The sequence below is a fragment of the Rubripirellula amarantea genome (assembly GCF_007859865.1).
Classification (GTDB): Bacteria; Planctomycetota; Planctomycetia; order Pirellulales; family Pirellulaceae; genus Rubripirellula; species Rubripirellula amarantea.
In genome coordinates this window covers 1,266,450-1,324,120 of record NZ_SJPI01000002.1, presented here as the reverse complement: position 1 = coordinate 1,324,120, position 57,671 = coordinate 1,266,450, and the positions used below count along the sequence as shown (strand labels likewise).

Below are 57,671 nucleotides of genomic sequence, written 5' to 3'. Positions count from 1 at the left end.
TTGACCAAGATGTGCCTCCGCTGACCGTTGAATTCATTAGTTTTCTAGCTGATGTATCGACTGAGACAACCCAAATCGACGTTCGCAACAGCGACGGAAGTATCAATTCGGATGCCGTTCGATTCAATCTCGTTCTTGAAAGTCCAACCTTCAATCAAGGGGAAGCGTTCTACGCTGACCTGACTGAAGGTTCGTACAGTGAAACTACTTTCTTGACGCGATTGGGAGGTATCGGCCCCGTCGTGTCCGATGGTGGAGGCGTTCCTAGCCTGTCCAATGATGGTGTATTCATTCAACCATTCTTTGTGTTGGCGTTGCCGTTCGAGGTTACGGGGATCAGCGAAGCGATTGAGTTTGAAGTGAAAGCCAACGAAGGGGACGAATCAGTGCTCCTGTACGGTAGAGACAGTTTGGTAACGCCCGAACTTGTTTTTACTGACCGGGATGCCATTGTCACGGGAACTTTCACAGCGGGTTTGCACAACGCAGTGCTTCGAGAAGATGTCAACGGTGACGGAATGGTCTCGGCACTTGATGCTATTCAAGTCATGAATTTGTTGCCGTTGATCGATTCCCAAGGACCGTATGTGGGTGTCTTGTACCCGGATGTCGATGCCGATGGGGAAGTTACTGCTATTGACGTCAATCGAATCATGACGGCCATGGCTGCTTTGGAAGCGGGTGAGCCGATTGATGATTTTGTCACTTCGGATGCCGACGGACTGCTCGCGTTAAGTTTGGACGCGAAGATCGGCGGGGACTCGATCCTTGATGGTGATGGCAGGGCTACGCTGCGGCCGGGCCAGTATTTTGAGTTGGAGGTTCAATACGAAGATTTGCGCAGTGAAGACGATCGGCTTGGTGCGTTTTCTCTATTCGCCGACATCGCGACGAGCCATCCTGAAACCTTCCGTCCGGTGTTTTCAGAGCACCAGCAAGTATTCTTTTCGAGCGATATCGCTCAAACGGACGGTGGTGTGATTCGCTTCTCGACCGAGGAAGGTGTTGCAACCGCAGAAGTATCGCACCAGGATTTTGTGGAGTCGCCGCTCGCTGCGATAACCGACGCGGCGTACGAATTGTTCGGTCCTACTGCGGTTTCCGTTTCGCAAATCCGAATTCTAGACAGCGATGTCCTCGGTTTTCGTTTGCAGTTCTCGGGAGATTACGATGCGCCTAACGTCAATGTGGACGTCAGTGAGTTGACCGGCGCGGCGGTGGAAGTGTCCGTGGTCGAAGTGCCCGGCAGACTCGAGGACGGGAGTTTGAATCCAGCAGCGTTCGCTCATTCACTGACAGTGACCCCTTGGTCGACGGACAACCAAGTCTCGTTCTATCAACCTTTCTTGCAAGGCGCCTCGTATGATCCCGATTCCAACGACGTTTTCCGTAACATCGGTGGTGTCGGTGCGCTCGTCGGGGACGGAGGTGGAATCCCGTCGCTTATCCAAGATGAGCTTCCGCAACCTTTCACCTCATTCACGATCACTCTAGAAGTGCTGCAAAATGCGGACGATGTGGTCTTTGAGATCGGCAGGTCCAATGGCGATTCACCGACCTTGCTGTATGGTCTCGATAATCCATTAGGCGAATCCCAGGTCATCGCAGGTGCGAATGCTCGAATCGTGCTGGACTTTGTGACTCCCGAAGTCGTGGTCGCGGATGACGTGACGATCACGCAGTTGGAAGACAACTTTTCCGGCATCGATTTGGCAACCCTGGTTAGCTCGGGCGAAGCAACCTTGTTTGATACCGTGGGAAGTCCGCAGAACGGGACGGTGTTCTTGGAAGGATCGTTGTTGCGTTACTTCCCGCTTGAGAACTTCTTTGGAACGGATTCGATCGAGTACGTGGCAAGCGATGGTGTGACGTCATCATCCGCGACGATCACTTTCGAAGTGCAGCCAGTCAATGATCCTCCGATCAGCATGGACGACGACATCAGCGGACTTGAGGACACTGAGATACTCGTGTCAATCGAGCAACTGCTCGCCAATGACAATGATGGCGACGGCGCCGGACAAACACTGTCGATTACGGAAGTGGGAGAAACCACTAGCGGTGCCACCGTTGAAATTGACGGCGACAATATTCGGTACATCCCGCTAGCGAACTTCGCCGGGTCGGATTCGTTCACGTATACCGTTAGCGACTCAGAGACCACGGCAAGAGGCACGGTCAATGTCTTCATTGAATCGGTCAACGATCCACCGGTCGCCAACGATGACGAGCTGCAAACCAAGTCAGGCACAACGGTTGATGTGTCGATCGAAACTCTTTTGTCCAACGACAGCCCCGGGCCCTTGGAAGACCAAACGCTTGCGCTAACCAACGTGGAAGCCAGTGATTCGGGGGCCGTTGTCGTGATTGATGGCGATCGTGTTTTCTACACATCAGCATCTGGCTTCGTAGGCACAGACACATTCACGTACACGTTGTCCGACGGTGATTTGGAAGTTACGGGGACGGTGACTGTCGCAGTGGAATCGGCGGCTGAGCCGGTGTCGTTATTCTTCGAGGGTGAAACTGCCTACGATCTGATCATTCGACCTAATGGTGATGATTTAGAGGTCTACCAAGTCTCGACCGAAGATATCGTTTTTAGTCGTTCTATCGAGCTGGTGGAGAGCCTGAGCATTTCCGTCGACAACGGACTGTCTAACTCAATCCGTATTGAAAACCAATCGAGATTGCCGTTTGCGATCCATGTCGAAGTCAATGGCGACGGCGACGATTCTTTGGTGGTCGCGGAAGGTACGGTTTCCGTTGTCACGCTCGACACCGGTGATGCGGAATCACTTAGCGGCCCGCTGACATTGACTCTTGGCGAAGGTTATGAGCCATTGTCCGCGAGTGGCTTCGAGCGAGTGGCGGTTGAAGAAATCGATGAGATTCTGATAGCCAGTAATCTCGCTATTGGTGATGGAGAGTTGATCCTGAACTCTAGCGACCCGGTCGAATTGCCTGCTGTAACTTCCATCGAAGGCGGATCTTTGTCGTCAACCGCCGCCGTGTTGGTAGGAGACGAAAGTTCGATCGTTGGCAACGGTACCGTATCAACGATGGACGACTCGGAAACGCCTTTGACAATCAACGGAACAGTCGACGGTGCATCGGCGGATTCGCGACTGACATTCACTGGGTTTGTTAATGGAAATGGAAGTTTCAGCAACGTGACCTTCGCAGGGACGTTTTCGCCGGGACTAAGCGCGACAATATCCGACAACGGGAACGTGATTTACGCTGACACCAGCAACGTGATCATTGAACTAGGCGGACCCATTGCCGGTAGCGGTTTTGATCAGGTCAACCACACCGGCGTGGCGGCCGTCTTGGGTGATGTTGATGTGCAGTTGATCAACGACTTTCAACCCAGTGGCGGTGAGAGTTACACGATCATGACGGCAACCGATTCATTGGTCAACGAAATTGGTGAGCTGAAGTTGCCCGAGTTGAGTCAGGGATTGAGGTGGGTGGTTCGGGAAACCGCGAACACGTTGCGTTTGGAAGTTGAAGTCGACACCGGGCTGTTGGACGGTGAATTGGTCGTCGATGTCGTTGATGGTCAACTTGTCGTGAAGACAGCGAATGGCGATCCCGTGCCCGTTTCGGGAAATCGACTTCGATTGCAGGTCCGACCGACCGACCAGTTTGTCAATGTTGCTGGCTTCGAAAACTCAGGAACGGAAGTGGTTGACGGTGTGTTCGTCCAAAAAGTTTCGCTCGGCGACGTCGAGCTTGAAATTGCCGGAAGCGGATGGACGAACTACATCAATCCGGCGGATGTGGACGGGTCAGGTTCGATCACTTCGTTAGATGCGTTGCTTATCATCAACAACATGTTGCGGGCGGGCCTATTTACGTCGGAAAACTTTGACCTGATTGATCCGGCTACCTTGGCTGAGTTTCCCAACGCGTTTTACGATGTCAGCGGCGACGGTCGTGGATCGGCCCTGGATGCTCTTCGCGTGATCAATCGAATATCCGTTGTTGTCGTCGATGGTGAAGGCGAAGAAGTGGCTCCGCTCGCAGGCGTTGCATCGTCGCCGGGGGAAACGGATCGAGCGATGGAAAACTTAGCGATTGACATCAGAAGCGAAACGCCTACAAAAATCGCTTCCTTTGCGACCGATCAAGCCAATGTTGATGCCGCAATCGCTAGCCTTTTCGATGATGATGACAAGGAAGGTTCATCTATCGGGGACATTGCGGGGCTGGATACACTGGGATGGTAGCAAATGGCAAATCTGCGATTGGCCTACCCGACGTATTACTGAGACCAGCCATGCACCATTCTTTCGCTTTTACTCGCTTGACGCTTTGGCGATTCTTTGCGTCAGTAATTCTTGCTGGCGTGCTTGTGGGCGAAGCGGCCGTGGCGGATGAGATCGTAGCGGATGAAATCGTGGCGGATGAAATCACGACGGATGAGGTCACGACGTCTCAAGAGCTTGAAAAGCGAATGGTCGAGCTGGTGGACCAACTCGGGGCAGCCGGTTTTGCTGACCGAGAACGTGCGGCGGCGAAACTAATGGAAATGGGGCCGAGCATCCTTGATCCGCTTCGCACGTTGGCGGAAAAATCGAGTGATCCCGAGGTACGCGATCGAGCCGAGGCTATCGTGGTTCAGATGGCCGAGGGGAATTTACAAATGCGTATCGAGACGTTCTTGTCCGGCGGCAAATGCACGTTTGAAGGCTGGGAAGAATTCAAAGATGCGATGGCCGATAACAACGTCACTCGCGATCTGTTCATTCAGATTATGACCGAGCATCCTACGCTATTGCCTTCGTTAGCGGGAACGACAAGGGATAGGATGGATGCTGTGGAATCAACGATTGGAAAGATCCAGCATCGTCAGTTCATCGAACGAACATTTGCGACCGCGGCGGACACCATTGCACTTTACCTGCCGACTCGTGATCCTGAATTGCCACTTCTGGCTGGACACGAGAGCGTGATGCTTAGATTGCTCGATCAAGAAGCGGCCCGGGTGATCCGACGCGAGACCAAATTGGCGGAACCGTTTACGAAACTGTTTGCTGGTTGGACTAATCGAGCCACGTTGACCAATCGAACGGAAACCTTGATCAAGGTGGTGCAGTGGGAGATTCCCGAAGCTTTGCCCTTGGCGGTTCGGACCCTTAGCGAAGCGAATCAAACTGAAACCTTAGCAATCGCTCTGCAAGTCGTGTCGCGGTTCGGAACGAAGAAGGATGCTCTCGCGGTGGCTCCGTTGCTTGGCGATCGGCGAATGACCGCGGAAGTGGGGTATGCTGGGGGGCGATTGATCGAAACTAAGATGTGTGATCTTGCGATCGCCACCATTGCGATCTTGCATGACGTTAAGCTGGACGATGTCGGTTTGAAGAACGCTCGCAATCGTCCCAATCTTGGCTTTGATTTTCGTGAAATCGGTTTTGCGCCGGATGAAAAGGAAGAGCGTTCCAAAAGCATCGAAATCGTGAAAGAGCTTTTGGATTCGAACAAGTCTTAGCTTCCAATCACTCCTGACCCTAAGTGGTGATGGAATCAACCTATTCTTAGGGCATAGGCTGCCCGCCAAAGGATTCTAGATGGCAACGTTAAAGTTTTGTGGTGCTGCTGGCACTGTCACCGGTTCTTGTTCGCTCGTGCGTAGTGAAACCGCCACCTTCTTGGTTGATTGTGGTTTGTTTCAAGGCAACCGAACGACTCAGGAACTTAACCTTGGTGAATTTCCCTTTGACGCGAGCAAGGTTGAATTTCTGGTGCTCACCCACGCCCACATCGATCATAGCGGGCTGCTTCCCAAACTCACCGCGGCGGGCTTCACGGGGCCGATCTACACCACGCCGGCAACTAAACGTTTGTTGGAATTCATGTTGGCCGACTCGGCGTACATTCAACAATCCAATGCCGAACGCGAAAATCGAAAGCGTGAGCGTCGCGGACAAGAGCCCGTCGTTCCGATTTACACGATCGAAGACGCGCAAGAGACTCTTAAACAGATCGTGACGCATGACTACGAAACCTGGTTCGAACCGAAACCGGGATTGCGAGTGAGGTTTTGGAACGCGGGTCACTTACTCGGTTCGTTATCGGCCGAGATTCACGTTCCCGAAGGCGGCAAATCGATCCGCATGCTCTTCTCAGGCGACCTTGGTCCCGAAGAAAAGGCGTTCCATCCCGAACCTGATGCTCCGCAGGGTTACGACTACATTATTTGCGAAAGCACTTACGGGAACCGCGACCGCGAAGAATACACCTTGAAGGCGCGTCGCGATGCGATGCGCGACGAACTCAAGCGAGCTTTGGCACGAGGTGGCAACGTTGTCATCCCATCGTTCGCCGTCGAACGTTCGCAAGAATTGTTGCATGACATCGCTGTGCTGCTTGATAGTGGTGAAATCCCGGATGCGGACGTCTACCTTGATTCACCGATGGCTCGCAAAGCGACCGAAGTGTTCATGGACTTTGCTGGGACCATGGAAGACATCGAAATTGATTCAGCGAAACTGTTTCGCCACAAAAACTTTCATATCACTCAGTCGGTTGATGAAAGTAAGGCGATCAACAACATCAAGAAAGGTGCGATCATTATCTCGGCCAGCGGCATGTGTAACGCCGGTCGGATCAAGCACCACTTGAAGAACAATATCTTCCGGCCCGAGTCAACGATTCTGTTTGTCGGTTACCAATCGCCCGGCACACTTGGAAACATCATTACCAGCGGTGCAAAGAAGGTCCGCATCCATGGAAAGGAATACGAGGTTCGGGCCCAAATCCGTCGTCTTGGTAATTACTCCGCCCACGCTGATCAACCTGAACTGGTCAATTGGCTGATCGAACGAGGTCCGGTCACGGGGGGGCTATTCTTGAATCATGGCGAAGACGATTCGCGTGCGGCGCTGCGTGATTTGATGGTGTCGAAAGGTTACGATCCCGAAAAGGTGTTTCTGCCTCAATTTGACGAAAGTTACGAACTGATCGCCGGTGGCACCGCTCATTCGACCGAAAAGCCCAAGCCAAGGATTCCGGTCGCTCAACTCGAACGGGATTGGCACAACGAGTACGCTGAGTTCATGATGGATCTAAGCACTCAATTGCAGGCGGCTAGCACGCCGGAGGCAAGACACCAGATCATGCAAAAGCTCTCCGCTGCGCTTGCCAATTAAGCGGAAGGGGCCTTCTGCCGACATTGATGGTCCACACCGGACGGTGCGCCCGGTAACCCATCGCGTGGGAATAACCCATAGCGCGGGAACTTGAAATTGTTGGTATCCTGAGTCAACTCAAACCCTTGTCCACTCCCTCGAAGGATTCACCGCATGACAGCGGCTGGCGACGATAACGAAATTCTTAGCGAAGCGGATGCCGCTCGCCTTCACGATGCTCGTAAGAAGATTCTTGAACAATTGGGGAAAATCATCGTTGGCCAAGAGAAGGTCATCGACGAGATTTTGATTTGTCTGTTCAGTCGCGGACACGTGATGCTTGAAGGCGTGCCGGGTCTCGCTAAAACGCTCATGATCAGCACACTGGCAAAAACGCTTGATATGTCGTTTAGCCGGGTGCAATTCACGCCCGACTTGATGCCCGCCGATGTGACGGGTACCGAGATCATGGAAGAAGATCGTTCGACCGGCCATCGCGATTTCCGTTTCATGCAGGGGCCGTTGTTTGCCAACGTGGTGTTGGCGGACGAAATCAACCGTACGCCACCGAAGACGCAATCTGCTTTGCTCGAGGCGATGCAGGAACGCCAAGTCACGGTGGGACGAAATCGTCACGTGCTTCCCGATCCATTCTTTGTCCTCGCGACTCAGAACCCGATTGAGCAAGAGGGCACGTACCCGCTTCCTGAAGCGCAACAAGACCGCTTCATGTTCAAAATCTATGTCGATTACCCAAGCTTCGATGAAGAATTTGAAGTGGCTCGGCGAACAACCGGTAGCCAAGTCGCCGAGGTGCAACCTGTGTTGCAAGGCGATGAGATCTTGCGTTTGCAAAAGCTCGTTCGCCAAGTTCCGATTAGCGACCACGTGGTTCGCTATGCTTTGTCGCTTGTTCGGCAAACGCGAGTGGGTAGCGAAGGTGTGCCAGACTTTGTCGACGATATGGTTGGCTGGGGTGCAGGACCTCGCGCCGTCCAGTTCCTTATTCTCGGTGGCAAGGCACGAGCTCTTTTGGAAGGTCGTTTCCATGTGCAAGTCGAAGACATCGCTGCGCTTGCCGCGCCCGTGCTTCGGCATCGAATGGTGGTCAACTTCGCCGCCGAAAGCGATGGCATCACCAGTGACGATGTTGTCAAACGAATTGTAGATGCGACCCCTACCACCGAGGATGAACTTTCACGCGATGCCCGATTCCAAAAGATATTTGCGTCCTGAAGTCACGGGGCGGATTCGTCGTTTGGAACTAACGGCGCGCCGCGTCGTGGAAGGCTTCCTCTCGGGGATGCACCGAAGTCCGTACTTTGGCCAATCGATCGAATTCCTGCAGCACCGTCAGTACACACGCGGTGACGAGATTCGTCATATCGATTGGAAGGTCTACGCGCGCCAAGATAAGTTGCATATTAAACAATACGAAGAGGAAACGAATCTTCGGCTCACGTTGTTGGTGGATCGCTCGGCTAGCATGGCCTACGGCGATGGTGATTCGAACAAGTTCGACTACTCCGCTTCGATTGCCGCGTCGCTCGCCTATTTAGCGTTACGGCAAAAGGATGGCTGCGGTCTGTTCACGTTTGACACGGAAGTCCGATCGAGTGTCCCGGCCAGAAGTAATCAGCAGCAACTCACACGGATCTTGGCACTGCTTGATAGCGTGGGTGCCGACGGTCGGACCGACCTGCCTAAAGTCGCCAAACAGGTTGCTCAGGCGATCCCCAAGCGAGGCTTGGTGGTGGTCATTTCCGATTTGCTTGGCGTCGACAACCTGATGGAAGGTCTTCGGGTGCTTCGTCAACGTGGGCACGACGTGGCTTTATTCCATGTGTTGCATAGCGATGAGTTGGACTTTGAATTCAACGGTTCAACGCGTTTTGAAGGTCTCGAGAGTGATGACTTTTTGAACTGCAATCCACGTGCCCTGCGGGAAGGGTATCTTGAGGCGTTGAACGAGTTCTTGAGTGAAACGAAGAAGTCCTGTGGGCGACTTTCTATCGATTACGTCGGCGTGCGCACCAGCGATCCTCTCGATGCGGTGTTAGCACGGTTCCTGGCGGCCAGGACAACGCTTCCCAACTTGAAGCGATAGTGAGTCCAGGACTTGTATGCCTGCGGTTTGTTGCCCGGTAGGCGCGATTTACCCGCTTCGCGAATTGGCTAACTCTGCTACAACTGCGCGAATTCGAAGATCTTTTCCGATATTGGAACCGTCCATCTGGCGATCCGATGTCACTACAACACCCCGCTGTGATGAATCATGGAACCTCTTGATCTTAGTACGTTCGAATACAACGTCGTAGAACGTCCACTGACTATCGATGATTACGACGAGTTGAAGGAGATGGCGGAACTCTGCTTTCCAGGAATCCCTTCTTGGACTCGCGAGCAAATTGAAAGTCAGATTCAAATGTTCCCCGAAGGCCAGTTCGTCATCGAGATCGACGGGAAGCTGGCTGCGTCGGCGAACAACGTCATCATCGATTACGACTCAAAATTAGAGTGGCACAACTGGAAGGCAATCTCAGACAACGGCTTCATTCGTAACCACAAGCCGAAGGGCGACACGCTCTACGGAATTGAGATCATGGTTCACCCGAAGTTCCGCGGTATGAAGCTGTCTCGTCGATTGTACGACGCCCGCAAGCAGATATGCCGCGACAAGAATCTCGCTCGGTTCATCATTGCGGGGCGGATTCCTAACTACCACAAGTATGCCGAAACGATGACGGCGAGCGTCTACATCGAAGATGTCTTGAATAAGGCCATCTTCGATCCCGTTCTGACTGCTCAGCTCTCCAATGGTTTCGCCGTTCGCGGTTTGATTCCAAACTACCTGCCCAGCGACATAGAATCTTGCGGCTACGCCACTTACTTGGAATGGACTAATCTCGATCACGTGCCCGGCGGTAAGCGAAGATTTCATTCGCTCGTCGAGCAAGTTCGAGTCTGTGTGGTTCAATATCAACTCAGAACGGTGCGAAACTTTGACGAGTTCGCCCAACAGTGCGAATTTTTCGTCGATACCGCGTCTGATTATAAGTCAGACTTCGTATTGTTTCCGGAGCTGTTCACGACTCAGTTGCTTTCCTGCGTGGAATCTTCGCGACCAGGCCAAGCCGCTCGTCAGCTTGCTGAATTCACGCCTCAATTTCTTGACTTCTTCATCGACCTTGCGGTGAAGTACAACGTCAACATCATCGGTGGTTCCCAGTTCGTAATCGAGGATGACATCCTCTACAACATCGCTTACTTGTTTCGACGCGATGGTACGATCGGAAAGCAATACAAGATTCACATCACGCCGAGCGAGCGGAAATGGTGGGGAGTCAATCCGGGTAAGAAAGTGGAAGTGTTCGACACCGATTGCGGTCCGATTGCGATTCAGATCTGCTACGACATCGAGTTCCCCGAGCTGACCCGCATAGCGGCAGCGAAAGGAGCTCAAATTGTGTTTGTGCCATTCAACACCGATACCAGGCACGGCTACTTGCGTGTGCGTTCATGTGCTCAGGCTCGATGCATCGAAAACCATATGTATGTCGCAATATCTGGATGTACAGGCAACCTTCCGTTCGTCGAAAACTCGGACATCCACTACGCTCAGTCGGGAATCTTCACGCCGGCGGATATGGAATTCGCGAGAGACGCTATCGCTGCGGAATGCAATCCCAATGTCGAGACGTTGATCATCCACGACTTGGACATCGAACAATTACGGCGTCACAAAGAAGCCGGCAGTGTACAAAACTGGAACGATCGTATGCTCGATTACTATCACGTCGCATATCACGAAGACGGGAAAGATTTTCGAGTTTAGGACAGCAATGGAACCAGAGTCTTCATCGGCGTAGAATGGGTTTTTGACAACCCATTTCACGACGAGATTACTACGTATGAGACTGCTGCTTCTGATTTTTGTTAGTTCACTCGGTGCATTGGCATGCGCTCGCACCGGAGTTGCCGAAACCTTCAAGGACGGGGAAACGGTGTGCTTTCTCGGTGACAGCATCTCTGCTTCGGGGATCACTCAAACGATCGTGTCCAACTATTATGCGACTCGGTTCCCCGATCGGACGGTACGGTTCGTGAACGCCGGTCGGTCTGGGGATACGGCGGGTGGTTCTTTGCAGCGATTACAGGACGATGTGATCGCGAAGCATCCGACCACGGTGGCAATCATGTTCGGCATGAATGATGTGAATCGAAGTTCTTACGTCGCCAAGCCCGGCGAATCCGAACAACAGGCTCAACAGCGGGCCCTCGATGCGTACCAAAAGAACATGAAGACCGTTGTGGAGCGACTTAAAAAGGAAGCAAACGATACGAAGTTCGTGTTCATCACTCCATCACCGTTCGATGAAACGGTAGTGCTTGATCGCGACAATAACCAACCTGGTTGCAACGACGGGTTAGCCCGTTGCGCATCGATAGTTCGTGAATTGGCGAGTCAGCATGGCGGATCTGTGGTGGACTATCACGGACCGATGACTGAGTTGAACTTGAATCAGCAGAAACTCGATCCCTCATGGACCATCATTGGGCCTGACCGAGTGCACCCTGGGCAGCCAGGTCACCTAATGATGGCTTGGCTATTTCTAAAGTCGCAAGATGTACCCGCGTTGGTTTCAAATGTGGAAATTGATGCAAGCGGAATGCGAGTCGCAAAGAACGATAACGCCGAGGTAAGTTCGTTAGCAATGAATGGCGATGTTCTCACGTTTTCCATCCTTGAAAATTCGCTGCCGTTCCCAATTTCTAAATCGGCTGCCGGTGTCCTGGATTTGCTTCCGATTGTGGCGGATTTGAATCAAGAACTGCTTAAGATTACCGGCCTCGACGGTGAACAGTATGAACTGCGAATAGATGGAAATGTCATCGGACGTTATTCATCATCTGAGTTGTCCGATGGGATCAACTTGGCAATGAATGATGCAACCCCGCAGTTCAAGCAAGCTCAAGCGGTTGCTACGCAAAACGAATACCGGCGTAGCAAAGAGGCTCAGGCGTGCAGCATGGTCAACACCCGACGTTGGTTAAAGAGCCGCGCTAAAGTCGACCCGGATGACACTGATGCTATTCAGGCCTACTACGACAACCTTGAAGTCAAGAACGATTACTACGCGACGATGACTCGGATTCTTCTTGAAAAGTGGAGTCAATACGACGAGCTTCTCGAAGAAGCCAAGCGTCATGAAGACGATGTACTGACGGGCCGCAAGCCAGTCTCGCACTCGTACGAGCTCGTTCAGGTATCAAAGCCTTAGCTCAGTACCCAACGCAATACAGCAGTGTCAACTAGCCAGCGAGCGTTCCTGGACGATGTTATTGATAGTTCAGGGGCTCCTTGGCGAATGGAACGGTGGTGACGGATTCACTCTGCAGTGAACGAGTCGAGACGCTGCTGTTCTGGTTTCGGTCTGCTCTGAATGGCAAATCAATGGCAACTTGACGGAAAATCAACGCCGGTCAATATCATGCGGGCAGGTCCACTATCATGGATGCCAACATCGAACATCTCGCGAAGGTCATCGGATGATTCACCTATGCTTCGAGATTTAGTTTGATCCCTATACCTGTCAGAACCAACGGTGGTTCGGTGCACTGTGTCAACGCTAACGATTTTTCAACTGAGTTCGCCATGCCTCGATTTCTTCCCATCGTGCTGCTCACGGCTCTGCGATTCTGTTTTGCCGACGACCTTGTTCAATCCGCTCATCCGCTTCGGTTCATTGACACCAGCTTTGCGAATGCTTCGCCAATTGATTGGGAGGTGTTGGAAGACGGCAGGGTTAGAATCGACATGCTCTACGATCACGAACGTGAATCGCCGAACCGCGCGGCCTTGCATTGGCATTTTCGAATAGAGGCGGATCCTGGTAGTGACATTACGATGCTGTTGAACAACTTTCACAACGTATGGAATGGGCGTCCGGGATTGGCGGTCGATGACAAGACAATCGCATTTACCAGTGAAGACGGTAATGATTGGCTGGCGAAGCAGACGGAGTTCCTTGAAGCCGATGGTCAACTGCAATTCACCGTTCGCGTTCCTGCTTCGGGCAGTCTGTATGTCGCACGTTTACCTGCATACCATGCCGAAAACTTAGATCGACTGATAAGCGATATCCGTAATCATCCAATGGTCGAGATCACCCCGATTGGAAAAACGGTTCAGGGACGACCGCTTGAGATCATTCGCGTTGGCGACGCCGAGGCTGCGAACCGGGTGTTCATGCGAGCTCGGGCGCATCCTTGGGAAGCGGGCGGGAACTGGGTGGTCGAAGGCATGATTCGACACTTAATCGAAGACCGCGGCACCAATCGACCTTCGTACTTTGATTCGTTCTGTTTGTATGTCATGCCGATGGCCAATAAGGACGGCGTAGCGATGGGTCGAAGCCGCTTCAATATGTTCGGCAAGGACTTGAACCGCGACTGGGATGCTCCCGCGGACGCAGCGTTATGCCCCGAGAACGACGCGTTGGAACGCTGGTTAACGACGATGTTGGCCGATGGGAAACGTCCGCACTTGGCATTGGAAATGCACAATGATGCGAGCGGAAAGTTGCACCTGAGCCGTCCCGTGGGAAACGAGAACAGCGGCTACTTGCAACGAATGGCCAAGCTTGAATCTTTACTTCGTCAGAAGACCTGGTTTCGCGAAGGAGCAACGGATCCCTCGTTTAACAATCCAGGAACGCTGGGCGACGGATGGTTGTCGCGGTATGGAATTGACGCGGTGGTGCATGAACTCAATGCGAATTGGATCGAAGGACTAGGTGAAACACCGTCATCCGAAAATTGGATGCTCTACGGACGTCAACTGTGTGACGTTTTCGAAGCCTATTTTGAATGACAAGGCTACTTAGCATCGTAAGTCCGATTGGGAAAATCAGGTTCGGCGATCCTGGTCCGAAGGTACGCGGCTTCCAGTTCTTCTATCACGTCTGGATGGTTACCTGCGAGATCATTGCGTTCTTGGCGGTCTTCATTGAGATCGTAGAGTTCCCAGGGTGTCGGTTGCTTCTTCAGCAGATCACGACGTACCGCTTTCCAATGACCGATGCGGATAGCGAGTTGTCCGCCATATCCATGGAACTCCCAGATCATCGGTTCGTGTCGCTCGATGGGTGATTGACCTAGTAGAACCGAGGTCAAGTCGACGCCATCAAGTGGCTGTTGATTTTCAGTCGCTGCCCCACAGATACTTGACAGGGTGGGAAACCAATCCGGGAAGTAGGATGCGAATTCTGTGACGCTACCCGGCTCCACGTGACCTGGCCAACGAACGAGACAAGGCACGCGGATTCCACCTTCATAAACGCTGCCCTTCCAGTCGCGAAGTCCCGCCGTGGAGTTGAAGAAATCTGCATCGACTCCGCCGATGTGGAAATCGGGGGCGCGACCGGGGTGGGTCGTCCCGTTATCGGAAGTGAAAACGACGATCGTATCGTTCGTTAGCGAGTGCTCTTCGAGTTTTGAAAGTACTTTGCCAACGTGTTCGTCGAGGTCCGATATCATCGCCGCGTATGCGGCACGAGGACGCGGGTGAGGCAAGTAGCCGTTTTGCCCTCGATAGACACCTTTCTCGCTTTCCCAAGAATCTGGATATCGGTCGATCCATTCTTGAGGCGGCTGCATGGAAACGTGCGGTTCAACGAATGGCAAGTACAGAAAGAATGGTTGCTGGTGATGTTCGTCGATGAACTTCAATGACTCATTGAGAATCATGTCAGGTGCATAGTTCGCTAGCCGGTAGTCGTCGGCATTGATGTCACCCGCTGGCTTTCGTTGGTGCCCGTAGATAAGTCCGCTATTAATCACAACTTCCTTTTCGTCAGAATCCAAGAAGAGCGGGAAGTAGCTATGGGCGTTGCGTTGGCAATTGTATCCGTAGAAGCGGTCAAAACCCTGTTTGATTGGCGAACCAGAAGTGTTGGAAGGACCAAGGCCCCACTTTCCGAACGCTCCCGTTGTGTAGCCGGAGTCTTGCAGCTTTTCCGCGATCGTCACCACACCGTCACTGATTGGCCACTGCCCGGGGAAGATGCGACCATTTCCAGAATCCCGATTCCCGCGTATTTCGGCATGGGCAAGGTTCTGTCCGGTGAGCAAGGTGCAGCGTGCTGGCGCGCAGACGGGGGCTCCGGTGTAATGCTGGGTGAATCGCATACCTTGCGCAGCCAAGCGATCTAGGTTGGGTGTCTTAATTTTCGCTTGGCCATAACACCCCAGTTCTCCGTAGCCAAGGTCGTCAGCCAGCATGAACACGACATTGGGTTTGTCGTGGGACGCTGCCTGAACCGTAGAGCAGTGGATGGTCAGCGACGAGACGACCATGCAGACCGTCCAAGCTAAGTTTCGCATTCGAAATCGCCAAGTGACTGACAAATTTCGAAGTTGCGAGTTTCGATGGCCAGGATTTTGAATAGGTGCCTTTCGAATGTGAGCCTTTCGAATGTGAGCTAGGTTGCTATGTGGAATTGAGTTCATGGTGTTGACGCTCATGGTGTTGATCCCGCTTCTGTGTAACTGTTCCACCGCCTAGGCAGCCGCTATCGGTGCAACATCGCGGCGAAGGACGGTCGAAAACCCGTTCATACGTTTCTTGGCTACCAGGAACGGTAGACAGCTTGGGGGGCATAGTTTCTTCTCTGGCAATTCTGAAGTCAAACTTCAGCGACATTCGCTTTACGTTTTACCAAATAGCGTGCGTAAAACTTGCTTGAAACGTCAACACGATCACGTCTTTGCTGGCAATTGAATTTGCTGGGAAAGATTTTGTATGTGAAGTGGCTCACAGCATCACGATCTGAGGTGGCGCAAAATTCCGCATCGGCCTGTCGCAAACTCTTGCGTCAGTAGCCCTTCTTTTCTTCCTTAGGATGAGACTCCAGAATGAAATTTGTGTCCCAACGATTCCTCGGCTTGATTCTCGCGTCGACTGTTGCTGTCTGCGTACTAAGTTCTGACGCCGTAGCTCAAAACGAAACGCACATCGACTACTCGAATGCGACGGTTTCGGTTCCAGCTACGTCGGCACCTACTCACGTCGCTAGTTCGGTACCACAGTATTCGGCGGATCAGCAGCACGTGGCCCACTACCCCGCGCCGATGGCAACGGGATCAGGTTGCGCGTCGGGGAATTGCGGAGGTTCGGTAATCGTATCGAGCTCGCCGGTGGTGAGCCCTGCAAGTAACTATCAAAGCTTCGCTAGCCCGTCTTTCTCCGTTCCCGTGCACACGACCTACAGCGCCGCTCCCGTTGTCCGCAATAGTTCGGGCTGCGCTTCTGGCACTTGCGGTCGGGCGCGAAAGTTTAGCCACCGGCATCATCGCTAAGCGTTAGCGTCGATCCCCACATCATGCAATGAGCACTAGGTGCTCGTACTATCGTCGCAGCGCCTACCTTTGGATTTATCAAAGGTAGGTGCTTTTCTAGAATTCGTACCGGTTGATGACGGCTATCGGTTGCGGATCCTAATCGCGAATCACGTGCAACCGAAGAAGCGAATGGTCAAGCAATGTGGTGTGCCGGGTCACAGTACGTTTTGGTCGACATCAGCTGATTTGAACTTGTTGCGATGAGATTGACAGTGTTGATTTTCGAGTGAGTGTTCATTGGATCGCCGCTTCAATACATGGGCGTACCAGTCGGATCCTGGAACGGCGGTGATACCATGAGCGAGGATGCTCATCACGACTGTCAAAACGGATAGGGTCAAGATCTGATCCGCATGCGGCAGATTGAATTCGCTGATCACGAGCAATCCAAATAATAGCGAAGCTAGCCCGCGTGGGCCGAACCAACCTAGGAACAACACGGTGGGAACGTGAAGTCGCAATCCGAATAGAGCCGCAGCGACTGGCAACATGCGGATCACCGTTAGACTCAGGATTGAATAGAGGTAACACGTTGCATCAGCGGACTCTATGGCCGGGACTAAAACGACCAATCCGAAGAGCAGAAACGTCACCAGCCCGAGCAGTTGGCCTTCCGTTTCGCCGAATTCTCTTAACGCATCGCCTACATCATCGGCGAAATAGGAGATACTCATTCCTGCCACGAATGCAGCAATAAAGCCGTTCCCGCCGACCTGGAGAGCGCCTGCCCAAGCAACGATGGCCAAGGCTACGCCAGACAATCGCAAAAAGTCTTCGTTGATGTAGTTCAACTTCTTGGCACCCGACAGAAGATAGCCACCCCCGAATCCGACAATGACTCCGACTAGCGGACCAAGCGAAACTTGCATTAGCCAATACACCATCCAATTTTTGTCTTCACCGTTCGTGCCGATGGAGGCTAACGCCGCGAGCAGCATCACCAGCGGCAATGCAATTCCGTCATTCAATCCGCTTTCTACGTTAAGTGATTGCCGAATACGAATGGGGACTTTGGGGCTCGATACGACCGCTTGGCCGAGCGCAGCGTCGGTGGGGGCGAGGATCGCTGCAACCAAAGCGGCCTCCCAGAACGAAAACTCGGCAAACATCAGTTTGGCAACGATGGCGCCGGCCAAAATGGTCAGCGGTAGACCTATGGCAAGCAATCGAACGGCAATCTTGTGTTCTCTTACGAAAAGCGACAAGTCGATTCGCGATGCGTCGATGAATAGCACAATCACGAGCGTGAACTCAGCGACGGCTCTCAGTGTTTCTTGAGCGGATTCTTGTTCGGCGAATTGGCTGGGCATCAACGCAAGCGTGACTCCCACGGCCGTGAAGATCATCGGCGGGGTAATGATCGTGCGGTCCATCCTTGCAGACACGAGCGCGTAGAGGAACGCGGCCACACCGAGAATCAATAGTAGTATTTCCATGGACCTATCGTAACGAATGATCCAGTGGCTCCGATGCGCTGATTACTCATTGGTCGCCGAGCATTCAACAACCCGCGACGTTCAAACGCAGAATTGATAGACCAACGCTTTCGAACCCATCGAAGATCGGATACGAACTGCAGCAGCGAAGGCGAAAACAAGTGACAGGAGCCAAACTGACGCGAGAGAATCTAGCTAGTCGTTCTGCGTGTTACGTCTTCTTTGCCGGCCAAGAGAATTAGGGCGTTGCTGGAATGGTCGCCAATGTGTCAACGAGTTCCATCAGGTCGGCCACAACGTAGTCAGGTTTCGCCGCGATGGGATACTCGGTTTTTCCAGGGCGACGAATAAAGGCCGTCTGAAGTCCAACGGCATCGGCTCCAGCCAAGTCCCACGCATGGGCCGCGACCATGATTGCCTCAGACGGTTCTATTCCCAGGTCATCCAGAACCATCTGGTAGGTGTCGGGGTGCGGTTTGAACTTCTCGACTGTATCAACGCTGTAACGCTTAACAAACATTTCAGTCAGCCTAGCGTTCTTAAACTGCGTTTCTACTCCCACTGCAGACGAATTGGTCAAACTGACGAGGGTGTATCCGCTTTCCTTCAATGCTTTGAGTCCCTCCAGCACGTCCGGATGGGCGGGCAAGGATCGAAGCGGCATAACGATCGCCTCTTTGGCATCTTCGTAGTCAAGGTCGATGCCCTGGGTTTCAGCGACCATCATTAATGCTGCTGTACCGATCTCTCCAAAGCTGTGGTACGTGCCACTTAGCGTTTCAACCAAGGAGTAGTGCAACATCGTCGAAAACCACAACGGCAACAAATCTTCCCGACCACCCAGAGCCTTTCCGACTGAGGACTTCAAAGGCGCAAGATCGAGCAGCGTTTCATTGACGTCAAAAATGATCACTTTGGGTCGCGGCATTGAATTGGGGCTTCCGTTCTCGGTTACTTGATTGGTGATCTCGGCCGGACTTTGCGCCGTTGCAGGTCTTCCGCCTAGCGTGAGAGCTAGCACGGCGAACGAAAGAGTGGCAGAGGTTCTCATTTTTGTCTCGTATGGAGTTCGCATAGTTGTTTGATGTCGCGGTGCTTTTGCAGATGCCGCTATTGATCAATGAGGTTTCAACTGTCGAGACCGACGGACTCGCTAGATTCGAATTGACTAAACGGTTTGTTGCGTTGATCCCTCAGCGCATAGGCTTCTTTGTAGAATCTTTCGACTGACCTCTGGCGTGATTTCTTTCTGTTCACCCAATTCAGTCATCTCGTGCGATCGAAGATTCGTGACCACTGCATCGATTGCGGCGTCATCTAGGTCGTAGTCACTGAGATAGGTCGGAATTCCGATACCTTCGAAGAAACTGCGGGTGCGTTTGATCGCTTCTTCGATTCGCGATTCTTCATCGCCTTCGTGAATGTCCCAAACTCGCCCAGCGTACTGCAGCAGCTTTTCACGCTTTGCCTCTCGCCGTTCACGCAATAGCGACGGCAATACGATGGCAAGAGTTCGAGCGTGATCAATGTCGTATAGTGCCGTCAGCTCGTGACCGATCATGTGCGAAGCCCAGTCTTTGGGAACTCCGGCACCAATCATGCCGTTGAGTGCCCAAGTCGTTGCCCACATGAAGCTTGCTCGCGTCGGATAGTCGTGGTTGTTTTCATTCAGTTTGGGGGCGAGCTCGATAAGCGTTTTGAGCAATCCTTCAGCGAAACGATCTTGAATCATCGCGCCAGTGGGATAAGTCAGGTACTGCTCGATGACGTGCACGAACGCGTCGGCGATTCCGTTGGATAGTTGCCGCTGAGGAAGCGTGTAGGTTTTGGTCGGATCGAGTACCGAGAATTGGGGGAAGACGTGAGGGCTCTTGAACGCAAGCTTTGACCTGCGTTTTTCGTTCGTGACCACGGCTCCTTGATTCATTTCCGATCCTGTCGCTGGCAACGTAAGGACCGTCCCGAACGGTACCGCGGATTGAACGTTGGCTCCGTGCTGCGTCAGGATCGACCAAGGATCGCCTTCAAACGTCATAGCTGCAGCAACGAACTTGGCACCGTCGATCACCGAGCCGCCACCAACTGCCATCAAGAAGTCGACCTTCGCTGTGTTGGCTTTCTCGACTGCTCGTATCAACGTTTCATATCGCGGGTTCGCTTCGATTCCTCCAAACTCAGTGATTCTTCGATTGCCCAAGCTCTCGACAACCTCGTGGAGCGTTCCATAGCGGCGGGCACTTTCGCCACCATACAGCACCATCACGTTGGCGTTGGGGGGCACGTGATCATCAATCTCGCTGATGCGTCCTTCGCCAAAAAGAATTCGTGTTGGGTTGTAGAAGTCGAAATTCTGCATGGTGCTGCTTGATTGCTTTTGAGTTGAGAACCCGCTAGCCAAAACGGGAAGGGCGAATCTATGTTTCCGAAAGTTGTATGTTTCCGAAAGTTGATCGATGAATGCGATCTTCGCAACGTTACCGCAAAACGCATGCCGTCTTTCGATGGGGCACATCCGACGAACAATCTTCTATCGCAACAGGGAACGCTGAGGGCACATGTCAACTAGCCTCGGTGCCCACTGACGCACGATTCGCAACCTGACTCGCCCAGCAGTGCACACCGCATCAGGTAAAAGAACATCCAGGCACCAGCAAACGCCCTTGATAACATGACGGAAATACTCGGCTTAAAGCGAAGCTAATATTTTATGGTGGTTCCAGCGTCATGCATCAAAACCAGCCAGCGACGTCTCGATTGCGCGCTTTTTCGAGGCTGTGGCTTGGGCCTACGCGTTGGATCCTTCATGTAGTGCGCTCAACACAGGTTTGGATCGTCAATGGAATAAGTGGTGACGGAGCTCGCTAGGTGACGGGCAACGCTAGTGATTCCGGTAATTGTCTTTGAACGCTATGGGCAAGCCGCTCGGGATCGGTCAACACTATTCTGCGGCGGCCTCCGCTGACGGCTCCTTCGCTCTTGAGTTGTCCTAAGACGATCGTGATAGTCTCACGCGTGCTTCCGATCAGATTGGCAAGTTCTTGATGAGAGAGTTTGATCCTAAGGCAAATGCCTTCGTCCGTTGCGATTCCAAACTGCTCGGCCAAATCGAGCAGCAAATGCACGAGTCGATCGTGATTCGATGAAAACAGCAGGTATTTCAATCGTCGTTCAATGCAATTGCGACGAGACGCCAACAAGGCTGCTACTTCGATCGCGAACTCATTTCGTTGCGTCATCAACTGCCGTATTTCTTGTGCAGGGATTTCCACAAGCTTCGATGGTTCCATGACTTCGACATATTCGTCGCGAGTCTGGTCTTCGAATATTGCCCTTTCAGCGAACAGTTCGCGAGGTTCGACCAAGGCAAGAATGGATTGCTTTCCATCCGAGGTAAAATGGCACAGCTTGACGAGTCCTTTTGACAAAACAAAGACACTGTCGGCGATTTCTCGCGGTTGGTAAATGCTTTCGCCGGTGCGAAACGAATGTGAACGGCTCTGCTTCGCTAGGTTCTCTATCTGCTCAGGCAGCAACGCGCCAAACAAATCGCATTTCTTCAAACGCGAAACTATATTTGGCATGCAGAATCCTTTGTTTTTACGACGAGACCCTTGGCAATGGCTTTCTACGTGCGTATGCCGCCATGGACGGTTCGGTCGCTCGACATGTACTGGCGTTGAGACTTCGTCAATAATCAATGGGTTTATCAAGCGAATGCATTCAGGCATTTATGCGATGAGGCGATGAGGTTCGGCATCAAATCGCCACCAAGCGTACGCTATTGCATCGTTCGACCAGCTTGCAGCAATGCGAGCGGTTCGGCTCGGCCGGTCTTGATCGCCGGCCAAAGCCCCGCAGCAAGACATAACGTCAACGCTAAGGTGAAGCCAAACGAGAGTTGCAGCCATGGGATTCGAAACGACGGTGGGCCGGCAAACCAACCACCGAACTGAGCCATCCCGACGCCGCACCATCCGGCGATCAAACCAAAGGTCATGCTCAACGCGCACGCCGCGATGCCTATCAAGACGGTTTCGGTAATGACCAGACGTACGAGTTGACTGCGTGTCACACCGATTGAACGCATCACGCCAAACTCCCACGTTCGTGAACGGACCGAAGCGATCACCGTATTGGCCACTGCCAATGACATCACCATCAGCGTAATCAACGGTAGGTAACTCATTCCCCATATCATGCCATCGGCTCGCATTCGAATCGCTTCCTTGACATTTTGCGTAGCAGTCATGCGTGCGAATGGCCGATACGCCTTGACTTCGCCAACGCCCTCTGCAGCGAATGTTTCCCCCGCGTGTCGTTCAGCAATCGCTTGCAGTCCAGCTTCGATCTCGGATATTTGGGAATCACCGAGAGCTTGATGGTCGGCCAATGTTCCACCAAGTGAATCTTTGTTGGCAAAGTTTAACCAGAAGAATTCGGTCCGCGGCAAATGAAAGCGAGTGCGAACGGAGTCACGACTAGCGAATAGGATTGTGCCCGTTCGAGTGAAGTGTCGACGCACCCCCGAGAACTTTGTCACCCACTGCCAACCCGGTAGCGAAACGATTCCCGCAATCCGATATTGCACACGTTCATTCTCAGCCGCCGGGGGAATCAAGGTCACTGAATCGCCAAGATGCAACCCTGCGGCCATGGCGAAGTCTTCTGCAACAACGCAAGAATCGCCTGTTTCAATTGATTTGATGACGGACTCGCGATCACCCGCGACGAACTTTACCGCTAAGAACGGATCAGCGCCGCCGAAAGCTAATCGAGGATCAAGACCGCAAACAATTCCGTTGTCACCGCCCATGCGTAATCGTTTCGGTTGCCCAGCTTCGCCCCAATCGAATTTGGCTTGCTCAATTGCCAATGGCATTACCTCATTGGCATCAACACCGTCCACTTGGTTGACCAACGGTTCATCCTCCGTCGCTAATCCTACGGGATGAAACGCAACAAGTGCGTCAGGGAGCCATTGTCCTGGTGTGAATGGAACGAGCATGGAATGACCCCAAGTCTGCGTCGAAGCGTAAAGCCCAAGGCCAACGGATAATGCCAAAGTAGCTCCCACTGAACGCCACAGGTTGTTTGACAGTTGCGTTTTCATCATGCGTGAATCCAACCGCAAGGCTCGCGTGAGTAGCGGCGCGAAAGCGGATTCACATGCTACGACGATTCCTGGTGCCAGCAGGATCATTCCGACAAGCAACATTGGATACGCAAGGAATGAATAGCTCCAAGTCCGCCATTGGTCGCTGATCGGTAACAAAAAGACCACAATTGGCGTGGACGCCGTCAACATCAGTCCAAGGAATGCCAGGATCATCCAAGGTTGAGAACGAATTGCTGTTGGAGGAACGGCCATCGCGTCAAGCGGTTGAATTCGCATTGCACGCCAAGCGGGCAAGATCGCGGCGCCTGCGGATCCGATCAACACCGTGATCCCGGTCAAGAGGATACAGCCCCATCCAAGGATTGCACCTGAGGCAAAGAGCGATGGTAGCAAGCGGCTTCCCACCATCACCATGATCCAACCGGCAAGCAAACCCCCAAACCATCCGACCAAGCCAAGGACAAAGCTTTCAATCGCAATCAGGCCGGCTATTTGCGTCCGAGTCAATGCAATCGCTCGCAACATCGCGAATTCTCGCGCCCGTTCACTCACGCCCATGCTTAGCGTGGAAAAGATAATGAAGATGCCTGCCAGCGATGCCATCCCAGTGGCCGCCCAAGCTTGCGATTGTTGTCCGCTGACCTTGGAACTTGACTCCATGCCGCTGCGGACCACGGAATAGTCAATGAACTTTAGCGGCGGTCGTTCCGCAGCGAGTCTTTGTCGCCATGCTTGGTGAAATTGATGGGAGGTAACCGTGTCGCGAAAGGCAATTTGCAGCACGTGTGGTTGTGTTGGGTAACCATTAATCTTTGCAGCCATCTCGGGACGAACGTAGATCGCTTGAGTGGCGATTCCCTGAGTCAACCCGCTCGGAAGTTTGATGCGATTTGTTATCGTATCGGCACCTGAATCTGCATCGTTTTGTTGTCTCGTTCGTTCACGGATAGGTGATTCCGATTGCGTAAGTTCTCTTGCATCGCGTTGGTCGATTTGGGCGTTTCGGCGTTGACTTTGGTTCTGGTTTCTTCCTCGCCGTCGCTCGCTAAGCATCGGTGCTTCGGGAGCCTGTTCCACAATTCCGATCACGTTCAAGACAACTTGATTGCCAAACGTGGTGATTCGAAATTGGTCGTCGACTGACAATTGCATGTCTCGCGCTACTTTCTCGCTAACTACTGCCGATGCTACGTCTGTTTGCTTGCTGAGCCATTGCCCGTCCACAAGGTCGTAGGGAGCTTGGTCCGCAGGTGTGCTCACCATCGTGGGGCCCAACGGGGGTGCTCCGTTGACCGGAGGTCGATCGCCGACGAGCAAAGTCAAAGATGATGTGGGTTGGTCGTCATTTGGAACGGCTTTGACCCGAGTTGCCGTGACCCGCGTGTTGCTTACGGGATTCACTTCCAGAACACCAGCGTCGTGTTTCAGAGTTTCAATCATCAACGGATCGATCGTCGCAGTTGGTGATCCAGGCGGTCCGCCACCATGGGAAACTACTAAGGCGTCGTACATGCCCAGATACTTTCCTGAGTTTTCATCAAACTGAGAAACCAGTGCGTCGTAACCGCTGACAACCCAGACAACCGCACATGTTGAGGCAATAATTCCCAACGTGGTGACGACAGCTCGGCCTGGATGCATCCGCATGTGAGTCGTCACGAGTCGAAAGAGAAAGCGAAGTTGAATCATTCAATTTCCAAAGTTGAAAAGAGCGTTCTGACGAGAACCGATCGTGCCTACGTTTGCAGTGCTTGACGCTTGTAGCCTTTGCTGATTAAAGCGTGTGGGCTTGTGGGCACGTTGCAATCAACACCGCTCGATAAACGACCTGCGGTGTGGATGGACGAATGCATTGACGACGGTCAGGTCGCAAAGAGGAATGCAATCGCTATGCCAAGGCAGAGATCCGCTCGCACAACGGACGAACGCTATCGAGTTGCTTGGAATCGGTGAATCACGCGACGCAATTTTCGCCAAGCAAGACGGATTTCTCGTCATCCAGTTCGTTGCATTCGCATCTGTGTTTCGGCAAAGGTTACCCCAGATGTCACTTCGGCAACGGTTCTGTAGTTCCTGTTTCGCAACGCAATTAAGGCGTCTGGCAGTGCTTTTGCTTTGGCACAAGCTTATGAGAGGACACTGTCGACAGCGCTGAAAGCGCTATCACGAAACATCGTTCAGAAACACCGATCAAGAACATTGTTCAGTGGTTTGGTACGAGCGTTGCTAACCAGCTTGCAAACCAGCATTGCATAGCCAATGCGAACCTTACTCACATTAGAGCGGCAAATTCGCATCCTACATGCTCAACTAGCGGTTGTTTGCTCGTTTGTGAATCGAACGCACTACTCCATAGTATCGAGACAACAATATTGATGAATGATTCAAACCGAACACCAATCACTGTCGTTCAGGGTGCGTCAAAGGTTTACCGTCAAGGAGATCGGACGATTAGCGCATTGCAGGGAATCGACTTGTCGATCTACGAAGGATCATTCGTTGCGGTGATGGGTGCGAGTGGGTCTGGGAAAAGCACTCTGCTGCACCTGATGAGCGGTCTGACACGCCCGTCATCGGGGACAATCACCGTCGCCGGGCATGATTTGGGAACACTATCTGATCGCCGAATGACACACTTCCGTCGGAATCGCATCGGGTTGGTGTTTCAGGCATTCAATCTGATTGCTTCGCTCAATGCGTACGACAACATTCTGTTTCCGCTCTATGCAGCCGGTGTGAAGCAAACGGACGATACGGTGGTCCACGAGCTGGCTTCGCAACTTGGAATTCAAGACCGGTTGACCCATCGCCCCGATTCGCTCAGTGGTGGTGAGCAGCAGCGGGTGGCGATTGCTCGTTCGCTTATCGCCAATCCTGCGATCGTATTCGCTGATGAACCCACCGGAAGTTTGGACTCCGTTACCGGCCAATCAATTTGCAAACTGTTGCGAGACTTATCTGATCAACACGGACGCACCATCGTGATGGTGACTCATGAACCGAGCGTAGCCGTGTGGGCGGACGATGTCGTTGTCCTCAAGGATGGTGAAATCATCGATCGGTTTCCGACCAATCGGTATGAAGACGCTCAATCGTTAGCGGCCCACTACCAGCAGATCGTTGGAGAGTCTGCGATGGTGACGTCTTAGCCGCCGGAGTCATCGTGCGCTCGCTGTGTGTGACGCATCGCGTCTTCTCGGGTCGCCGAGGCAATTCTCGTCGTCGGCATGACATCTAAGAAAGTTGTGGTCGTTGTCAGGCGTCTGTGACGCGAGGCTTGTTTCCTACTTCTAACAAACCATTTCCTACCTACTTACTATTACTGCCGCGTAGCTTTTCGACGAAGCAAGCGACGGGCAACGTTTGCCCTCTAGCCAGCCACGCTCGATCTGTCGCCGGAACCTGGAGTCCGCTCCGAACTGGAAGTCCCCGTTCGGCGGCTCCGTATTTTTCGGGTTGATCCCTTCTTGTGTGCCCTATTCGCTGGAGAACTTTATGTTGCGCTTACTGTCCCATCACTTACTGAGTTTCGATTCGTCATCACGCGCGTTTCGGCTTCTTTCGTATCCGTCGCATCAACCGGTGTTGGGGCATCGTCGAAAGAATACATCGGCCTTTACGCTGATAGAGCTTCTGGTCGTGATTGCGATCATCGGAATACTGGTGGGCTTATTGTTGCCAGCGGTTCAAGCGGCTCGTGAAGCAGCCCGGGCGATGCAGTGCAGCAATAACATGAAGCAAATCGGTTTGGCGCTACACAATTATGCGTCGGTGTATCGCGAGGCGATTCCCAACAATGGGTTTTCCGGCATAGGCTACCCCAACGACTATTCTCCTCACGCGAAGTTGCTTCCGTATCTCGAACAGGCTCAATTGCAAGACTTGATTGATTTCAGCCTCAATATGGGACACCCTGCGACAGCGGACTTGCCGGAAGGACTTCACGAAGCCGCCGGAAAGCGCGTGGAATCCTTTGAGTGTCCTAGCGATATTGGTGCTGCGTTGCATGGGCTGACGATGGCGTCCGGAAGAGAGATCCAGATTGCGGGCACCAGTTATGGAATGAATCAAGGCAGCGGTTTGGATGGAGTCTTTCATCCGGGCAACGGTGTTCCATCAGATGGCTTGTGCTACGTCGGTGCGAAAATGAAATTTCGCGATGTCCTAGACGGTACTAGTCACACGATCGCGTTCGCTGAAAGCACCATCGGGCTTGGGTTGAACACCACAACCGCAGAACCCAAGATGGATGGACGAGGGTATGCGGCCGCCGTCTCATCCGTCGGAGCGCCTGTCATTGAGGCCGCCGCACAAAATGACTATCCCGTCGTGGAGTCGTTCATTACAGGATGGAATGGCAGTCGCCAGCACTACTGGCTTCGTGGCAGTGTGCCCAATGGTCCCGTCATGAACGGCTACCTAACGCCCAATAGCTACATTCCTGACCTGACCTTTCGATCAGCCAAGGTCACCGGGGCAAGAAGCTATCACACCGGAACGGTCAAAGTCTTGTTGCTCGACGGTAGCGTGCAAAACGTGACCGATTCCGTGGACGCCGATGTCTGGCACGCGTCCTGGACGAAGCATGGCGGAGAAATTGAAACGGTATCCTCCCTTTAACCCCATCCGCAAAATAGGAAGTCGCTACCCCTTGTGCAGGAAAACGGTTGTTGCTAATCTTAATGAGACTGATTCTCAATAGCAGTCAGTCTTAGCGAACTAGCCAGCAACCGGCGTTTTGAAGCCTTTTAGCCAGCCACACGCGATCCCAACCCTGAAGGATGCCCACCGCCGTGGCGAGCAGAACCCTTTCCTTTAGGCTCGATCCCTCACTGTGCGCCATTGGCCAGAGTCCAAAATGACCTTGTTGAAGAACACATGTTCGTCACTCCATCGAACTTCTCAAACGTCTAAGCAACCCCCGCATCGGCTCGCGTTCACCCTTGTCGAACTGTTGGTCGTGATCGCGATCATCGGCATTTTGGTGGGTTTGCTTTTGCCAGCCGTCCAAGCCGCTCGTGAAGCCGCACGTTCAATGCAGTGCAGCAACAACTTGAAGCAGATCGGTTTAGCGATGCACAACTACGCCAGCGTGTATCGCGAGGCGTTGCCCAACAACGGCTTCACCGGAGTTAGCTACGCCAACGACTATTCACCACACGCCAAGTTATTGCCCTATTTGGAACAAGTTCAATTGCAAGACTTGATCGACTTCAAGGTCGACATGGGGCATCCTGGTCGCGACGATTTGCCGGCTGCCATGCACAAAGCCGCGGGCACTCGTGTTGAGACCTTTGAATGCCCCAGCGATATCGGTTCCGCGATCCATCACATGACGATGCCGTCGGGAGCTTCACTTCCGATTGCGGGCACGAGCTATTCAATGAATCAAGGCAGTGGTTTGGATGGCAAGTTTAATCCCGAGTACGGCCCCGCCGATGGACTGTGTTGGGTCAACGCAACCACAAAGTTTCGTGACATTATTGATGGGACCAGTCATACCGTTGCGTTTGCTGAAACCACGGTTGGTTTAGGACTCACCAGCGATGCGGCAACGCCCAAGATGGACCTTCGCGGTTATCGTGCTGCTGTGTCAACGATTGGTGATCCGATCATCACAGCCGCCGCTAACCAAGATTACGAAACAGTCGAAACGGCAATCACGAGCTGGAAGGGAGATCGAAATCAGTATTGGCTTCGGGGATGTGTACCTAACGGTTCAGTGATGGTCGGTTTCTTGACGCCCAATAGTCCTATTCCAGATTTGTCGTTCCGTTCCGCAAAAGTGACCGGTCCTCGAAGCTATCACACGGGTTCAGTCAAAGTGTTGTTGGTTGACGGAAGCGTTCAAAGCGTTACCGATTCGATCGACGCCGATGTGTGGCACGCAAGTTGGACGAAGTATGGACGCGAAATTGAAACGTTATCCTCGCTGCAGTAACGGTATCGTCACTGTCGAGTTGTCGGTATCGAAACGCAGTTAACTTTCGGACCACAACCTTCAAACAGACGAGTCATCAAAATGCCGGAGACACCAAAATAGATCCTGACCCATCGTCACGACCGAGATCGCGAAGTTCATGGTCGCGTACCATTGTCGCTTGGCATTGGATCAGTTCAGCGATCAGTTTGGTGGGCATGCTGCTCTTTGCGGTCACCGGTATCACGCTAAATCATGCTTCGCAGATTGAGTCTAGTCCGGTGACGACAACAAAAAGCATCGAGTTGCCACCTGGTCTACTCGATGCACTGAATCAAAAGGTTGAGAACGACGAAGCTGAGAATCTCGACCAACAAAGCTTCAGCCAAGAAACCATCAGTCACAGAATACCTGACGAGGTGGCGAAATGGATTGGCGGTCAAATCGGAAAACCGATTGTATCGCGACCGGCCGATTGGTCTGACGATGAGATTTACATGTCGATGCCTGGTCCGGGTAGCGATGCTTGGCTGGCCATCGATCGGGAAACCGGCAGCGTTGAATTCGAACAAACCCAACGCGGCTGGATCTCGTACTTCAACGATTTGCACAAGGGACGTAACACCGGGCCGGCGTGGAAGTGGGTATTGGACCTGCTAGCTCTGGCGACCCTTGTGTTTTGCATAACAGGATTGATGTTGCTGATTCAGCACGCACGTCGTCGCAAGATGACATGGCCGATGGTCGCCCTTGGCTTCGTAATCCCAGCGCTGGTGGCGCTGTTGATGATTCACTAACTCGCAATGACCCCTACGATTCAATGAAAACGAAGAATTCCACCGTGGTTTCGACTGCGATCTCATTCGCGGTCTCGCTTATCACGCTCGTGTTGTTGCTAACCAGCGTGGGCAATGCATCGGAGCCCAGCAACGCATTCACCGCGACGATTGAAATACCCAAGCTCAATGTCTCTGAATACCACCGTCCCTACGTGGCAGTTTGGATTCAAGATGAGAACAAGAAAGCTGTCGCGAACCTTGCGGTTTGGTATCAACGGAAGGCTTCCGCCGAGGGAGCCGGTACGAAATGGCTGCCTGATCTTCGGCAGTGGTGGCGTCGTTCGGGGCGTAGTTTAGAAATGCCAGTCGACGGTGTTTCTGGAGCGACTCGACCGGCTGGTACCCACACCGTGACGGTCGCTCTTGACGATCCACGGCTCGCTGACTTGGTTCCGGGCGACTACAGCTTGATCGTCGAAGCCGCACGCGAAGTCGGCGGGCGTGAAGTGATCGAGATTCCATTCGCTTGGCCGGTCGACCAAGACGAAACGAAGAATGCCGAAGGCAATAACGAACTCGGCACGATCACGCTTACGATTCAACCAGCAAACTAGAACTACCTTTCACCATAACCAAAAGCTTTTTAAGGAATCTTCGATGACTCGTTTTCTGCTGTCCATGTTGATGGTCGCCTTGGTCCTTCCGTCGACCACCTTCGCTCATAAAGTGTGGTTGCGACCCTCGCAAACTGTGTTTTCAGGCAATGACCCCTGGGTCACCTTTGACGCGGCTGTGTCGAACGACTTGTTCTACTTCAACCATTTTCCCTTGCAATTAAACGGGTTGCAGATCACTGCACCGGATGGCAGCAATGCCGAGGCCCAGAATTCATCAGTGGGCAAATACCGCAGTGTGTTTGATCTGTCCCTGGCTCAACAAGGCACCTACCGCGTCGCCATCGTCAATCGTGGTGTGTTCGCTGGTTACGAAGTCAATGGTCAACGGAAGCGATGGCGAGGAAAGCCCGAGGACATGGCAAGCAGCATTCCTGAGGACGCAAGCAACGTGAAAGTTACCGAAAGCATCGGTCGGGTCGAAACGTTTGTCACCAATGGTGCACCGTCTAGTGAGGCGCTTAAGCCGACCGGCGAAGGCGTCGAGCTGATTCCGGTCACTCACCCGAATGATCTTTACTCAGGCGAAAAGGCTACGTTCCGCTTTGTCGTCAATGGGAAGCCAACCGAAGGTCTGGAAATCACGATCATCCAAGGTGGAACCCGCTATCGCAATTCTCAGGAAGAAACGCACGTGACGACCGATGCCAATGGTGAGGTTTCAGTAACGATGTCCGAGCCCGGCATGTACTGGGTCGAAACGAGCACCGCTGACGAGAACGCAAGTATTCCGGAAGCACAATCGCGACGGCTCAGCTACACGGCGACTTTGGAAGTGCTCCCTCAATAGCGGAACGAGTGATGCAGGTTCAGTCAGTTATCAGACTCGTCAATGTCATTGCACTGACGAGTCTGGCTGTGGTCGCGATGTCGTTCGCATGGTGGACGAACGGAACTTGGTGGACGTCGCTGCCAAGCGAGGATCGTCTTTGGGTTGCGGTGTGCATTTCGATGGCTTACTTAGGTTTGCTCTGGTCCTGTTTGCACAGCACGCGGGTAACGAGCCAGCGAAACCGTACCGCGCGGGCGATTGGTTCTGTTGCCGATACAAAGCAGTCAGAAGCGGTTGTGCAAGGGTCGCAGAATCGTGAGTTGCCAGTGTTGGTGATTTACGCAACTGAGACTGGGTTTGCTGAAACGCTTGCGAAGCAAACTGCGTCTCGATTGGATGACCTTGGTCAAGTTGTTAATCTGTTACCCATCGACGCTCTTGATGTGACCCTTCTGAAGCAGTGCTCGCGTGCTTTGTTCATCGCCAGTACGGCTGGGCAGGGCGATCCACCGGAACAGGCTATCGAGTTTGCGGAGACGGTGATGACAGAACGTGCCGACCTATTGAATTTGAACTACGCCGTTCTGGCACTGGGCGATAGTAGTTACGACGACTATTGCGCATTTGGTCGCCAACTTGATCAATGGTTGGGCTGGAGTGGTGGCAATCAATTGTTCGAGTCGATCGAAGTGGATGACGCCGATGACGATGCCGTCGCTCGATGGTTCGCTTGTGTTGGCAAAGCATGCGGACTTCCGGAAGCAGTGCCCGCACATTCCAGCTAGTGAAGTCTCTATGACATCGAATCAAGCAGTTCGATAGGCAAAACGTTGAGCCGATTCGAGCGGGCAATAGATCGAACTGGGTTCTTGTGCGAGATTCCTAGGCCAGCTTGTAAGACAAATGGATTGCCGAGTAGCTTTGGGAAGTGTGATCGACAATCTGATCAGGTCTCGAAGGCGTTTAGAATCCGCCTCCGCCGAGCGCTTGATACGCATTGACGATGGCGGATAGCTGTTCTTGTTTGGTGTCAATCAGGTCCATTTTCGCTTCCATCATTTCACGTTGTGCGAGAAGCACCTCGACGTACTCGGCTCGAGCGTTTTGGAACAACTTGTTGGCAGCATCCACCGAGGCCTGCAACGATTCAAGCTGACGCTTTTTGTCTTCAACACTGCGGCGGTAGTTTTCAACCTTGGAAATTTGATTGACTACTTCGATATGAGCTTCCAAGACAGTTTGTTGGTAGTTGTAGATCGCCTGCAACTGTTCCGCGTTGGCGGTTCGATAATCTGCTTGAATCGCCCGTCTGTTGATTAGCGGCCCTACAAGTTCGCCAGCCATTCCATAGACCAGCGATTCCGGGGTGCGGAACAAGTATCCAGTGCTGAAAGCATTCCAGCCCAGTCCAGCGGTCAGACTAAGTGATGGGTAGAAACGTGCCCGGGCGACCTTAACATCTAAGCCAGCAGCAGCGACTTGTCGCTCGGCTTCGCGAATATCGGCTCGGTATTGAAGCAACTCAGATGGTACTCCGGCACCAAGGGTGTTCAGGTTCAAGTCAATAAATTCCACCGGAATGCGGTCAACGGGTTGAGGGTAGCGTCCCGCCAGAAAGTTGATTCGGTTTTCAACTTCCACGATTTCCTGAGCAATCAGTGATCGTTCGCTGACGTTCTTTTGCACCTCTGCTTGGAAGCGTTGAACCGCCAACTCCGTTCCGCGTCCTGCTTCCTTCTTGGCCTCGGCCACTTTCAAACTCTGTTGCTGAATTTCAATCGTAGCGTTCAAATTCTGCATGCGGCCGTCGAGGGCAAGCAGTTCGTAATACCGTTCTGCTACCTCGGCAACTACGCGGGTAACGATGTAAGTTCGACCTTCTTGGCTACCCAAGTAGCGCATTGCCGCGGCTCGCTGTGAATTGCGTAGCTTTTTCCAAATGTCTAGTTCCCACGAAACGTTGGCACCAACACCGAAGTCGCCCAAGGGATCTGGGAAAGCTCGGCCATCGGCAACCTCAAGTTGGTCTTCGACGGCACCCTCACGAGTGTGTCGCCCTGATTTTTCGAAACCCGCGCTCGCACCGAGCGAAACAAAAGGACGGTACTCGCCACTTCGTGCGTAGGCTTCATTGCACGCAATGCGAATCTCTTCCGACAGTATCTTCAGCTCCTGATTTCCCGTGATCGTTTCGGTGATCAGGCTTAGCAGATACGGGTCGCTATAGAATACAGCGTGCGGAAGCTGAGCGGAATTTTCATACGGCATCGCCGCAGTGGGGAAACTGCTCGGACCGATTTCCGTGTCAATGAGCCCAATGGCGAATGAGTTTGACATCGCAACTGAATCGTCATCGCCTATTGTGGAGCTCGATGAATTCGCCGTGGCGATGTCGTTAGAAGGTGCCTCATCGCTGCTTGCACTTGAATGGATGCTGTCCTCATGGAACACTCCGTCGGCACCGCCGGATTGAGTGACTGGACTTAAGTAGCTAGCCTCGTGAATCAAACTCGCCAATGACGTCGAACGAGTGCCAGAGTGCGGCGATGCGACTTCAGTGACTTGCCTCGTAGAAGACTCGGTCGGTAGCTTCGACGAATCTTGGCCAGCGGTAGAAGGCTTTACGGCATCCGCGGAAATCGCGTTTTCCTGAGACGTCCCGTAGGGAGCTCCATTGTTCCACTGGTAGCTCTGCGGCATTGCCGGACCGCACTGAGCGTGGCGAAGTCCGGGAATCTTACAGCCGGCGTTTGTCAGTAGAGTTCCGCACAATACCGCTGCGAAATAGATGCGACGGCGTGACTTGATAGTGGAATTCGTTGTCGGGTTTCGGCTCATGTTCGTCCCTGTATGTCTTCGCTTCAACGGCGTCTTGCCCAGCGAGTTACTGTCGTCCGACCTTAGGTTGTGCTAGTTCCGCTCGTGCGAGCTGGTTGGATGCTTATCGTCCTTCTGAATGTTCCCGAATTGCTTGTGAGTCACGTCGTTTTGATTGTGCGAGGATTTGCAGATCGGTTCTTCAGCGCATAGCGTTCAGGTTGACTTTGGCAGTTAGCGAAAATATTTCAACTGCGTTGCCCGAGCTGGCACGTGCGTTTGTCGAAGCCCGCGTTGTCGGCAATCCGGCTAAAGCCTCGCCCCTTAGACGTTGAACACATTGCTGAGGTGGTCAGCTTCACCAAGTGGCAGGAGGATCGCTCGCAGGAAACGATTCAGCGCTGGCTTCATCGACAGAGTCAACCACTCCGTGAGCCGCGTCAAATTTCAAGACGCGACGCGTTCTTCCATTGAGAGCTTTGGCAATTGCGGCGGACTTGGTGGATCGTATGGGTTTCGCAAACCGTACTTCGATCCCATGAACCGTTCGATAGACCGGCGTATTGGCATCCTGGTTACGTGCTGATTTGGCATTCGTAGATTTCATGTTCATCGGAGCCTTGAATGTGAGAGATCGAAAGTAAGAGGTGAGTTTCGTTTGCCAACCTGGCTGTGTCATTGCCTGCGGCATGACGATCGGAACCGGTTAGTGATTGCGCGGCGCGGACAGATTTTGGTCGGCATGCCGCAATGCGGCCAACCTGGTCGTGTATCAAACGCCGGTAAAACTTTTGAATCACCTGCTCGATACGACGCCGAGGTCTAACGCTCGAGAATCACGCGTGACCCACGCTTTGACGACCTTGGGTAACTAGTCAACGTGCGTTGATGATCGAGCAAGCCATCGGCTTATCCCCTGCAATCTGTGGACCATTTATCGCTTATCTGAAGGGTGTGAATGAGATAAGTGCTTTGCCAGAGCCTTTAGTTCGTTGCAACGACATGTGCATGTAATTGCAGGAGCTACGAAGAGACTTGCAGATTGAGCCTGGCAATGCGGGCATTGCTGCGGCAACGTTGAAAAATCTTATCCGTCGGTGATTCGCTAGGGCTGCGGCATAATCCCGACACCTTTCCCGGGGTGGAACCCACGTTTGGCACGACTGGTGCGTAAGCCGAATCGGTCAACGCTTTTGAAGGCCTGATAGGCTCTCATCTCGCCAGTCCCTCAACATTCTTCGGTATCGCCTGTTCTCATTCAAGAATTCTGGAAAAGCACTATTCATGCGCAACAACTTGGTATTCGCGGTCATCGTCGCGGTCGCTTCCCTGTCAATGTCGGGAGTTGAAACGATCAAAGAGACCTACCAAACGTACTTTGCCTCGCAAGAATCCGACGGCGAGGTTGGCAGCGATTCGCATCGAGCTGCAACTCCTCTTCACGCTAGCGATCACGAGGATGGCGGGCATGACAATGGCGGGCACAAAGAAGGTGACCATCATGCCGCAGGCGAACATCATGCTCAACACAAAATCGTTGTGACCAACCCGGTGTCCAAGGATGTGACGTTGACCCAGCAGTACGTCTGTCAGATCCACTCGCGTCGGCACATTGAAATTTGCGCCCTGGAAGGTGGCTACTTAAATGAAATCGGTGTTGGGGAAGGACAGAGTGTGAAGCGCGGTCAATCTTTGTTTCGAATACTCCCCACGCTTTTGGAGGCAAAGCTGGAGGCGGATCGGGCAGAGGCGAGTTTGGCGCAAGTGGAATACGACAACACTCAGAGTCTAGTGCAGCAGAACATCGTTTCGCCGCAAGAATTGAAGCTTGCGAATGCGAAGTTGGCGAAAGCTATGGCCAACGTCAAGCTCGCTCAGGCGGAGATGAACTTCGCCGACATCAAGGCGCCTTTCGATGGCATCGTCGACCGATTGCATGAACAGGAGGGAAGCCTCATCGAAGAGGGAGCGATGTTGACGACGATGTCGGACAACAGCGTGATGTGGGTGTACTTCAACGTGCCCGAGGCTCGGTATCTGGAATATCAAACCGCTTTAGGTGGTGGGGAAGATCAAAGCAGACTGAACGTTCAATTGAAGCTCGCCAACCATAAGATCTTTGAACAACCGGGCCGGATAGGTGCGATTGAAGCAGACTTTGACAGCGAGACAGGAAACATCGCTTTCCGCGCAGACTTTCCAAATCCCAACGGTCTTTTGCGACACGGTCAAACGGGAACAGTACAAATTCATAAGATCGAAAAGGATGCGATCGTGATCCCTCAACGTGCGACCTTCGAAATTTTGGCGAAGAAGTACGCCTATGTAGTGGATGCCGACAACGTCGTTCATCAACGTGAGATCACGATCAAGAATGAAAAGGATGACATCTTCATCATTGAAAATGGTTTGAGCGCGGGGGACCGAATCGTTCTGGAAGGAATCCGGCAAGTCCGTGACGGTGAGAGATTCCAGTTTGAATTTGTTCAGGGTGAGGCAGTGCTTGCCAACTTGAAGTACCACGCTGAATAGACGTCTTGGCGAGAGCACGCCGGTAGCTGGTTGCCAAATGCTGCAAGCAGACCACTCACTTTCCTGATTCAAGAATATCGCTTCGTGTATGTTTGAAAAGTTTCTTCACCGGCCCGCGTTGGCCATCGTGATATCGCTGCTAATCCTGTTCATGGGCGGATTGGCAATCAATGTCTTACCGATCTCACAATTTCCGTCGGTTGCTCCGCCGAGCGTTCGCGTTTCGGTGTCCTATCCCGGCGCGAGCGCAAAGATCCTTATCGATTCAACGATGGTGATCCTGGAGCAAGCAATCAACGGCGTTCCCAACATGCGATACATGCTGAGCGACGCTACCAGTGCGGGTGAGGGAACAATTCAAATCGTTTTCGAACCGGGGACCGATCCAGATGTCGCGGTAATGAACGTCAACAATCGCGTGCAGATGGTCAAGAATAATTTGCCGCCGATTGTCGAACGCGAAGGCATCATCGTGATGCAGAATATGACGAGCATGTTGATGTACGTGAATGTTTTCAGCACCGATCCGAATGTCGACCAGAACTATCTATACAACTACGCCACCGTCAACATTCTGAACGAGATCAAACGCATACCTGGGGTAGGGATGGCGTCGATCCTAGGCAACCGATCCTATGCGATGCGCGTTGAACTCGATTTAGATCGCATGCGCGCGTATCAGGTTGATGCTGAGGATGTCATGAAGGCACTTGATGAGCAGAGCATGATTGGTTCTCCGGGACGACTTGGTCAAGCTACGGGTAGTACTTCCCAGACTCTTGAGTACGTGTTGACGTGGATTGGTCGTTACGACAAGCCAGAACAGTATGGCGAGATCATTCTGCGAGCCACTCCCGAAGGCGAAATTCTGCGACTGGGCGACGTTGCCAAGGTTTCGCTTGGATCTTCGTTCTACGATCTCTATTCAGACATCGATGGACTTCCCGCTGCAGCGATCGTGCTCAAGCAGACGCCCGGTTCCAATGCGGCCGATGTGATTGAGAAGGTGAAAGCAAAGGTCGAAGAGATAAAGCAAAAGCAGTTTCCGCCAGGGATGGACTACGCAGTGACCTACGACGTTTCAAACTTTCTCGATGCATCCATCGAAAAGGTACTGCATACGCTCTTTGAAGCCTTCATTCTTGTATCGCTCGTCGTCTATCTTTTTCTCGGGGACTTTCGCAGCACGTTGATTCCGACGTTGGCGGTTCCGGTGTCGCTGATTGGGACCTTCTTTTTCATGCTGATGTTCGGCATGTCGATCAACCTTATCACCTTGTTCGCTTTGGTGTTGGCCATTGGGGTGGTGGTCGATGATGCGATCGTGGTGGTGGAGGCAGTCCACGAGAAGATGCACACGAAACACTTGGGACCTTATCAAGCAACGCAAGAAGTGGTTCGGGAAATTAGCGGCGCGATCATTGCAATCACATTGGTGATGACTGCTGTGTTCATTCCCGTGACGTTCATGACCGGTCCCGTGGGCGTGTTCTATCGGCAATTCGCGTTAACGATGGCGATGTCGATTGTGATCTCGGGTGTTGTCGCGTTGTCGTTGACGCCGGTGTTGTGTGCGATGATTTTGAAACCGATCGATGATACCCAGCAAGGTGGTTTGGTCGGTGCACTGAATCGTTCGATGGAACGATTTGCCGGCAAGGGAGCGTTCGTAGTTCGCGCAGGGTTGTGCTTGCTGCTTGGTTCACTGGTGGGATTGGGAGTGTACTTTCTTCTGCACGTCGAGATTGTTCACGAGGTTTTGTCTGAGCAGGTACAACTCACCGATCCGCGAGTGAAGATCATTTCGGCGGTTGTGGCAGTCCTAGCAGTATTCTCGTTTCGGTCCATGTTCTCGGGATTCAACGGCAACGTAAAGCGGCGCAGTCCGATTGGAATGCTGCTTCGCGGATTTGATCGCGGGGTTGAGAAAATCACCGGTGGTTACGCCAGTGTGCTGCGACGCATCATCACGCGACGTATGCTAACCGTCGTCGTGATCGGTGTGTTTTGCTATGGAATTTTGGTTGTCAACCGAGTCTTACCCACTGGATTCATTCCTTTGGAAGACCAGGGAATGATCTACGGCATCGTACAAACGCCTCCGGGGTCAACGCTTGAGTACACCAACGCAAAGTGTCACGAATTGCAGGCTATCTGTAAGCAGATGGATGAGATCACATCCGTGTCGTCGATCGCTGGCTATGAAGTTTTGACGGAAGGACGTGGTTCCAACGCAGGAACCTGCATCATCAATTTGAAGCCTTGGGCTGATCGTGAATTGACTTCGAAGCAGATCATTGAGGAGTTGGAGGATCGCGGCACTGACATTGCGAACGTGAAGCTTGAGTTCTTTGAACCGCCCGCGGTTCCCGGATTTGGTGCCGCAGGTGGTTTCGCAGTCAATCTGCTCGACCAAACCAATAGCGGTGATTACCAAGCGTTGGGTGAAGAGACCGACAAGTTCATGGAAGCGCTTGCCAATCGGAAAGAACTCAAAGGCGTGTTTACCTTCTTTGCCGCGAACTATCCACAGTACGAAATCATCATCGACAACGATGTGGCCATGCAAAAGGGAGTTTCCATTCGTGACGCGATGGATAACTTGTCGATCGTGATTGGTAGCACCTGGGAACAAGGTTTCGTTCGCTTTGGCCAGTTCTACAAAGTCTATGTCCAGGCGCTTCCGCAGTTTCGTCGCTATCCCGAAGACCTGGACAACATGTTCGTCAAAAACGAGTCGGGCGAGATGGTTCCCTACTCCGCCTTCATGCGTATTGAAAAGCGGCAGGGACTCAATGAGATCAGTCGGTACAATTTGTATCCCACAGCACCGATTCAAGGGGCTCCCGCCGCCGGGTACAGCAGTGGCGAGGCGATTGCCGCGATCAAGGAAGTTGCCGCCGAAACACTGCCCAATGGTTTCGACATTGACTGGCAAGGGCTGGCGTATGACGAAGCAACGGCGGGCAATACCGCAATCTACATCTTCTTGGTGGTCGTGATTTTCGTGTACATGGTACTGGTCGGCCAGTACGAAAGTTTCATCATTCCATTGGCAGTGTTGTCATCGTTGCCAGTTGGCCTGTTTGGCTCGTTCCTGTTCCTAAAGGCAATGGGACTCGCCAACGATGTGTATTGCCAAATCGGTTTGGTGATGTTGGTGGGTTTACTCGGCAAGAACGCGATTTTGATCATTGAGTTCGCTGTTCAGCGTCGTCAACAGGGACTCAGCATTAAGGAAGCTGGTATCGAAGGAGGCAAGCTACGGTTTCGTCCAATTCTGATGACCTCGTTTGCGTTCATCGCGGGGCTCATACCGCTCGTCCGCGCTACTGGCCCCGGAGCGATCGGCAACCGAACCATTGGTACAACCGCGGTTGGCGGCATGTTGTTGGGCACGTTGATCGGCGTTCTTGTCATCCCGGGTTTGTACTACCTGTTCGCTAAGTTCGCCGACGGTCGCCGGCTCATTAGAGACGAGCATGAGGAACCGCTGAGTGAGATTTTCGAACGACGCGATTCGATCGCACACCAACATCCTCCGACAGCGTAAGTAACGACGGGCGACGAATTGCCGAGTCTTCGTTCACCTTAGGAACGTTGTTCTGGGGTCTCGTTGTTCTGGAACCTCGTTGTCCAACTCTGAAGGAAGTCCGCTACCCAATGTCGAGTGTCCTCATGACAAGCGAATATCACGTTCTCGTTATTAGCAATGATCCCCATGCGCGGTTGAGGCTAGCGAATGGGCTTGGTCGGATGGCGGACCGGCTGGTGACGGTAGAATCAGTCGACGAAGGAATACAGATGCTTGTCGATGGCAGATTTCAACTCGTTGTCATCAATGTAGACGCGAATATAGACCAAGATTGTTGGGACGCAATATCGTTGGTGAAGCAGCATAAACTAGAGACCGATTCGGTGACGACGCTCGCTGAAATTACAGCAGCAGCCGAGCGAGCAGGCATTGTGAATGCCCTAGCTGCCAACGATCATCATCGCGAATCAACTGCCAAAGCGCTCGGCATAAGCGTTCGAACCTTGCACTATAAAATGAACAGGTACGATCTACATCAGAGAGCGTGACTGTTTGTCTAGAGGAATCTCTCATCAATTAGGGTAAGGCAAAGCAAAACTGGGCAATGCGAAGGATATGTCCTAGATCGAGCCAGGTGAGATCCGTGCCTCAATGGAGGTGAATTAGGTCAAGTCCGGAAAAAAGCTGGCTAGATCCAGGTCGTCATTCATATCGCGTTGCAATTGAATCAACCGCTGGAATAGCTCCGCCACCCTGTTCTTGTGTTGCGGATCCTTCGCGAGGTCGTTTTGTTCGAGCGGATCATGACCGAGGTCGTACATCCTGACCACTTTCGCCTGCGGATAGACGATCAACTTCCAATTGTCGACACGGACCATTCTCTGCAGGTCTTCTGCGTAGCATCCGTAAATTGCGTCATGACGACTCGACGCGTTCGAATCTTGGAAGAACGGAACCAGACTTTCGAAGAAAACTTCTTCAGGCTTTTCAGCTCCGGCGAGTTCTAATGTTGTAGGCATGATGTCTTGCAGATAGACCGGCGCGTCACGGCGTTGCCCAGGTTCGATGCCTGGTCCAACCATGATTAGGGGAGGCTTCATGCTATGCTCGTACATGTTCTGTTTGCCCATCAAGCCGTGTTGGCCACACGCTAGTCCGTGGTCCGCGGTAAACACGATGTAGGTACTGTCTCGTTTTCCTGTTCGGTCCAACGCATCAAGGATGCGGCCAATCTGTTCGTCCATGTGGGAGATGATCGCGTAGTACTCTTGGCGATTCACGCGAACGGAATAGGGTGTGCGTGGCCAGGGTGCCAAGTGCTCGTCACGCTGAAAAATCAAACGCGGCTTGCCAGTGTTGTGTGCAGCTTTCGAGGCAGGGACCTGATAGCACCCCATTTCTTGCTTGAACGGATACTCGACTTGGAAATTTTCCGGCAACTTGATTTCCTGTTGCGGATACATGTCGACAAACCGTTGCGGAGATTGCCGCGGATCGTGCGGTGCGTTGAATGCCAAGTACATGAAGAACGGCTTATCACGCTTCGCTGCGTCTTCAAGGAAGCCTGTCGCGTCATCCGCAAGCACTTCGCTCCAATGCTTTCCGCCCTTCCAGTAGCCCGCGAATTTCGGGTCCGACGGAGACCATTTGTCGGGCTGACCCTCGACGGGACGGTCGTAGCCTTCGTTGGTTTGATTGGGCATTCCGGGGCGTTCGTGCGCGACATGATCGAAAACGTCGGTCGTTTTCATTCGACCGATGTGCCACTTCCCAGCCATGTAGGTTTCGTAGCCCACATCGTGGAGCAATTGAGGCCAAGATTGACGTGATCGTGCGAGGTTAGGCAGTTTCGCGTCTTTGGCATTCCAAACGGAACGACCGGTGACCATCATCGTGCGCGAGGCGATACAGACCGCGCCGGTCCAAGATCCCATGTTGTACGCATTCGTGAAGGCGGTTCCTTCGCGTGCGAGCCGATCCAAGTTCGGCGTATGGACCTCTGGATTGCCAAGCTCACCGATAGTGTCGTAGCACTGGTCATCGGCAAAAACAAACAGGATGTTGGGACGCGTTTCGTCAGCGTTTGCCGTAGTGCCCGCGATCAGGAGAATCGCGATGACGGACTGAAAGATATTCACGTTAGTTTCTCGATGGAGGTTGAGTTGAAGTTTCGTTGGCGTCGCGCCATCCGATCGGCTGAGTCCAAGCCTGTTGCTGTTGGTTAGCGAAGGATGGATCACTGTGAGCTTCGCTGCTGGTGATGACCGCACGGACGTAGAGTTCGTTTCCCTTGAGCGTATAGCGAGGCGATAGCTCTTTCGAGCTAGCAACAACGACTCCCACGCGGTTCATTTCTTCCGGAGTGTCCGCTTCGGGTGAGTGAAGCGAGGCGATAAAGTCGGTTTGGTAGTTCACACCATTTTGCGCGTCAATTTGGATCGCTAACGTTTGCTTGGCCACATCGAAATGCACGTCTGTCAGCGATACGCCGCTGGATGCATAGAAGTCACCCTGCTTCATCGCGCGAATCAAATGCTCGGGCGTAAGGTAGTGACTGCGGACCATTACCCATCCACGCCCCGGATGCGAACCTGGTTGTCCGTGGTACTCGTGGGAATCGTCAGTCGCGACACCAAAAAGTGGCGGCGTGTGTAACGAGCCTAAGCGGATCGTGTTGGCAATATCCCAAAGTTTTTCAACACTGGGGTGGTGTTCGTCGCCAAGATGGTTCACACCGGGGTGCCCGTTGTAAACTTCGAAGAATTGTTCTGAGACGACTGTGGCTATGTCTTCAGCCGAGACGCCGTAAAAGAAGTTGGGGTGATTCAGGTGAGGCAAGACTTCGCGACCGTGCTCTTTACCGTGCTCGATAATCGCGCGTAGATTGTTCTCGATCGTTTGGCGTACGGTTTCGCCACCTTGCGGAGCTATCGCTTCGGCAAGGTTTGTTGCGTTGATATGGATTGGTTTACCCTCTGCCTTATCGCTGATTTCTTCGGCGGGTATCAGAATAAACTTGCCGGCTTCCTCGAGCAGATAGCGAAATTCATCGAGTGGTTTCAATCGAACTTCGTAGTCGTCGGATTGGGAATCGCCACGAGTTTCGACCCACGCGTCGCCGAACCGTTCTCGATATCGCGACAGGATTCCTTCGTCGCTGCGTTTGACCACTTCGTTCATTGGCATCCATCGCATTCCTTGACTAAGCACGTTGTGATCGGTCAAGGCGAGAAACTGGTAGTCCTTTGATCGGTACCAATCGGCGATCATTTCGGGGAACTGATCGCCATCGCTCCAAAGTGAGTGAGTGTGCAGGTTTCCCTTCCACCAACGAGCGTCAGTCCGAAACGATTTCGGTTCTTGGCTAACGACGCATGGGGTTAGCAACAGAGCAATTAGGATTGACAGCGTTACTCGTTGCAACGTCGTTAAGTTTGGTTGATTGTTCATTGGCCGAATCCTGCGTGCAGGTCGAGTAGAAAATAGCAAGCCGTTGTGATCACGACTGTTCCGATCAAGTTGAGTGCGAAACCATGCTTCGCCATTTCGCGGACGGTAATCTTTTCGCTACCAAAGATGATCGCGTTAGGCGGCGTCGCGACAGGTAGCATGAACGCGCAACTTGCCGACAAAGCCGCTGGGATCATAAGCGCAGAGGCGTCGAGCCCCGCGCCCACCGCAGCAGCGCCAAGAATCGGCATCAATAGAGTCGTGGTTGCCGTGTTGGACGTCATCTCGGTTAAGAACGTTACCGTGAAGCAAACGGCGGCGATTAGCAAAATTGGGTGGATGTCTTTCAACAATGCCAATTGGTTGCCAATGCTTAGCGACAACCCGGTGACTTCCGCTGCTTCTGCAATCGCGAGGCCACCGCCAAACAAGATTAGAATTCCCCATGGAATATCGCGAGCCGATTCCCAATCGAGCAGCGATTTTCTGTTTCCCTTTTCATCGACTTCGCCGTTAGGGACTAAGAACAAAACGACGACCGCCGCCAGACCGACGGTTGCGTCATGAGCCATTGGCATATCAAACCACGCGGCCCAACCGCCGTACGGTGCGCTGCGCGTGATCCACAACAAAGCGGTCGCCGATATGACGGCGAGCACACGACGTTGCGCTGGTGTCCATGGACCCATACTTTTGGTCATGGGAGCGACCGCTTCGCCCAAGCCTCGGGTCAACCAGAAACCCGCGGCCACCAGCATCGCTGCGGCGACGGGAACTCCGATCTTTAGCCAAGAAAAAAAGTCGACGGTACGTGATGTTTGCTGCTCGTAAATGGATACGAAAACCCCGTTGGGCGGCGTCCCGATGATTGTCGCCATTCCGCCGATGCTGCAACCGTAAGCGACTGCCAATAGTAACGGAACGTTCAACTTTGGATCGTTTTGCTCTTGAAGTACAGCGATGGCGACGGGCAGCATGATGAGTGCGGTGGCAGTGTTGGAAATCCACATGCTGCAAAACGCAGGTGCGAGCAAGAAGCCAAGCACGATTCGGCCTTGGGAACTGGTGCCCAGGAGCCGCATCATGCCATGGGAAACTCGCAAGTGTGTTTGAGAGCTTTCGGCGGCTCGTGAGATCATGAATCCTGCTAAAAACAACAGGACAAACTTGTCCCCGTATGCGGACGCTAGCTGTCCATGGTCAAGCACCCCGGTGCATGGAAAGACCACAAACGGAACGAGCGCCGTCACAGGTATGGGAACCGCCTCAGTGCACCACCAAACTCCGCACCAAACGGTGACTCCAGCGGCAATGGAGGCTGATGAGGTTAAACCTAGTACGCTCAGCCCAATGCCGTAGACGAGAAATGCCATTGCAATTCCTGAAGCGATGGCGACGGTGCGGATGGAAGGCATGTTCGAGTTAGGTACTGTTTGGGAGGGAGAGCGGCGGGAGCAGCATTCTAGCGTTTCGATGCGGCGTCGGTGACGTGGGTGTCAATCCAACGCAGATTGCGAAATTCGGGAGCCGTTCCGATCCAGCGTTTGCCGACAATCTTTGGCGAGCGATCGATACCCGCAGCAGGCATAAGACGTTCGGTATCGCTCAGTCTTAATTCGTGAACATCGTTCCAGCTTTTGAGCGGATCGCCTGAGCAGTCGGGGAAATCCTGAAGCGTCAGGACAACTTCGTTCCACTTGTCGCCGCTAGCGATTTCGACGACTGCCGCGTGTTGATCCAATGAGATGACAAGCTGGTTAGACTCTTCAGAACGTACTTGCAGCGCTAGGCTAGCCTGTTCCGGAGCTTGGTGGGATTGGTCTCGAAGTTTGTGAGTTGATCGAGGCCATTGTGCGGGGCGATACGAGAACCATTCTTTCGTCCATCCTGGTTCGAACGTTTCGATCATATTGGTACGTTGAAGTGATGCCTTTCCGAATGATTCGTTCCCAGGTGATTCGTTCCCAGGTGATTCGTTCCCAGGTGATGCCTTCAATCCGGCCGACCGCAGATCCTCCGGGGAAATCTTTTCTATCAGCGACGACACGTTGAAGCGATCGGTCGTATAGATGCGGTAGTAGTATCCAGCACCTGAAACTGGTTCGTCGAGACCATAAACGACGTTGGCGAAGACCCACAGCGGCTTGTCGACGGATGCCAGGGGAAGTTCGGCTGACCACTCGCCGTCAAGAGCTTTCGCGGCCGCATGCCGCCAAAAACGCGTGACAGTGTTTTGCCGGTCCGCGGATGTCTCTTCCGGCTTTCCGTGCTGAGTGTAATAGACGTCGACCGATTGAACTTCCTGCGACACGTCGGGATGGATCGTGCACATGGGAGTTCCATTGGCGGTTTTTAATTGAACCGAAGTTATGGGTGTGCTTGGGAATTGGAAGCGGTGTTGCAAGTGCTGGTCGAACCAAAGCAAACTTGCAACTTCGTACTCGCTAGTGTCTTGATGATTGTGGTGGGGTGAACACGTGACACGCCATTGGTCAGTCCTGATCTCGTCGATGGCTTTGGGAAGATCGCCAATCCGACCGTGAAAGTCATTCGCGGGACTCAAGAAAATGATGGGACAGGTAATCCTCTCTAGGCTTGCGTCGTCCCCCAATGTCGATTGAAACAAATCGCTCGCGTTGTCCCGATCACTGATTCCTCCGCAGGATGGGGCGGCGGCTTTGACGCGAGGGTCGGTTGCAGTCAGGACCGTGAGCTTGCCGCCCATTGAATGACCATAGACGCCCAGTCGGTCCCGATCGACTTCGGGTTGCTGTTCCAGAAACGTTAACGCTCGCCGGGCCGCCAGGGCAGTCAAGAACCAACCGCTGTTGCGCGGCGAATCCACCGTATCAAGCGTCCAAGGTTTGGGGCTAATGCTGGGGAAATGGTTGCCTGCGTTTCGACCGGGCGCGTGGTAGCCATCAACGGCACCCCAGTCAGTGGTGAGTTTGTAATTGGGGTTGTCCGTTTTCTTGTCCCAGAAGAGCTTTACTTCGCTCGGTCCAACTCGGTAGTCAGGGGCCGAAATGCGACCAGCCCACGCCAGCGAAACGGTCGCGTATCCACGTTTGCCATTCATCAAGCAAGCTTTGTGATCGGCATACTGACCACCGCCATGGATCTGAACGAGTCCCGGGAACTTCTGGTCAGGATCGCTTCGGCGTGGAAAGCCATACACCGCAGCCAAGGTCGCCGGTCGTCCCTTGAATACACCCACCCGGAACCGCACGATTCGCAGGACGACTGCCTCTTCTTCCCATTCTTGGATCACCTCTACTTGCAACGGTTCAGCACTTGCGTCGAAACCGCTCCACAATTCGTCCCAGTTTTGCGGTGGTTGGCCGTCGACCAAAGCTGGCAATGTCTCTGGGCCTTGTCCGAACGCAGTGCAGCAAGTCACTAACGTCAAAGCGAACGAGATGAACGTGCCGAGCGAGCAATGCAAAAGGAATCGGGATCGCTTTGAGTGCATGTTAATAAATTTGAATTGGATTGGATAACCAGTCTGGCGACCGAGCGAAGGATCTAATCCTAAACAAACTGTGTGGTGCCGATGTGCCGCCAATCGGGCATCGCCACTCTTTTTCATAGGCGATTCGCAAATCTGATTCGCAGCGAGGTCGCAACGGACATGTCGCGGCGAGTTTGTGTAGCCATCTCGCGATACCGCCGGACACAGAATAGTCAGCAGTCTGATGATGTGTGTTCAGACGTCACTGGGAAGTAGGGTGAGCCAATTATGTTAGTCTTAATGTTGAACGCTTCGCAGACATTGGTTCGTTCGACCTTCTTGCCCTGACGTTTTGATGACCAACCGCACCAGCAATTCAGACGTGATATCAGAAAGCAAAGGGAACCTGCGCTTCTTTGTTGCGGGGGGATTGGCATTGGTGATTTTCCTCGTTGATATGCAGTCCCAGAAAAGCCTTGCGGTTGGATATGTATTAGTAGTTGCGATCGCTCAGTGCTCGAAAATCGCACGCCATGTACTCGCGGCAGCGACATTGAGTTTGATTCTTACATTCGTCGCCGCAATCTTGGCGTTAAGAACAGCGGGCGTGGCTACGGTAGCAGTCCAGAACGGTCTAGCGCTCACGGCGATCGCCGTCACGACGTACTTGTGTTTACAAACGCTGCCTGGATTCCGCGGACGATTGAAAGATAAGGGCGAGGGGGTGTCGGACGCATCGTTGACTGAGTTGCAAGGCGAACGAGCGAAGTTGGCTGCCAGTCAACAGCGAAGTCAATTGATGTTTGAGGCTTCCTTGGATGCTGTCATCACAATAGACCAAAGTGGATCGGTCACCGATTGGAACAATCAAGCGGAGCAAACGTTCGGTTGGTCGAAGTCAGAAGCGACAGGTAGGCTACTAACTGATTTGATCATCCCGGAACGCTACCGGGATGCTCATCGGCGTGGGCTTGAGCATTACCGACTAACCGGTGAAGGTCCAATACTAAATCAGCGGTTAGAGCTGTATGCGCTCAATCGAAACGGGACTGAATTTCCTGTCGAGCTGACGATCGTTCCTCTGCCACTCGATTCGGGAGAACAGTTTTGTGCTTATGTTCGCGATGTGACGCATGCGAAGAAGGTTACGGCTGATCTAGGTGAACGTGAGTCGCGAATTCGAGCTTTGCTTGATTCAACAGCCGAAGGCATTTATGGGCTCGACCTCGAAGGAAACTGTACCTTCGCTAACTCGGCCTGTGCTCGCTTGCTGGGCTATGAAAGTGCGGATGATTTTGTGAATCAGAACATGCATCGTTTGATTCACCATTCTAAAACGGATGGCTCGGTTTATGCCGAAGATGAGTGCCAGATCTATCTTGCCTTTCAAAAGTGCGAAGGCGTTAACGTTGATAATGAGGTGTTTTGGCGAAAGGATGGGACCTCGTTTCCGGTTGAGTACTGGTCGTATCCGTTGACCGAAAACGGTGATCTGGTTGGATCGGTGGTGACGTTTCTGGATATTTCTGAGCGAATCAGTCTTACCGTTGCTCAGCGTGAGCTCACCGAGAAGCTCGAGCAACTCGTTGCAACTCGAACCGACGACCTCTCGACGACTCGGGATCGTTTGGAGTTGACTTTAGTCGGAGCCAACGTGGGTCTTTGGGATTGGAACGCGACCAACGACGAGGTTACCTATTCAACAACGTACAAACGCCAACTAGGTTATCCACCGGAGACCGATTGGAACAAGTTCCAGGACTGGGAATCGCGACTTCATCCCGACGATGTGGAACTGGCTCATCAAATGGTCGCTGAGTATTTCGAGCACCGGTCACCTGAGTACAAATCAACGTTTCGGATGAGGTGCAAAGATGGTTCCTATCGGTGGATGCTTGCGCAGGGAAAGGCGGTGTTCGATTCCGACGGTAAGCCTCTTCGTATGACCGGCGTTCACGTTGATATTACCGAACGTCGAGAATCGGAACGAGAGCTGAAGCGGCTTAATGACGCGCTCCAGGAAGCTAACTTGGCGCTCCAAGAGAGCAATGTTGAACTGCAGCAGTTCGCCTACGTTGCCTCGCACGACTTGCAGACGCCTTTGCGTGCTATCGCTGGCTTCTCTCAGTTCTTGCAGTCCGACTTTTCCGGCAGGTTGGACGCTCGGGCAGACGATTACATCTCACGAATTGTCAGGGGTGTCAAACGGATGCAAAAGATGATCGATGATCTCTTGCAGTTCTCTCGAGTTGAATCACGTGCGGCGCCGTTTGAGCAGATTTCGCTGAATGATGTCTACGCGGATGCGATAGAACTTTTGAACGCATCGGTTGTTCAGTTCGATGCTGAAGTCACGCGAGACGATTTGCCCATGGCGTTTGGCGATCCGGCTCAGCTAACTCAACTGCTGATGAACTTGATTGGCAACGCGATCAAGTACCACCGCGAAAAACCAGTCGTTCACGTTTCAACGACGGCCAACGATAACGAGGTGACTCTAAGCGTCAAAGACAACGGTATTGGAATTGCCGACGTTTATCACGAACGGATTTTCGAAGTGTTTAGGCGATTGCATACCAGCTCGGAATATCCCGGAACCGGGATCGGATTGGCGGTTTGCCGGCGGATTGTAAAACGACATGGTGGACGAATTTGGGTTGAATCAGCCGAAGGTGTCGGGAGCACCTTTCACGTAACGCTTCCGGTCTTGAAAGATTCCATTGACGAGGGCGCCTAATACGACTTTCGTGTGAAGGAACGTTTCCAGAAGTGCCACTCGCAAATTGTCAACAATTAGCCTCTTTCGTACCTCTAGTGTACATATTACAATCCCCCTGGATGATGCCTATTCGTTACTCGTTTTTGATTCATGATGACCGTTTTGAAGGAATCGAGAGATCGGGATGATAGTGATCTCAGTCCAACACGAGTTTCTTCTGAATCGTTGATTGATAATCTGCGGGCAACCAAGCAATTTTCCAGTGAGCAACTCCAGCTAATTCACAACGAGCTCATTGCGTGGAGCGGGTTTGATCCTGAGCTAAATCGCCAAGATTTGGTTGTTGCCACTGAGAAGGTGATCGGAAGGTACCGTATCGAAGCGCTCTTGGGCGAAGGTGGTGCCGGTCATGTCTATCGAGCGCGGCCCATTGCTGGGGGCGACAGTGTTGCGCTGAAGTCGATCAAGAACTTGCGTTTGAACGAGCGATTCAAGCGAGAAATGCAGCTCGCGCAGCATCTGGCGCACCCGAACGTTGTGATCGCCTACGAGGTGGGTGAGCACGAGGACGTCCCTTACATCGTGATGGAAGAGTTGACCGGTCCCGACTTGCACCAGCACGTCGTCCGGGCGGGGCCGATTTCCTGGGAAGAGTCCATCCACATCATGCTCGACGCAGCTCGCGGCCTTGAACATGCTCACGAGCGCGGCCTGATTCATCGCGACGTGAAGCCCGGAAACCTGATGTTCCACTACGATCGCGTCAAGGTTGCTGATCTTGGGTTGGCGGCGCTATCGGAAACTCAGGAACACGACTCGAAGAACCAGTTCAATACCGATGGTGAACTTTGCTTGGGAACACCTGAGTTCATGGCGCCTGAGCAAGCCAAATCACTGAAGGCAGCGACGGCGGCTTCAGACATCTATGCATTGGGAGCGACGTGGTTTTTTTTGCTGACCGGTCGTCCGCGAGTTCGAGGCGGTACGCTAGGCGAAAAACTTGCGTGTTTGCTCTATCAGAAAGGGCTGGAAGAATTGCCGAGTGAATGCGCGCCGGATGAAGTTCGCCGAATCTGGTCCAAAATGATTGCTCACAAAGTTGACGATCGCTACGCAACGATGTCCGAGGTCACCAAAGAGCTCGAGAACGTATGTCCGACGGTGTTTACTCAAGCCAAACAAGATGTGCACGTTCTAGTGGTCGAAGATGATCAGGACGACATGCTATTGACCGTGGAACTACTGAAGCGAGGCAATAGCTCGGTGACGGTCAATACGGCAAACACATTGCGAGTCGCCATTCAACAGGCGATGTGTCTCGATTCGCTTGATGTCGTACTTCTTGACCTTCGGCTTCCCGACAGTTCCGGTGTCGAGACGGTGAAACGAATGCGCGAAGCGGTTTCGAAAGCCGCGATCATTGTCCTCACTGGACAAGATGATTTGCAACTTGGTCAAGCCTGTATCGAAGCGGGAGCAGATGAGTTTGCGTGCAAGAACGATTTGAACGCTCATCTATTAGAACGCACCATCTTTATCACGATGAGCCGATGCAGTCACAGCAGTTAGACTGCGTACGGATACCGTCATGGAAATGAAACCAGAAAATCAAGTTCTGCTTGTCGAAGACAACCCGGATGATGTCGAGCTAACGCGCGAGAGCTTTCGTAGAACCGATCGTCGCCTCAACCTATCGCACGTTGGCAACGGAATTGAATGTCTGAAGTTTCTACGCAAAACCGAGGGCTACGAAGACGCGCCGACGCCTGATTTGATTCTGCTGGACCTGAACATGCCGATCATGGATGGTCGTGAAGTTCTGCGTGCCCTTGCTGACGATGACCAACTCAAACGACATCGTGTCGTTGTGCTGACGACCTCAAGTTCAAACACGGATTTGTTGGTATGTCACAGCTTCGGGTGCAATGCCTACGTGGTAAAACCCGTCGACGTCCACGAATTCCAAGTCATCGTAAATTCGATCTGCGATTTTTGGTTCGATGCGGCGATGGCACCTGAAATCCCTTAGCAACATTCGCGGTGCGACCAGTTGTTAAGGACGCGGAAATTGACGTGTAACTAACGTGAAAACTGATGTGTCGTTAGCGACCACGCCGCTTGCAGTCCGGTCAACGTCTTGGCAAATGCGTGGTGCTCAGTGCGATTCGACGACGCAACTACTTGTTAGGATGTAATTGGCCATCGAGTAAAACGTTTGCCTCTTGATTGGCGGTGTTGATGACTTCCTCGATCATGACCGCTTCCCCACCACGTTCTTTGCTTAGCGACGCGGCTTGCATGAAGGCATAGATCTCGATGGTTTCGGATGCATCGATCGGAGGCTTTCGGGTACGGAAGAACTTGGCGATCTCCAATAGCAAGGGTTGATACCCGTCGTACTTGCCGATCGGTTCAGTTGCCTTATCGCCAAAAACTGTGCCGCCGTAACCATGAGGACCTTTCCGCATGCCGTAATAGATCCCTATTCGCTCGTTGTTCCAAACACCGACAACGACCTCGCGATCTTGGGTGGAGGTATGACGCACCAATTGGCAATTCGGTCCCATGCAGGTGTAGAGCAGTTCGACGCCATGAATCCCGTACCAGAACAAATCGGTATGAGAAGGCTCTAACGTGCAAGGGCTATAGGTATTGCAACCCAGGACATCGCCCACTTTTCCGCCGCGTATCGCTTGTGCACCTTTGCTATATCGAAGTGAAGAAGCTGAGAACATCGGAACCTGATAATGCTCCGCCGCCTTAAAGATCGCGACAACTTCCGAAAGGTTTGAACCGGTTGGCTTGTCGATGAAAACAGGTTTGCCGGCACGAAATACTTCAAGCGCTTGTTTTAAGTGTGGCCCGCCGTCATTTGTTTCCAACAACACGCAATCGACGCGTTTGAGTAGTTCGTCGATCGAATCTACGATCTCTACGCCAAGCGATTGAACTTCCTCGGTAAATTTTGGAATGCGGTTGTAGCTTGATTCAATCGTGCGGCTGCCATAGGGATACGCTGCGACAACGCGGCAGTTTCGAAGTTCTGGGTTGGCCGGGGTTTGGTTCAATTCTTTGGTGAACGCCGGAACGTGGGATGTGTCGAGTCCAATGACACCCACTCGAAGTGTCTCGGAGTCATCTGCGCTTGCAAACGCACTGATCGCAACGATGCTGAAGACACAAAGCCACTGCAAACTCGGTAGTAGACGTTGAGATAGGTTCATCAGGTGGGCTTTCTATTTGAGGTGGGCATGAGAGCGGAAGCAGATGCTGGAATCGCAAGGTTAGTACTTTAACGGATCGTAGACGCGATTGTGCGATGATCACATCGCCAGGCGAGTCTTCGAACGTTCAATCGCGGCGATTCAGAACGAATTGATCGCGGACGTCACCTTTGACCATCAGGCACTTACCGGTCAGCGTGTCCGCTTCGAACGTAAGTATGAAAACGTGGTCTCCCTTGTCCGCCATTCCGGGTGATTGCAAGAACCAGCGGTCGGTCTTGGGAGTGCGCTGTGGCACGCCGAGACCGCCTTCGCCAATGTAAACGACGCCGGTTTTGTCATGCTTGTTGTTACGTATGGGGAGCGTCCGCTTGATGTTGTGTCCGTCCGCTTCGCAAACTAAGTCAACGTTATGCTTCTCGAACAACGGCACCCAGCTCTGCAAGCCAGCGCCTGGATTCTTCACCGCCGGATAAACCGGTCGATGGTACTGAGCGAGTAACCAGCGGTGTGAGCCCCGTGCGGATTCGAGTTCCTTATCAAGCCACTTAGCTTGCGTGCCTGCTGTGCTGATTTCGGAATTGAGCGTCACGAACCGAACCTCTGAACCCAGGCTGATGCCATAGTAGTTCTTGTCGTCATCTGGGAATGCAAACACTTCGTTGAAGGGTTTACCGTGATCATGGTTTCCGCGAGCGGGAATGATTGGCAACATGCGACCGTCGGTCCCGATTGTCAGTTCGTGATCTGATAACCACATCGACCAAAGGTTCATTTTGTTTCCGCTGACGATGTAGTCCCCGCCATGAGCCAACGCAATAATGTCGTCTGAGGGTACATCGTTCTCATGAGAATCTGCGACCAGTTTCGCGATCATCGCATTCACGCCCCGACGAGCTTTCTGATCACTACGTGAATCTCCGCCATGCAACAGGCTGAATGGACGATCGTCTGAAGGTGCCGTCTCGAAGTACAGCAACGGAGACTCTTCGCCGTCGCTGATCATTTGAACTTCATAGGCCGTCGAAGGCTTTAAGTCGGTTAAGCGAGCGTGATGGTAGTAGAGTTCGACTTCACCACCGGTGAAACGACCGCTAGCAGCCATTGCGATTCCTTGGTTGCTCGGGTCGGCTCGCTCATGGAAGTTCACGCGATGATCCGACCCACGCTCGGCGGTGCTCCATGATATCGTTGCCGTGGTAGCAGGATCGTCTGTCCAGATCACACGGTAGTGTGCGGGTTGAGTGCCTTGAAGTGGAGCATCTGCGGATGCCGATGTTGCAAGTGCAGCTCCGATACCAAGGGCAGCGACGGCCAAGAATGTCGAAAGTACTTTTTGAGTGGGCATGGACAGTTTCAGCACTTCTTTTTGCGTGAAAACGAGACAGAAGGCGAGGGCAAGCGGAACGCCAGCGTTAGCTGACCGAACGATTGTTTCGGGCCAAGCGGATAAACCAAACGCGGTCATCCGGCTAATCGCGGTGAGTGCTCCCCAAAAAGCCATGTAAAAGGCGATCGCGGGTAGGCGTGTGATTAGCAACAAGCCAGCGAGCAGAACATCGATGGCACCAATGGCCACGAGGGCATTCTCGACAAGGGACTGCTCGAAGTTCAATCTCAAGGTATTGGCATCAGTCAACAAGATCAAGTCGGTAAAGGGGCCATAGCATTGAACCGCTTTATACCCGTGCACCAGGAAAGTGGCTGCAACGGCGTAGATCATGACTTGCATCGCCGGCGCGTGCCGATGCTTTTCGTTACCGGTCACGCTCTCTCGATTGAGCAAAACTAAAGCGATGGGTGCAGCAATTCGAACAGCGTACTCGCCTAAAGCCAGTTCAGCGTAGAGCCCGCCCCGAACCATATGGGCAAGCGCCATGGTTATGACCCAACTCGAAACCGATATTGCCGCGACCGTATCGAAAATCCGAGTCAGTCGAGTGTTAATCGCCGCATTGATAGCGATCACTACTGCGGCCACTAGGCAGATGATCGCTCCCGCGTCGTCAATTCTTTGGGCTAGGATCTCGGGGTAACCTAGGTCGAAGAATAAAAAACCATAGATATCGCTTTCGGTTTCGCTAGCCGAAAAGACATAACGTCCGCCCAAACCGATACACTGGATCAAAACTGCGATTCGCAGGCAAAGGATGGCGGCTCGCTGCGACCCAGAGTGTAGGTGCTGCGACCCAGAGTGTAGGTGCTGCGACGCAGGGTCTACGTGTTGCGACGCAGGTTGTAGGTCGGGCAAAGCGGTCGTCGTCATGAATTGCGGAGCTGCTTTGTGGAAAACACCGTGGGCCTGCGGGATAGCGATAACTATAATTTGTTTGCGTTTGAATGTGGTGCTAGCGGCCACGCTTCACGCAAGATTCGTGCAACGTGCTGTTTCTACACGTGAATCTTGACTTACAACCTCGCCAGGTAAATGCTCTCTCGTGTCTGAATCTAACGCCGCGACCGAATTAGATGCGAATCGGAACGCACCCATTTATCTGGGCATCGATCTAGGTGGAACGTCGATCAAGCTTGCCTTGGTTCGTGAAGAAAAGATCGTCGCGCTGGAACAGGTGCTGACGAAAGACTTCCTAGGACCGCGAGAGGTGTTTGAGTTTGCCCTGTCCTTTGCGAAACGCCAAATCGAGACTTTGGGGTACCAGTTCGATCAACTGCAAGCGGCTGGCTTGGCTGCCCCCGGAGTGCTTGCCCCGGACGTGGATGAGCTACGGGAAGTGGCCAATTTGTCTGCGTGGACGAATGTTTCACTCACCGACGTCGCAACGCGAATCCTCGAGAAGCCAGTGGTGTTGTTGAACGATGCCAACGCGGCGGCCCTTGCCGAGTACAAGGCTCGCGATCTTGACGGTCGCTCGTTAGCCTTGGTGACGCTTGGTACCGGAATTGGTTGTGGACTGCTTCTCAACGGCGTTCCTCATTGCGGCGATTCGGGGATCGGCGGCGAACTAGGACACGTCGTGATCGATGCTGCCGACCATGCTTGGCTTTGCGGTTGCGGCAAGCGCGGGCACGTCGAAGCCTACGCCGGTGCCGGTGGTGTCGTTAGGATTGCTAAGGAAATGCTGCGAGACAATCCGGGCAGTGTGCTTCATCAAGACATCGATGACTTGAGTCCGTACCTGATTGCTCAAGCTGCCGAACAGGGCGACGCAACCGCAGTCGAAATCGTTTGCCAAACCGCTCGGTATGTCGGGCATGCAGTGTCTATCCTTTGCCATATCGCTGATCCATCCTACGTCTTGTTCGGCGGTGCGATGGATTTCGGAGGTCCGGAATCGACGGTTGGGCTACGGTTCTTGGACGTTGTCCGACAAACGGTGGTCAAGCAATCGTTGGTGCAAGTCGGCGAGCACTTGCACATCGAGTTTGCCACGCTGGGCAAGGATGCGGGAGTGATCGGAGCCGCCTTGTTCGCTGAGCAGGCCCGAGAGACGTCGTCGGAAGCTTGGGATGCAGCATCGTCGAGCCTGTTGAAGAACACCACCTCATTCGCGGAGCAAGGAACGTGAATTCTGCAATGTCGTTTCAAGATTCAAACGTGACCGAGCGAGACGGTGACCAACCCGGAAGTATCGCTTTCCGCATCTTTGCCGATTCCAAGAGCGCCAGTTCAGCCGTGGCGACCGAGATTGCGTCGTTGATTCGGACACGAGCATCACAAGGCAAGACTTGCGTTTTGGGACTGGTTGCGGGATCGTCGCCTATTGATGTCTATGTCGAACTCGTCCGAATGCATCGCGAGGAAGGGCTTTCGTTTGCCAACGTGACGACGTTCAATTTGGACGAGTACTTGCCAATGGAGCCTGATGGCCCGCAGAGTTACGTTCGATTCATGAACGAAAACTTGTTCAGTCACATCGACATGCGTCCCGAGAATATCCACATACCCGATGGTACGCTGGCTACGGAACAGGTTGCCGATTTCTGTCGTCGTTACGAAGGTATGATCGCGGAAGCGGGTGGAATCGACATTCAAGTATTAGGCATCAACCGGACCGGCCATATTGGGTTTAATGAGCCCGGATCAGATCTCAGGTCGCGGACACGAATGATCACGCTTGACAACGTGACGCGAACGGATGCCGCTAGCGATTTTTTTGGGATCGAGAATGTGCCGCGACGGGCCATCACGATGGGCGTCGGCACCATCATGGAGGCTCGTCGAATTCTACTGCTCGCGTTTGGAGACAACAAAGCGAGCATCGTTGCTCGCACCATCGAAGGTGGCGTCGATCCTTCCGTGCCTGCGACGTTTCTTCAATTGCACGATCAAGCCGAATTTATCATCGACAGTGGTGCAGCTTCGGCACTATCGCATGTGATCGCACCTTGGTCCTGTGGTGATGTGGTGTGGGATCGGGCGATGGTTCGCCGAGCGGTGATCGGGTTGTCTCAAGAAGTCGGTAAACCCATCTTGATGTTGACGGACGCTCATTACAACCAACATGGTCTGCAAGGATTGTTGGCCGAGTATGGAAGCGCCTATGAAATCAACTTGCAAGTTTTCCGGCAACTGCAAGCGACGATCACGGGTTGGCCGGCGGGCAAACCCGAACACGCTAAACAAGCGGGTGACCGCCCTTCGGTGGGCGATGATGTATTCCCGAAAAGGATCCTCGCGTTTTCTCCGCATCCCGACGACGACGTCGTTTCGATGGGCGGAACCCTGATCCGTTTGGCTGGCCAGGGC

Annotated in this window: 38 protein-coding genes (2 of these 38 cut by a window edge); 23 read left to right on the top strand and 15 right to left on the bottom strand. The window is 53.0% G+C overall.

Annotation, left to right across the window (positions count from 1 at the left end; genetic code table 11):
- From Pla22_RS18670 to Pla22_RS18635, 8 genes are all read left to right on the top strand, one after another.
- Nucleotides 1–4,235 carry the 3' portion of a tandem-95 repeat protein gene (locus Pla22_RS18670; protein ID WP_146516260.1) on the top strand. 3,316 nt of this gene lie to the left of the window's left edge, so the window shows 4,235 of its 7,551 coding nt (coding positions 3,317–7,551); its start codon lies beyond the left edge, outside the window; the stop codon is at nucleotides 4,233–4,235.
- 50 nt (nucleotides 4,236–4,285) lie between these two features.
- A complete protein-coding gene (locus tag Pla22_RS18665) occupies nucleotides 4,286–5,497 on the top strand; it encodes a hypothetical protein (RefSeq protein WP_146516259.1) in 1,212 nt (403 codons plus the stop codon).
- Nucleotides 5,498–5,576: 79 nt separating this feature from the next.
- Nucleotides 5,577–7,157 (top strand): MBL fold metallo-hydrolase, encoded by a 1,581-nt coding sequence (locus Pla22_RS18660; RefSeq protein WP_146516258.1) that lies wholly within the window; start codon nucleotides 5,577–5,579, stop codon nucleotides 7,155–7,157.
- A gap of 153 nt (nucleotides 7,158–7,310) precedes the next feature.
- Entirely contained in the window at nucleotides 7,311–8,372 is a 1,062-nt protein-coding gene (locus Pla22_RS18655) for an AAA family ATPase (protein WP_146516257.1), read from the top strand.
- Nucleotides 8,362–9,243: a DUF58 domain-containing protein gene (locus tag Pla22_RS18650; RefSeq protein ID WP_146516615.1), complete on the top strand. Its 882-nt coding sequence runs from the start codon at nucleotides 8,362–8,364 to the stop codon at nucleotides 9,241–9,243. The genes Pla22_RS18655 and Pla22_RS18650 overlap by 11 nt, the downstream gene beginning before the upstream one ends.
- Nucleotides 9,244–9,411: 168 nt before the next feature.
- Nucleotides 9,412–10,971: a carbon-nitrogen hydrolase family protein gene (locus tag Pla22_RS18645; RefSeq protein ID WP_146516256.1), complete on the top strand. Its 1,560-nt coding sequence runs from the start codon at nucleotides 9,412–9,414 to the stop codon at nucleotides 10,969–10,971.
- A gap of 76 nt (nucleotides 10,972–11,047) precedes the next feature.
- Nucleotides 11,048–12,418, top strand: coding sequence for an SGNH/GDSL hydrolase family protein (locus tag Pla22_RS18640; RefSeq protein ID WP_146516255.1), 1,371 nt, complete (start codon nucleotides 11,048–11,050; stop codon nucleotides 12,416–12,418).
- A gap of 374 nt (nucleotides 12,419–12,792) precedes the next feature.
- Complete coding sequence (locus Pla22_RS18635; protein WP_146516254.1) at nucleotides 12,793–14,010, top strand: M14 family zinc carboxypeptidase; 1,218 nt, start codon at nucleotides 12,793–12,795, stop codon at nucleotides 14,008–14,010.
- A 5-nt stretch (nucleotides 14,011–14,015) separates the two neighbouring features.
- Here Pla22_RS18635 and Pla22_RS18630 read toward each other — a convergent pair whose 3' ends face one another.
- The 6 genes from Pla22_RS18630 to Pla22_RS18605 all read right to left on the bottom strand — a co-directional run bounded on the left by Pla22_RS18630 (nucleotide 14,016) and on the right by Pla22_RS18605 (nucleotide 24,779).
- Entirely contained in the window at nucleotides 14,016–15,662 is a 1,647-nt protein-coding gene (locus Pla22_RS18630) for an arylsulfatase (protein ID WP_242632154.1), read from the bottom strand.
- 1,031 nt (nucleotides 15,663–16,693) lie between these two features.
- Nucleotides 16,694–17,974: a cation:proton antiporter gene (locus tag Pla22_RS18625; protein WP_146516253.1), complete on the bottom strand. Its 1,281-nt coding sequence runs from the start codon at nucleotides 17,972–17,974 to the stop codon at nucleotides 16,694–16,696.
- A gap of 238 nt (nucleotides 17,975–18,212) precedes the next feature.
- Complete coding sequence (locus Pla22_RS18620; RefSeq protein ID WP_242632200.1) at nucleotides 18,213–18,902, bottom strand: haloacid dehalogenase type II; 690 nt, start codon at nucleotides 18,900–18,902, stop codon at nucleotides 18,213–18,215.
- Nucleotides 18,903–19,142: 240 nt separating this feature from the next.
- Nucleotides 19,143–20,330, bottom strand: a complete 1,188-nt coding sequence (locus tag Pla22_RS18615) for an iron-containing alcohol dehydrogenase (RefSeq protein WP_146516251.1) — start codon at nucleotides 20,328–20,330, stop codon at nucleotides 19,143–19,145.
- Between the two features lie 505 nt (nucleotides 20,331–20,835).
- Nucleotides 20,836–21,555, bottom strand: coding sequence for a Crp/Fnr family transcriptional regulator (locus Pla22_RS18610; protein ID WP_146516250.1), 720 nt, complete (start codon nucleotides 21,553–21,555; stop codon nucleotides 20,836–20,838).
- A gap of 197 nt (nucleotides 21,556–21,752) precedes the next feature.
- Entirely contained in the window at nucleotides 21,753–24,779 is a 3,027-nt protein-coding gene (locus Pla22_RS18605) for an FtsX-like permease family protein (RefSeq protein ID WP_146516249.1), read from the bottom strand.
- 686 nt (nucleotides 24,780–25,465) lie between these two features.
- Between Pla22_RS18605 and Pla22_RS18600 the strand changes: the two genes are divergently transcribed.
- From Pla22_RS18600 to Pla22_RS18590, 3 genes are all read left to right on the top strand, one after another.
- Nucleotides 25,466–26,239, top strand: coding sequence for an ABC transporter ATP-binding protein (locus Pla22_RS18600; RefSeq protein WP_146516248.1), 774 nt, complete (start codon nucleotides 25,466–25,468; stop codon nucleotides 26,237–26,239).
- 346 nt (nucleotides 26,240–26,585) lie between these two features.
- Nucleotides 26,586–27,710, top strand: a complete 1,125-nt coding sequence (locus tag Pla22_RS18595) for a DUF1559 domain-containing protein (RefSeq protein WP_146516247.1) — start codon at nucleotides 26,586–26,588, stop codon at nucleotides 27,708–27,710.
- A gap of 238 nt (nucleotides 27,711–27,948) precedes the next feature.
- Nucleotides 27,949–29,031 carry a DUF1559 domain-containing protein gene (locus tag Pla22_RS18590; protein WP_146516246.1) on the top strand — a complete coding sequence of 361 codons (1,083 nt, stop codon included), beginning with the start codon at nucleotides 27,949–27,951 and terminating at the stop codon, nucleotides 29,029–29,031.
- A 76-nt stretch (nucleotides 29,032–29,107) separates the two neighbouring features.
- On the opposite strand, the gene Pla22_RS25875 is transcribed toward Pla22_RS18590, so the two are convergent.
- Nucleotides 29,108–29,230, bottom strand: a complete 123-nt coding sequence (locus Pla22_RS25875) for a hypothetical protein (protein WP_261343150.1) — start codon at nucleotides 29,228–29,230, stop codon at nucleotides 29,108–29,110.
- On the opposite strand from Pla22_RS25875, the gene Pla22_RS18585 reads away from it, so the two are divergent.
- The 4 genes from Pla22_RS18585 to Pla22_RS18570 are packed head-to-tail and all read left to right on the top strand — an operon-like array spanning nucleotide 29,184 to nucleotide 32,020.
- On the top strand, nucleotides 29,184–29,807 hold the full coding sequence (locus Pla22_RS18585) for a PepSY-associated TM helix domain-containing protein (RefSeq protein WP_315854225.1): 624 nt from the start codon (nucleotides 29,184–29,186) through the stop codon (nucleotides 29,805–29,807). The genes Pla22_RS25875 and Pla22_RS18585 overlap by 47 nt on opposite strands.
- A 23-nt stretch (nucleotides 29,808–29,830) precedes the next feature.
- On the top strand, nucleotides 29,831–30,403 hold the full coding sequence (locus Pla22_RS18580; protein WP_146516244.1) for a DUF2271 domain-containing protein: 573 nt from the start codon (nucleotides 29,831–29,833) through the stop codon (nucleotides 30,401–30,403).
- A gap of 43 nt (nucleotides 30,404–30,446) precedes the next feature.
- The gene (locus Pla22_RS18575; RefSeq protein WP_146516243.1) at nucleotides 30,447–31,253 is read left to right on the top strand and encodes a DUF4198 domain-containing protein; all 807 of its coding nucleotides are present in this window, start codon (nucleotides 30,447–30,449) and stop codon (nucleotides 31,251–31,253) included.
- An 11-nt stretch (nucleotides 31,254–31,264) separates the two neighbouring features.
- Nucleotides 31,265–32,020 carry a flavodoxin domain-containing protein gene (locus Pla22_RS18570; RefSeq protein WP_242632153.1) on the top strand — a complete coding sequence of 252 codons (756 nt, stop codon included), beginning with the start codon at nucleotides 31,265–31,267 and terminating at the stop codon, nucleotides 32,018–32,020.
- 178 nt (nucleotides 32,021–32,198) lie between these two features.
- On the opposite strand, the gene Pla22_RS18565 is transcribed toward Pla22_RS18570, so the two are convergent.
- Nucleotides 32,199–34,073 (bottom strand): TolC family protein, encoded by a 1,875-nt coding sequence (locus Pla22_RS18565; protein ID WP_146516242.1) that lies wholly within the window; start codon nucleotides 34,071–34,073, stop codon nucleotides 32,199–32,201.
- 337 nt (nucleotides 34,074–34,410) lie between these two features.
- Nucleotides 34,411–34,659, bottom strand: coding sequence for a hypothetical protein (locus tag Pla22_RS18560; RefSeq protein WP_146516241.1), 249 nt, complete (start codon nucleotides 34,657–34,659; stop codon nucleotides 34,411–34,413).
- Between the two features lie 677 nt (nucleotides 34,660–35,336).
- Between Pla22_RS18560 and Pla22_RS18555 the strand changes: the two genes are divergently transcribed.
- From Pla22_RS18555 to Pla22_RS18545, 3 genes are all read left to right on the top strand, one after another.
- Nucleotides 35,337–36,584: an efflux RND transporter periplasmic adaptor subunit gene (locus tag Pla22_RS18555; protein ID WP_146516240.1), complete on the top strand. Its 1,248-nt coding sequence runs from the start codon at nucleotides 35,337–35,339 to the stop codon at nucleotides 36,582–36,584.
- An 88-nt stretch (nucleotides 36,585–36,672) separates the two neighbouring features.
- The gene (locus Pla22_RS18550) at nucleotides 36,673–40,137 is read left to right on the top strand and encodes an efflux RND transporter permease subunit (protein ID WP_146516239.1); all 3,465 of its coding nucleotides are present in this window, start codon (nucleotides 36,673–36,675) and stop codon (nucleotides 40,135–40,137) included.
- 110 nt (nucleotides 40,138–40,247) lie between these two features.
- Nucleotides 40,248–40,667, top strand: a complete 420-nt coding sequence (locus tag Pla22_RS18545; protein ID WP_146516238.1) for a helix-turn-helix domain-containing protein — start codon at nucleotides 40,248–40,250, stop codon at nucleotides 40,665–40,667.
- 114 nt (nucleotides 40,668–40,781) lie between these two features.
- Here the strand turns inward: Pla22_RS18545 and Pla22_RS18540 are convergent, their stop codons facing one another.
- The 4 genes from Pla22_RS18540 to Pla22_RS18525 are packed head-to-tail and all read right to left on the bottom strand — an operon-like array spanning nucleotide 40,782 to nucleotide 47,041.
- The gene (locus tag Pla22_RS18540; protein WP_146516237.1) at nucleotides 40,782–42,257 is read right to left on the bottom strand and encodes a sulfatase-like hydrolase/transferase; all 1,476 of its coding nucleotides are present in this window, start codon (nucleotides 42,255–42,257) and stop codon (nucleotides 40,782–40,784) included.
- Nucleotide 42,258: 1 nt separating this feature from the next.
- On the bottom strand, nucleotides 42,259–43,569 hold the full coding sequence (locus Pla22_RS18535; RefSeq protein WP_207310413.1) for a PHP domain-containing protein: 1,311 nt from the start codon (nucleotides 43,567–43,569) through the stop codon (nucleotides 42,259–42,261).
- Nucleotides 43,566–44,984 carry an SLC13 family permease gene (locus tag Pla22_RS18530; RefSeq protein ID WP_146516236.1) on the bottom strand — a complete coding sequence of 473 codons (1,419 nt, stop codon included), beginning with the start codon at nucleotides 44,982–44,984 and terminating at the stop codon, nucleotides 43,566–43,568. The genes Pla22_RS18535 and Pla22_RS18530 overlap by 4 nt, the downstream gene beginning before the upstream one ends.
- A 47-nt stretch (nucleotides 44,985–45,031) precedes the next feature.
- Nucleotides 45,032–47,041 carry a dienelactone hydrolase family protein gene (locus Pla22_RS18525; protein WP_146516235.1) on the bottom strand — a complete coding sequence of 670 codons (2,010 nt, stop codon included), beginning with the start codon at nucleotides 47,039–47,041 and terminating at the stop codon, nucleotides 45,032–45,034.
- Nucleotides 47,042–47,375: 334 nt separating this feature from the next.
- Between Pla22_RS18525 and Pla22_RS18520 the strand changes: the two genes are divergently transcribed.
- The 3 genes from Pla22_RS18520 (at nucleotide 47,376) to Pla22_RS18510 (ending at nucleotide 51,768) form a co-directional block, all read left to right on the top strand.
- Nucleotides 47,376–49,757 carry a PAS domain-containing sensor histidine kinase gene (locus Pla22_RS18520; protein ID WP_146516234.1) on the top strand — a complete coding sequence of 794 codons (2,382 nt, stop codon included), beginning with the start codon at nucleotides 47,376–47,378 and terminating at the stop codon, nucleotides 49,755–49,757.
- Between the two features lie 132 nt (nucleotides 49,758–49,889).
- Nucleotides 49,890–51,308, top strand: coding sequence for a protein kinase domain-containing protein (locus tag Pla22_RS18515; protein WP_146516233.1), 1,419 nt, complete (start codon nucleotides 49,890–49,892; stop codon nucleotides 51,306–51,308).
- A gap of 19 nt (nucleotides 51,309–51,327) precedes the next feature.
- Nucleotides 51,328–51,768, top strand: coding sequence for a response regulator (locus Pla22_RS18510; RefSeq protein ID WP_146516232.1), 441 nt, complete (start codon nucleotides 51,328–51,330; stop codon nucleotides 51,766–51,768).
- Between the two features lie 148 nt (nucleotides 51,769–51,916).
- Here the strand turns inward: Pla22_RS18510 and Pla22_RS18505 are convergent, their stop codons facing one another.
- Together Pla22_RS18505 and Pla22_RS25740 are read right to left on the bottom strand one after the other, a co-directional pair.
- A complete protein-coding gene (locus Pla22_RS18505; protein WP_146516231.1) occupies nucleotides 51,917–52,963 on the bottom strand; it encodes a Gfo/Idh/MocA family protein in 1,047 nt (348 codons plus the stop codon).
- A gap of 127 nt (nucleotides 52,964–53,090) precedes the next feature.
- Nucleotides 53,091–55,091 carry a purple acid phosphatase family protein gene (locus Pla22_RS25740; protein WP_242632152.1) on the bottom strand — a complete coding sequence of 667 codons (2,001 nt, stop codon included), beginning with the start codon at nucleotides 55,089–55,091 and terminating at the stop codon, nucleotides 53,091–53,093.
- A 310-nt stretch (nucleotides 55,092–55,401) separates the two neighbouring features.
- On the opposite strand from Pla22_RS25740, the gene Pla22_RS18490 reads away from it, so the two are divergent.
- Together Pla22_RS18490 and nagB are read left to right on the top strand one after the other, a co-directional pair.
- A complete protein-coding gene (locus tag Pla22_RS18490) occupies nucleotides 55,402–56,490 on the top strand; it encodes an ROK family protein (protein WP_146516230.1) in 1,089 nt (362 codons plus the stop codon).
- 8 nt (nucleotides 56,491–56,498) lie between these two features.
- Nucleotides 56,499–57,671 carry the 5' portion of a glucosamine-6-phosphate deaminase gene (gene nagB / locus Pla22_RS18485; protein ID WP_146516229.1) on the top strand. It continues 768 nt past the right edge of the window, so the window shows 1,173 of its 1,941 coding nt (coding positions 1–1,173); its start codon is at nucleotides 56,499–56,501; its stop codon lies beyond the right edge, outside the window.

Coding starts and splice junctions, on each gene's coding strand:
- Pla22_RS18655 (WP_146516257.1), top strand. CDS start 7,311: ATGACAGCGGCTGGCGACGATAACGAAATTCTTAGCGAAGCGGATGCC.
- Pla22_RS18575 (WP_146516243.1), top strand. CDS start 30,447: ATGACTCGTTTTCTGCTGTCCATGTTGATGGTCGCCTTGGTCCTTCCG.
- Pla22_RS18665 (WP_146516259.1), top strand. CDS start 4,286: ATGCACCATTCTTTCGCTTTTACTCGCTTGACGCTTTGGCGATTCTTT.
- Pla22_RS18630 (WP_242632154.1), bottom strand. CDS start 15,662: ATGAGCGTCAACACCATGAACTCAATTCCACATAGCAACCTAGCTCAC.
- Pla22_RS18525 (WP_146516235.1), bottom strand. CDS start 47,041: ATGCACTCAAAGCGATCCCGATTCCTTTTGCATTGCTCGCTCGGCACG.
- Pla22_RS18515 (WP_146516233.1), top strand. CDS start 49,890: ATGATGACCGTTTTGAAGGAATCGAGAGATCGGGATGATAGTGATCTC.
- Pla22_RS18590 (WP_146516246.1), top strand. CDS start 27,949: ATGACCTTGTTGAAGAACACATGTTCGTCACTCCATCGAACTTCTCAA.
- Pla22_RS18520 (WP_146516234.1), top strand. CDS start 47,376: ATGACCAACCGCACCAGCAATTCAGACGTGATATCAGAAAGCAAAGGG.
- Pla22_RS18615 (WP_146516251.1), bottom strand. CDS start 20,330: ATGCAGAATTTCGACTTCTACAACCCAACACGAATTCTTTTTGGCGAA.
- Pla22_RS18625 (WP_146516253.1), bottom strand. CDS start 17,974: ATGGAAATACTACTATTGATTCTCGGTGTGGCCGCGTTCCTCTACGCG.
- Pla22_RS18580 (WP_146516244.1), top strand. CDS start 29,831: ATGAAAACGAAGAATTCCACCGTGGTTTCGACTGCGATCTCATTCGCG.
- Pla22_RS18565 (WP_146516242.1), bottom strand. CDS start 34,073: ATGAGCCGAAACCCGACAACGAATTCCACTATCAAGTCACGCCGTCGC.
- Pla22_RS18640 (WP_146516255.1), top strand. CDS start 11,048: ATGAGACTGCTGCTTCTGATTTTTGTTAGTTCACTCGGTGCATTGGCA.
- Pla22_RS18610 (WP_146516250.1), bottom strand. CDS start 21,555: ATGCCAAATATAGTTTCGCGTTTGAAGAAATGCGATTTGTTTGGCGCG.
- Pla22_RS18660 (WP_146516258.1), top strand. CDS start 5,577: ATGGCAACGTTAAAGTTTTGTGGTGCTGCTGGCACTGTCACCGGTTCT.
- Pla22_RS18600 (WP_146516248.1), top strand. CDS start 25,466: ATGAATGATTCAAACCGAACACCAATCACTGTCGTTCAGGGTGCGTCA.
- Pla22_RS18570 (WP_242632153.1), top strand. CDS start 31,265: ATGCAGGTTCAGTCAGTTATCAGACTCGTCAATGTCATTGCACTGACG.
- Pla22_RS18560 (WP_146516241.1), bottom strand. CDS start 34,659: ATGAAATCTACGAATGCCAAATCAGCACGTAACCAGGATGCCAATACG.
- Pla22_RS18620 (WP_242632200.1), bottom strand. CDS start 18,902: ATGCCGCGACCCAAAGTGATCATTTTTGACGTCAATGAAACGCTGCTC.
- Pla22_RS25875 (WP_261343150.1), bottom strand. CDS start 29,230: ATGCCCACCAAACTGATCGCTGAACTGATCCAATGCCAAGCGACAATG.
- Pla22_RS18545 (WP_146516238.1), top strand. CDS start 40,248: ATGTCGAGTGTCCTCATGACAAGCGAATATCACGTTCTCGTTATTAGC.
- Pla22_RS18550 (WP_146516239.1), top strand. CDS start 36,673: ATGTTTGAAAAGTTTCTTCACCGGCCCGCGTTGGCCATCGTGATATCG.
- Pla22_RS18555 (WP_146516240.1), top strand. CDS start 35,337: ATGCGCAACAACTTGGTATTCGCGGTCATCGTCGCGGTCGCTTCCCTG.
- Pla22_RS18595 (WP_146516247.1), top strand. CDS start 26,586: ATGTTGCGCTTACTGTCCCATCACTTACTGAGTTTCGATTCGTCATCA.
- Pla22_RS18510 (WP_146516232.1), top strand. CDS start 51,328: ATGGAAATGAAACCAGAAAATCAAGTTCTGCTTGTCGAAGACAACCCG.
- Pla22_RS18530 (WP_146516236.1), bottom strand. CDS start 44,984: ATGCCTTCCATCCGCACCGTCGCCATCGCTTCAGGAATTGCAATGGCA.
- Pla22_RS18645 (WP_146516256.1), top strand. CDS start 9,412: ATGGAACCTCTTGATCTTAGTACGTTCGAATACAACGTCGTAGAACGT.
- Pla22_RS18635 (WP_146516254.1), top strand. CDS start 12,793: ATGCCTCGATTTCTTCCCATCGTGCTGCTCACGGCTCTGCGATTCTGT.
- Pla22_RS18535 (WP_207310413.1), bottom strand. CDS start 43,569: ATGAACAATCAACCAAACTTAACGACGTTGCAACGAGTAACGCTGTCA.
- Pla22_RS18505 (WP_146516231.1), bottom strand. CDS start 52,963: ATGAACCTATCTCAACGTCTACTACCGAGTTTGCAGTGGCTTTGTGTC.
- Pla22_RS18605 (WP_146516249.1), bottom strand. CDS start 24,779: ATGATTCAACTTCGCTTTCTCTTTCGACTCGTGACGACTCACATGCGG.